Here is a 57,671-nt window from a genome sequence, read left to right as displayed (position 1 = left end):
CCATCTTATTATTTGTGGCACCAAATTCTCCCCCGGAACCATATGTCCGACCATTATTCCATTCAATTAAATAAGCCCAAGCTGCTTTATCGGTCTCATTAACATGGCCGCCTTTATGAACACCGGTATTTCGAGATCCTCCATCGGTATAAATAGTAGCAAAATAGTCAGCCGAAGTCTTAGAGTTAGTTTGAGATGTTTCACTAGCTGACTTAATTTTTTTAATTGCATTACTTAAAGAATCTTCTTTAACAATATCAGGCTGAGTTTCCTTATTCCAATCTAGATATTCAGTTGCATCGGTAATTTTTTCAAAGGACTTATACTCTGCACCAGAAAATCCATCTACTTGCTTTTTAGCATCTTCCCATGTTCGATAAACACCTGGTGTACGGCCCTTTTTTACTGCATAGTATTTCATAATTATTCCTTTCTTCATTTGCTCTAACCTATAAAATGTTAGAATAATTTTAACGCTAAAATTACAAAGAAAGAAGGGAGGAAATAGAGTGTTTTTTATCCAGAAAAAATATAGTGAAGAAGTCGAAAAAAACAATAAGCATAAAAATAAAGAACCTAGTATTGCTAGAATGTCTGTTTTAGGTTTAATGGCTACTTTTACCCCTACTCGTTGGCTCCTACGGATGCACAAAAGAAAAGTTGAAGACAGCTCGACTACTGAAAAAATAGATCCAACAATTGAGCAAATACCTGTTTTTTATGTGCATGGTTTTCGTGGTGGCGACTACACAACAAATAAAATGGTCCAAGCCGCCTGCGAGGCAAAGGGCACTAATAAATTTCTTAAGGCTACAATTGATCCATTTGGTAATTTTATCTTAGAAGGAACTTGGACAGCCGATAAGCAGCCGATCGTGCAACTTATTTTTAAGGACCGAATTGCTGGGGTTTATGCTAGTTCTTACTATCTTCGGGCTGCTCTTTCTTATTTAAGTAAAAGATATCATTTTAAAAAATACAGTGCTGTTGCCCATTCTTTAGGTGCTCCTTCAGTAATAAAAGCTGAGATGAAAACAAGTTTAAGAAAGAATTTCCCTCATCTAGATCACTGTGCCTTAATTGCTGGACCTTTTGATGGAGTAATGTATTTAGGTGACTTACCTAATGTCAATCGTCTTAATGAAAAGGGACGCCCCATTTTGATGAGTACATCTTATATGGGGATGCTTTTTAATCAGAGACGTTTTAATCCTGACATTTCAGTTTTAAATATTTATGGAAATATTTTAGATGAGACTAATACAGATCGGTTTATTTCTGTTGTTTCTGCTAAATCGATTCGCTATATTCTTGCTCCTGTTGCTCATACCTTTCAAGAAGTAGAAGTACGAGGAGATGCAGCTGAGCACAGTGTTTTACACGATAACCCTTTTGTAATTAATATTATTAACAAATTTTTGAAGTTAAGTGATTAATTTTATAAAGAGAGAAAATAACTATGTATTATATGCCATTTTTTTATGACCCATATTTTTGGACGATTATTCTAGGTGTAGCAATTTCAGGCTGGGCCTCAATGAATGTTAATTCAACTTTTAATCGTTATGATCAAGTGAGAAATCAGAGAGATTATACAGGTAAAGCAGCTGCCCGCTATATTCTTGACCAAGCTGGTCTATATGAAGTAGAAATTCGTGAAGTTGCCGGCAACTTGACTGATAACTATAACCCTACCAATAAAGTACTGAGTCTCTCACAATCAGTCTATAATTCCTCTTCAATTGCGGCAGTTGGCGTTGCAGCTCATGAAGTTGGTCATGCCTTGCAAGATGCTAGTGATTATGCACCTATGAGAATGCGATCTACCTTAGTGCCAATTGTTTCTCTTGGTTCTAATTTATCAATGCCACTAATTCTTTTAGGATTAGTCTTAGGAATGAACCAAACCCTAATTAAAATTGGTATTTGGTGTTTTGCCTTAGTTTTGCTTTTCTAATTAGTAACATTACCGGTTGAATTTAATGCTTCTCATCGTGCCTTACGGATGCTAAATAATGGCGCTATTTTATCTCCACAGGAAATGCCAATGGCTCGTAAAGTCTTGTTTGCGGCTGCTTTAACATATGTCGCAGCCGTTTTAACAAGCATGTTACAATTATTTAGACTTCTACTCATTTTTGGAGGCCATGACAACAATAACAACTAACTAGTAGGGAGGGATACTTATTTTTTCGAATGAATTTTGGGCGCTTCTTTGGGCTGTCAACACAATCTTAGCCTTCTATGTTGTATTCCACCGAAAAAGATCTGTCGCTACTTCTTGGGCATGGCTAATTATTTTACTAATTTTTCCAATTTTAGGCTTTATTTTATACGGCTTTATTGGACGTGGATTATCGCAAGAGAATCTTTTCGCTATTAACAATCAAAAACACATCGGTTTAAATAAAGTAAATAAAATGATCCCGCGTGTTCCTAAATCCGCTGGACCAACAGATACTTCTAAAGAAGCCCAAATTTTAATTGATTACTTTAACTTTAAACACGATTCCCCCCTCTCTAAAAACAACAAAATCAGTTTTTATACTGATGGCGAAAAGAAGTTTGAAGCTCTTTTTAAAGACATCGAACACGCTCAAGAAACAGTTAATGTTGAATATTATTCTTTCATGAATGATAATTTAGGTAATAAATTTCTTAATTTATTAATCAAAAAAGCTCGCGAAGGGGTTAAGGTAAGACTTATCTATGATCCTTGGGGTTCTCCAGGGGCTTCAAAGACTTGGTTTAAACCTTTAACTGATTTGGGCGGTGAAGTTGTAGCTTTCATTACAGCTCAAAATATGATTAAAAAGTATCGGATGAATTATCACCTTCACCGTAAAATTGTCGTTATAGACGGGCGCATCTCTTGGACGGGCGGCTTTAATGTCGGCGATCAATATGTCAGTAAAAGTAAAAAATTTGGCTACTGGCGTGATACACATCTTAGAATAGTGGGTTCTGCCTCTCTCCTCCTCCAGGAGCGTTTTGTTATGGATTGGAATGCTTCAATTACTGATAAAAATCAGACCATTTCATTCAATGAAAAACTTTTTCAAAAAATTGAAGAAAATAGACTAACAGAAGACGATGTTGCAACTCAAATTGTTTCAGATGGTCCCGATACTTCTACTCCATATTTACGTAATGGCATGATTAGAATGATGATGATGGCTAGAAAAACACTCTGGATTCAAACACCCTACCTTGTTCCAGACGATCCAATGATTGCCACTTGGGTTATTGCGGCTCATTCAGGCGTTGACGTGCGTATCATGATCCCTTCAATGCCTGACCATCCCTTTATTTACCGCGCTACACAATGGTATGCAAATTACCTACTTCATGAGGGAATAAAAATCTACGTTTATGACAATGGCTTTATTCACGCAAAAACCGTTATGGTTGACGATCGCTTCGCTGCAGTTGGATCAATGAACCAAGATTTTCGTTCGTACAGCTTGAATTTTGAAACTGATGCAGTCTTCTACGATAAAAATATTACCCGGGAATTAAATCATATTTTTGAAAAGGATTTAGCTAAATGTACAGAGTTAACTTTAGAGATTACTGATAACTGGTCACGTTATCTTCGATTTAAACAAGCTTTTTCTAGATTACTTTCTCCCATTCTATAAAAAGGATAGATCTTTCCTACTCACAATAGGTGATATGAACCCCGAAATTCGGACAAGAATTTCGAGTTTTTTATTATGTCTAAATTATTTAAGCAAGGCAAAATTGACATCTACAATAATTGGAAGCATTATCATAAGTCACTATCTCAACTAGGTAGAGAATATGGAGTAAGACCCGACAATTTATATTATTTAATCCGTCTAATAGACCTTCACGGCTTAGAAATTTTGAATAAATCATATTCTTCTTATTCAGTAGAATTTAAGAAAACTGCCATTAAAAGAATATTGATTAACGATGAACCAGCGAATTAAGTTTCATTAGACTTAGGATTGCCAAGCTCAGGTATGATCTATAATTGGCTTCGCAAATATAAAGAGGATGGGTATAATGTCATTAATCATAAGAAAGGCAGACCACATCATGAAAAGCAAAGACCAACAAATCAAAGAACTACAAAAACAAGTAAAAGACTTAAAACAAGAGAATCTCAAGCTTACTGTCGAAAACGAATTTGTAAAAAAATTGAGCGCCTTAGTTTCCAAAAGAAAAAACCAAAAGCACCAGAAATAGCTCAGGTGGTTACTGAACTAAGGCAAGAACTTCATGTAACCGTCAGTTTCATATTAAATGTAATCAATTCTAATCCTGATTTACCTCACTTATCTAAAAGTAATTATTACTATGTTCTAAAACAAAATGATAAAGATTCAAAAAATCATCAGATCATGAAACGTATCAAAGAAATATTTGAGGAACATAAACATCGCTACGGCTATAGAAGAATTACAGCTCAATTGCACATTGAAGGAATTAAAATCAATCATAAGAAAGTAAAGCGTCTGATGAAAAAGATGCATTTATTTGGTATTGCCATTAGACGTAGAAAAAGATATTCAAGTTATCGAGGAACTGTAGGTGAAATCAAACCTAATTTGATCTGTCGCAATTTTTTAGCCATTTTACCAGATAGAAAGTGGTATTCAGATATAACTGAGTTTCATTTAAACGGCGAAAAATTATATTTATCACCAATTATGGATGGGTGTACCCATGAGATAATTTCTTATACATTAAGTCGCCGTCCAGTTTTAGAACAAGTAATGACCATGCTTGACCTAGCTTATAAAGCTCATCCTGCTCTAAATGGTCTTATTTTTCACACTGATCAAGGATGGCAATATCAACATTCTACCTTTCAAAAATGGCTTACAGATCATGGTATTGAGCAATCAATGTCTAGAAAAGGTAATTCATTAGATGATGGATTAATGGAAGGATTTTTTGGTATCTTAAAGCGAGAAATGTGGTATGGCTTTGAAAAAAATTTTAAGAATTTAGATGAACTAGAAGATGCAATCAAAGAGTATATTTATTACTATAATAATTTTAGAATTAAGAGCTCAATAAAAAACCATACTCCGATTCAATATCGAAATATGGTTTTAAATCAAACAGTTTAATAATATGTCCTAATTTTTGGGTTCATATCAGGAGTACTTAGAGCTCTATCTTTTTTATTAACTTTACATCATTGATTGGACTTCTATTCCAACATTTGAGCCGAGATATTTTCTGATATTAACAATCACATCACTAACCTGCTGTGAGAATCTAAGATAGTAAGCCTGACGATTATTAGTTTGAAAGATTGCCATTACAGTTGGCTTTTTAGGATTGGGAACGGTAATTAATGTAACGTGAGCAATATCGCTATACTTAACTGTCCGCTTAAAATATCCACTCACAACTAAACGTTTCTTAGCTAGGCCACTAACACCATCAATTATGCTCATTAGTAAAAATGTAGCAATAAAAACATTCATCAGAACTGTTGAATCAGTGAAGTAATCTAAATAAAAGCCAATTAGTAAAAAAATTAGAGCCCAGATAACTGATGAACTTCTAAAGCGGGCCTTATAATCAATGTTTGCTTGCCAATACCAACTATAAAAAATATAGCCAATTAGCAAAATATCAAAAGAAATATATAAAAGTGACATAATTTTCCCTCTAAAAGTATTTATTAACGTTAAAAATCTTACTTTAATTATAACAAATACCACTTTTTCTCTCAGCATTCTATAATTGACTTAGCTGAAAATTAATAATATAGGAGGTTTTAATTATGAGTTTAGATAAGCAAATTGCTGCACTTCAAGTTGATCTTAATGCAGCTCATTATGTCACTTACTTAACCGGTGCCGGCGTTTCAACTCCATCGCATATTCCTGACTATCGTTCAAAAAATGGAATTTACAATGGGATTTCGGAAAGCCCAGAACAAATTTTAAGTGAAGAAACTCTTTTTCATCAACCAGCTAAATTCTATCACTTCGTAATGGAAAATATGTATTTTCCAGATGCAAAACCTAATATTATTCATCAAAAGATTGCTGCTAGTTGTAATAAAAATGGAACCTTAATTACTCAAAATGTAGATGGTTTAGATAAAAAATCTGGTAATAAACACGTCATAGAATTTCACGGTAATCTTTATAATATCTACTGTACTAAATGTCATGAAAAAATTTCATATGACAACTATAAAAAATCATATCTTCATGAAAAAGATCAGGGAATTATTCGCCCAGGGATTGTTTTATACGGTGAACCAATTAACGAAAAAGTACTCACAAAATCTGTTGAAAAGATTCATGATAGCGATTTAGTTATTATTGCTGGAACCAGTTTTGTTGTTTATCCTTTTGCTCAACTTCTTGCCTATCGGCAAGCTAATGCAAAAATTTGGGTAGTCAATAATACCCCTGTACCAGCTCCCAGAGAAGTTTCAACAATTATTGCTACTGCTGAAAAAGTATTTGACAAATTATATATATAACCGCTATTATCTTAACTAACATTTTATTTAATTTGTTTCTCTCCTCCTTATGTTATTTTTTGTTGTACAAGGTGCAGTTAATATATTAATTAAAAGAAAGGTTAGGATTAAATGCTACTTGCCCAAGCAAAAGTTTTCTATTATGATTTTGTTGAAATTAAACCATGGATCTATGAACTAGTCATCAGCAGCTTGGGATTAGCATTTGTTGGAACAAAAAATAGTAACATTGAGGCATCTATCCTTGGTTTCTATCCTAATCACATTTTGATTCAAGACTCAAAAAAACTTGCTCCTTATGTTCAACAATTAGAAGAATACTTTGCTGGCAAACGCCGTTCTTTTACTGTTCCAATTGATTATTCAAGCTTTGGGACGCCATTTCAAAATAAGGTTGTAAAAATGATTGAAAATATTCCATATGGGACTACTATTTCCTATCGTGACCTAGCAGCTTCCATCAATAGTTCTACTTCAGTTAGATCCGTTGCCCATGCAGTAGCTTTAAACCCATCTTTAATTTTTATTCCAAGTCATCGTGTAGTTTTAGCTCCAGATAGGGGAGGAAGTTATAGAATGGGAGAGAAAGAAAAACAACGTTTAATAAATCTCGAAGAAGGCTATCTAAATGCAGCTAATTAAACTTTATCAACCTTTTTTTAACGCTAATAATTGGGCGCACGTCTTAACTAGCGGTCAAGATTGGATGATGATTCTTACCCTAATTTTGATGGAATGTTTACTTTCCGTTGATAACGCCGTTGTCCTAGCAGCTCAAACACAAGTATTACCCACTAAAGATGAACAAAGAAAATCTCTAGTTTATGGTTTATGGGGAGCCTATTTATTTCGTTTCATTGTAATTGGAATTGGTACTTACTTAATTAACTTCTGGGAAATCAAGTTATTAGGGGGCCTATATTTACTTTACCTAGTTTACAAATACTTCTATGACGTTCGCCACCCTGAGCTGGTTGCTAAAAAAGAAAACCACAAGAAAAAGAACTCCAAAAAAAGAAAGCACCATTTTTCCTTATTTTGGAGAACTGTAATCTCAATTGAATCAATGGATATTGTCTTCTCCATTGACTCAGTTTTAGCTGCCTTAGCCATGTCAAATAATCCAGTAGTAGTTCTGGTCGGTGGAATGATTGGAATTTTATGCATGCGTGGCATAGCTGAAATCATTATTAAGTTAATGGAAATTATTCCAGAGCTTCAAACTATGGCCTATGTCTTAATCTCAATTATTGCGATTAAACTACTTATTTCACTGCCACCTTTAAACTTTAAATTACCTGATACAATCTTTGCTGGGATTGTATTTGGCACAGTTATTTTAACAATAATTTTTCACTATGTACGACAAAATGTACATGGTAAGAAAATGCCTTAACTTAATTGCTGATCAATAAATTCCTTAAGTACAACTGCTTGGTTGTACTTTTTATTTTTAGCTCCATATAAGAAAAGAACATTTTCTTTGGCTAGTTTCTCTTTTACGTCTTTAATAAAAGCTGGTGTTGCTGGATTAGCTTTTAATTGCGCTATATACTTAGACTTGAATTCAGGATATTTTTCGTCTTCATGATTAAACCATTTTCTCAATTCATTAGTCGGCCCAATCTCTTTATCCCATTCATCTAAATGAGCCTTTACCTTGCTCATTCCTCTAGGCCACAAACGATCTACCAAAATTCGATAACCAGCTGGTTGCTCATGGTCATATATTCTAACTACTTTTATTTCATTCATGGTTAAATTCCCCACTCTCTATTAGTATTTATCTTCAATTATGAGTGTACAACTTTTTTTAGAAAGAAAAATTAATATGAATTACACAGAATTTTTCACTAATCGTTCTACAAGCGAAATTAGTAAAGACCTACTAGGTAGAACCTTGTCTTACAATAACGGAGAAGAAATTCTATCTGGTACTATTGTTGAAGCAGAAGCCTATGTCGGTGTAAAAGACCGAGCTGCTCATTCTTATGGCGGCAGACGTAGTCCCGCAAATGAGGGCTTATATCGTCCGGGTGGCAGTTTATATATTTATTCTCAAAGACAATATTTTTTCTTTGACGTTTCTTGTCAAGAAGAAGGTGAACCGCAAGGAGTATTAGTCAGAGCGATCGATCCTCTAACAGGAATTGACACGATGATTAAAAACCGCAGCGGTAAAACAGGGCCACTTTTGACTAATGGCCCTGGAAAAATGATGCAAGCCTTAGGGATTACCAGTCGCAAATGGGATTTAGTTAATTTGGCCGATTCGCCTTTTGATATTGATATAAATCACAAACGCCAAATAGAAAAAATTGTTGCCCTTCCAAGAGTAGGGATTAATCAGTCAGATCCTGAATGGGCTCAGAAGAAATTAAGATTTATCGTTAGCGGTAACCCTTATGTTTCAGACATTAAGAAAAAAGACATCAAAAAAAATCACGGATTTATTTGACAAAAGATTAAAAATCGTTTAATCTTTTCATCAGTTAAATAAATCCCCAATGCAATAGAGGTTGCGATAATCACAGAATTTACTTGAGTACGCGAATACAGTGAGAGTCAATTTTAGGATTACCGCCGAAATAAATTTTCTTTCGTGAAGTTAATTTGTTGGGATGTAAGAGAATATCTTACATACTGTCCTGGTCGTCCCCAGGGAGCGCTATATGATTTGGTTTAATTACTGATGATTTTCAAACCTCGTTGTTTTTGGTAAACAACGAGGCTTTTTATTTACGCTTTTATTGTATTGGCTTTATTTGAAATAATTTTTGGAGGTATTTCAAAGTGAAGTCAAAAATAAGATGGTTTAGTGCTTTATTAGCCCTAATTTTAAGTTTAGTTATCGGTTTTAGCTTTAATTCTACTCAAACCGAAGCGGCTAAAAAAGAAGCACCCCTAAAAATCGGTATGGAAGCTAACTATCCACCATACAATTGGACTCAAACAACTGATGCAAATGGTGCAGTTCCAATTGATGGATCTAAGCAATATGCAAACGGATATGATGTCCAAATTGCAAAAATCATTGGTAAAAAGCTTCATCGTAAAGTAGTAGTGGAAAAAACCGAATGGGATGGATTATTACCAGCCTTAACTTCTGGAAAGATTGATTTGATTATCGCTGGTATGTCCCCTACTGCTGAACGTAGAAAGGCTATCAATTTCTCTGAACCTTATAGAAAAGGTACTTTCGTAGTAATTACCAACAAAGATGGAAAATTTGCTCAAGCAAAAGGCTTAAATGACTTTAAGGGAGCTAAATTAACTGCTCAACAAGGTACTCTTCACTACGACTTGATCAAACAATTACATGGTGCTAAGCGTGAACCTGCAATGAGAAGCTTTTCTGCAATGCGTCAAAGTTTACAATCAGGTACTATTGACGGTTATGTCGCTGAAGATATTGAATATCAAAGTTACAAGACTGTTAACCCTAACATTGTTGCCGTTAACCTTAATAAGATGCAAGGTTTCCACATTCCTTACGAAGACTCAATTACTTCAATTGGTGTTAAGAAGGGCAACACTGAATTATTAGATCAAGTTAACAGTATCTTAAAAGGTATTTCTAATAAAAAGCGTGACCAATTAATGGCCCAAGCTGTTAAAGAACAACCTCAAGCTGGGGGCAACAAGAAAGAAAATTGGTTTATGTCAATTATGCATCGCTATGGTTCAATGATCCTTGGCGGTGTTGGTATGACACTTCTTCTTGCCTTAGTTGGTACTATCGTTGGTTTCTTCATTGGTTTACTTGTAGGTATTGTTAGAACTATTCCAACTCCTAAGTCTGCTGGTAAAAAGTGGGGCCTAAAGATAGTTGATTGGATTTTAGCTGTTTATATTGAAGTATTCCGTGGAACTCCTATGATGGTTCAAGCTGCTGTTATCTACTACGGAATTGCCCAATTATGGCACCTCAACTTAAACCGTACTGTAGCTGCTTTAGTAATTGTTTCAATTAATACTGGAGCTTACCTAGCCGAAGTTATTCGTGGTGGTATTAATGCCACTCCTAAAGGTCAATTCGAAGCAGCTTCTGCAATCGGTATGACACACTCACAACAAATGTGGCATATTATTTTACCTCAAGCCATTAGAAATTGTTTACCATCTATTACTAACGAATTTATTGTTAACATTAAGGATACTTCAGTATTAAGTATTATCTCTGTTTCAGAATTGTTCTTTGTTGGTACAACTGTTGCCAGTCAAACATTCCAATTCTTCCAAACTTACTTCATCATTTCAATGATCTACTTAATTTTGACATTCTCTATTACTAGAATCTTTAACTTCATTGAAAAGAAACTTGAAGGTCCAAAAAACTACAATTTAATGGCTAACCAATTACAAGTAGAAGATCCAAAGGAGACTGGATTTGAACATGAACAATAATAACGAAGAAAACATTTTACAAGTACAACATTTACAAAAGAAATATGGTGATCATACAGTATTAAAAGATATTTCTTTTAATATTAATAAAGGAGAAGTAATGACCATTATTGGTCCATCTGGTGGTGGTAAATCAACGATGCTAAGATGTATTAATCTTCTTGAAGAACCAAGTAATGGAAAAATTCTCTTCCATGGAGAAAACATTCTTGATCCTCATTTTAATCGTAATACCTTCCGTTCTAAGGTCGGAATGGTATTTCAGCAATTCAACTTGTTTAACAACAAGAATGTCCTTCAAAACTGTATGATTGGCCAAGAAATGGTTCTTGGTCGCTCCAAAGAAGAAGCTAAAAAAGTTGCTATTGAAAACTTGCAGAAAGTTGGAATGGATCCATTTCTTACTGCTAAACCTCAACAATTATCTGGTGGTCAACAACAACGTGTAGCAATTGCTCGGGCAATTTCTATGGATCCAGAAGTTCTGCTCTTTGATGAACCTACTAGTGCCCTTGACCCAGAAATGGTTGGTGAAGTACTTAATACCATGCAATTACTAGCTAAGACTGGACTAACAATGGTGATTGTTACTCACGAAATGGGATTCGCTCGTGATGTATCTGATCAAGTTGTCTTCATGAGTGATGGAGTTATTACCGAACAAGGAACACCACAACAGATCTTTAACGATCCACAAGAAGAAAAGACTAAGAAGTTCCTACGTAACTTCAGAAATAATGAACTTTAAGCAAAATAATATAGAATTTGCTTTTCCCCTATAAATTATAAAAAGGCTGATACTCTTTGTTATAAACATTGAACTATCAGCCTTTTTATTAGTCTATTGTTATCTACCTATTTATTTTTAGTATCTTTTCTTTTAACAAAGTACAAATTATTGAAATCATGGTTCCTAGGATTCATACTATTCCCGAAAAGAGCGAATGGTCCCAATATACTAATTGAGACTTTATTAAACATAAAAGAAAGGAAAATACATAATGTTTGATTTTGTATTTTGGGTTTTAGTAATCTGGTTTATTATAAATGTTATTTGGATGTGGTTTGTATTAAACAAACAATCATATCAAAAATCCTTTGCCTGGATTAATGTAGCAGCAGTGATTATTGGTTTTTGGGTTTACTACGGTACTGGTGCTCACTCCGGTGGATTAGCTGATTGTTTCTTATGGCTAAATTGGCTTAACGTAGTTTTAGCTTGCCTTCAATTTTACTTCGGCTACCGCAAACTTAACAGTACTAATTAAGCTCTCAAAAAAATACTTTAATCATCTAAAAAGACTAGTATTCCACTATCAGTGTTATACTAGCCTTTTGTATTTATTAGAATTAAATAATTTCGCTATTTTCTCGCTCTTTTTCTAATTTCCAACCAATATCAAAGTATGTTTTGCGTTCATTACGCAAGGCACCATAGTCACTTTGCAAACTATCAATCGCGTCCTGTAATTTTTTATTTTGCTTCCGAATTGCATTTAATTCTGGATCATTCACAATTCCTTTTAAATGAACCTTGCCAGCCAAGTCTCTTTTAGCAGCTTGAAACTCTTCCTTCAAATTAGCTAAAGCATCTTCATACTTAACTAGCTTTTTATTTACGATAGTTAATTGATCGTTCAATTTAACAAATAATTGATATGGCATGTTCGATTTAATCTTATTGCATTCACTACACGATAAAATCAAATTATCAAAAGAATTATCATGTGATAAAGAAACGGGATCTTTGTGATCTACACTCGTTCCACGCCGGCCGCAATACTGACAGCGGTAATTATACTTATGCCGAATTCGTTCCCGATCTACAAAGTCAACTTCATTTAAAGAAAAATCAACTTCAATCCCCATCTTTTTCATATTTACTGCAAAATCCACATTATTCTCAGGAATATAGTCTATTTCATTATCTTCACTCTTAATAATTGCTAAATTAAACTCACGACGTGAAATTTGTTGTAGAGCAACTTCATTACCATCATAATCTTGAATGAATGACTCATACTGTCGTCTATTATTATTGTCTACAAGATAGTGATTTAAAGAATCTGGCTTAATCTGACCATTATTCTTCTTTCCTACAAAGCTATAGAGCATTACCTGGGAAATACTTTCAACTACCGGATTTTCATAGTTCTCTGCATCCAAATTTCTTGTTAAACAAATATCACAAATACTTGTCAACTTAGGGTTCATTAACCCTTCTTGCTTAAAATGAAGACTATCAAGTCGTAAACCACAGGATGCACACTGTAATTTCAACCTATTCTTCCCCCATTAACAAAATACTAAATGCAATTCTTTGCATTTTATCTTTACCGGCAAAATCGCCCTTAAATAAATCTGGCAAAATTTTCTTAATAAAGTATTGAACACAAGTTAAATCATCAAACTTTTTAATAGTTTCAAGACTTTCTTTAAACATCTGCATGAACACAGGATTTGGATTTCCTAATTCAATTTCACCATAAGCTTCATAAAGTAAATCCAACTTATCACAAATAGATAAGATCTTACCCTCTAAAGTATCATCTTTTCCTTCAGATAGGCGTTTTGTATAAATTTTTTGAAATTCTTTTGGAATTTCATCCTTAATAAATTTAGCAGTCATGGTTTCTTCAACATCCCCAATCATCTTACGTAATTGCGGAGTTGCATACTTAACCGGTGTCTTGATATCACCAATAAAACGTTCAGTATAATCATGGTTAAGACTCTTTTCATAAAGAGCTTTCCAATTTACTTTTTGCTTACCAATGACTTCTTCGATATCTCCCATCATTTGAGCAAGTTCTGCTGTTCTAAAGCTATGATCAGCTACAGAATGGTGTTGATATTTAAAATATCCTGGTGCACGGTCAATCGACTCTAAACTATTAAAACCTTGAATATACGCATTTAATCCCATAAAAACTTACCCCTTCCAGAAATATAAAAATGTCTAAAATTTCTACTATCATAGCAAAACCACTCTACTCTTGCAAATCAAAAATAGAGAAAGATTTAACACCTTAATCTTTCTCTATTTCTCTAATCCCGTCAACTCATTTGTATTTAAAGCAGCTAAAACAATCAATGTTGCATCGTAGTAATTATTAGCAGGAAGCGGTCTTGAAAAAATATATTTTTCATGTTCTACCAAAGTACCATATCCTTCATTTTGATACTTACTTGCGGCTACAAAGATCGGTGCACTAAAGCTTGCAGACTCATATGGATATAGGGTTTTTCCACTCAGGGTAAACCCACTTGATATTTCTTCTTTTTGCTTAAAAAAACTCAGCATTTTCTTTACGATATTATTGGCTTCTTTATCATTACTTGCTGCTAAGAGCATCGGAACTCGGCAAGCATTGGCGCTGTAATTACCATCATCTTTGGTTGCTACATCATTAGCCTTAGCAGGAGACGCCTGTTTTTGCTTTGAAATCCAGGTAAAATCCGGAACTAGTCCTGTTTTATGTTGGCTGCTAAGCTGTTGTAAATAAGCCAGCATCTGTGATTTTATTTCTATCCAGCTGTGATCTCCAGTTGCTTGATAAAATTCTTCAAATGCTTGTGGCATTACATCTGATGTTCTCATTACATTATAAAAATGTGATTTCTTATTTGCCCAATTTCCTACAGTAATTATTTTAGCCGAACGATTGCTTTCTAACTTTTTGATATCACTGATTAATTTAAGAGCTTGAGCTTTATATCCATGTCCTGGCCAAACTTTATCAGCTTCAAGCAATGCTTGGGCAATCATCATATCGCCGTCACTTGCGCTCACTGGATTATCCTGTAAGCTTCCCTTTTTATTTTCTTGTCTCCAGCTCATTAAGTTTGAATTAGACAATCGATGCCTTAAATAATAATTATCCAATTTTTGAAAATCATTTTGGCTTCCTAAGTGCTTCTGTCCTGCCTTTACAGCTAGTAACATTCCATATCCCTGTGCTTCCGACAAGGCAAACGGTGGCTTATTTTTTCCAGCTGCGTTAACATACTGCTCACTTTCACTTTGATTTTTTATATAATCTTCTCGCCAAACCTGATAGTATCTTTTTTCTATCGTGCGATCATTGCTCATCCTTACATATCCAATAATTCCTAAGTAAGCTACTATCACACCTAAAATCAAGATTAAATTTTTAACTCTCATGCCCTATCCCTAATCTGCAAATCTCTTTGTTTTTACCCATTTACTACCGTCTCGCTTAAAGATTTTATCCCCGATAACTGAGCAAACTGCTTGGATAGAAATAGCAATAAATAATTGTGAATAGGTAAAATACGAACCCAATGCTAACCAAATTTGATCACTAGTGGCTTGTCCATATTGTGTAGCTAAAGCCAGATTGATTTGAGTTACATATAAAAGAATCATCAGTAACCAATTAATTAATAAAAGTTGCATCAGTAAGAGATTGGAATCCATTGCAAAAATAATTGGTATCTTAGGATTAAAAAATCTTGCCACTACACATCCTAAATCTACGAAGAAGATAATATCGGAAAGAACAACCGCTAAGTTAAACCAAAAGAAAATACAGGTTAAATAAAACGTTTCTAATTTAACGCGCCAATTACTCCTATCAAATAAATGCTTAAAATTATTTATCACAACTTGATAGTTTCCTTTTGCCCAGCGCAATCGTTGATAATAATAATAATCACGTAAGTGCTCAGGCTCTTGTTCAAACGCTTCTGAATTATAAGCTAAAGCAATCAAGTATCCATCTTCCATAATCCGAAAAGAAATTTCTGTATCTTCAGTTAAAGCACCCTGTTGCCAACCACCAATACTTCTTACATACTCGGTATTAATGATGAAATTTGTTCCTGGAATTCGTCCAATTTTAAATAAATTCCAGACCCCAACATGTTGAATACGTTGAGAGACAATAACTTCTTGATTAATACATCTAGTTAAAAAGTTTTGCTTTGCATTACGTGTTTTATTTCTTCCAAAGGTGGCCATGTAGCGACTTGGATTTTCTAAAACTTTTTTAACTAAAAAATACAAGGCATTTTGTTCTGGTAATGCATCTGCATCATAGACACAGATATATTCTCCTTGAGCTATTTCTAAGGCATCATTCAAAACGCCAGCTTTTCCTCCAGAACCCTGTCTTTCAATAATTTGTACGTTTCGATACCTATATTCAGGCATATCAACTGCCTTTCGCATCTCAGCAGCTGTCTTATCTTGACAATTATCCGCATATAAAAGTACTTCTATTTTTGAAGCAGGATAGTTTAAATCAAGAATTCCTTTTGTCGTTTTAGCAATTACAAGCTCTTCATTATGGGCCGGTACTACAATCGTAATCGTAGGGTAGCGTTTTAGAGCGGTAATAGAAACAATCTTTTTACTATGTTTAATCCAAAAGCGAATCGCACCATAAAGCGTTACTAGTGACGCTAAAAGAGAAAACCAAATAGATACTAAAGTTGAAAATGCTAAAAAATTATTTAACATGATGATGCTTTCCTAAATGAAGGACGGTATGTTCAGTTTGATGATAAATCGTCCAAACACTATGAATCATAGCAAAAAGTGCAATTAAAAATATTAATGTAACTAAAATAGCCAGCATAAAGAAAACATCTATCATGATTCGACTCCCTTTAAATACTCAACAACTAAATCTGTTTCAAGCTTTCGTTTTAAATGTTTAAGAATTGCATCAAGATCTGGGTATAATATCAAATCTTCCTCAACAATATGCTGAGTAGCCATTTTAAATGCTGGGTGATAGTCTTCATATTTTAAAGCTCGAAGTTCTGCTTTTAATTCATCATTCAAAACCATCAAAGTTCCAGGTGCAATTGTATTAGAAATAATTAAAAATTCACCATTTCCCAGGTAATATAAATTTTCATCAACTAATCTGCTCTTTTTAAGCACTTTAGCTATTTGTTTCAAAATTTGACTATGCTCTTCTAAATTAAACTGAGCAAACTGTTGATTATGCTCCCATTTAATGATTGTAAAGTCATCCCACAAAGGTAAATAACTTTTTTCTCTTAAAATTCTGCTTATCTTCTGGTATAGCTTCTGTGCGTTATAGGTCGTTTGGAGTTTTACATTTTGATCGTAGTGGGTAATATAGCGATAAACGCTAGCTTCATTTTTCTTATAGATACTCCACCTAAAAATGCATTCTCTCAACTGACTCGCTAGATAGGCTTCTATTGGAAACGAAAGCAATAATATTGCCTTAGCATATATATCTAATCTCACATAGCCAAGGGTTAAGCCGCTGATTCCCAATACAGTTAAAATTAAAATAAGCCATGTACTAACAATATTTGGCAAAATTAGGCCAACAAGTGCGCCTAATACCAGAAGCATCGCAACTCCCCAAAAAACATTATCTAAAAAATTATCTGCTACTCCTAAAAAAAGAGACGGCAAAATAAGGGCGAAAATTGCTTTTAATTCTAGCCCTTTTATCGAAATGTTATTCATTTTAAAATTTATATCCTATGCTTTATTACTTTGTCCTCTATAAGACAATTTATATAGTAATATAATTTCAAACACAACAAAATGTTATTATATTAATTTAGATTTATATAACTTTTGATACAAAAAAAGGAGAGACGCTAAACAGCGTCTCTCCCTTTATTGAACAGTAAATTTAATTACTTGTTTTCGTCTTTAGCAGCTTTGTTTAAGAAAGCAACTACTTCAGCAGCTCTCTTAACACGAGCTTTAGAATTCTTCTTGTTCTTAGGTCTTAAGTTTGGTGTAACACCTGTGTTGTAGTTTTCACCTTTACGCATAGATCTATACTTCCTCTCAAATAAAATTTTCGAAAATCTTTTATTATCATACCACGAAGAAGCACGTCACTTCAATACCTAGCAGATCTTTCCACCTAATTTTTTCATCTCATCTGCAGATAATTTTTCACCTTTAAATTCGGAAATGGTAACTCCGCCATCAATAATCCCCTCATTTGAAGATAAAGATAGAGCAGCATCACGAGCGTTAAGGACTAATCCATCCTCTAAAAATGCTAATTCTTTATCAGATGTATACATGTCTAAGTCCATATTATTTTTAATTTTAATAGAAAAATCCGGATCCTTATGATCTAATAAAACAAGCTGAAAATTAGCACCGATTGTACAAGTCCCACCTAATTTAGAATAACCATTTGAGCCATCATTTAAGGCTAGTAAAACAACTTGTCCCGGTTTAATCTTCTTTTCTAAAGCCTCTTTAGCATCATCTTTTATTTTTAGTTCAATATTTTTTGCATCAAGCATAGTCTATTCCTCCTATGTTATTTACTAACTTAAATATAGCAGTTTTCTTTCTTCTTCCCCTAATAAAATGCTCAAAATAATATTAATAGGAAAGTTTAATCCGAAAAAAGCGTTGCGAACTTACGCTAAAGAGTTCAAAATAGTAGTGTTGATTTAATTTTAAGAGGGGACATTAATGACCGTCATCAAAAATATTGCTAAAGACCGTATTTTACAAATTACGGTTGTCATAACGATCATAAGCTTATTCTTCGCCCGACCACGGATTGAAGATATTAACTTCCACACACTATACTCAATTTTAGCGATGCTGACTATCATCCAAATTTTTTCTTACTTACACGTTTTGGATGTATTAGCTTATAAGCTTACAGCTAGTGCTAGAAGTACAAGAAGATTAACTGCGATTTTTACAATCTTATCAATTGTATCTGCAATGTTCTTAACTAATGATATAACCGTTTTAACTCTTATACCATTGTATTTGACAATTGCTAAACGACACGGTTTACCTGAAATACTACCTGTCACTTTAATCGGAATGGGAGCAAATATTGGGGCTGCTTTTACTCCATGGGGTAATCCTCACAATATTTTTGTAGTTAATCGCTATAACGTTTCGCCACTTAAGTTTTTTAGTTGGTCACTTCCATTATTGCTGATCAGTTTAATTACCGTTCTATTGTTCATCTTTTTTGTTAAAGATAAACCTATTCCTACAGTACCTTTAGAAGATATTAGGATTAGTGTCAGACCCATGATTTTGACCATTGCTGTTTCAATTTTCTTCTTCTTTGGTGTTTTCAATATTGTTCCAGCATATGTGCCAGCAATTGTTGCCGTAATTTTGGCTCTTATTATTAATCCTTCAATTATGTTACATGTGGATTATGCTTTACTCTTAACTTTTACATGCTTTTTTATTTTTATTAGTGATATCCAGCAAATACCATTTATCGTTACACTTATTTCAAAGACCATGTTCTCTGAACATTCTGTCTTCTTGACTTCAATCATTTCAAGTCAATTTATTTCTAATGTTCCTTCAACCATCCTAATTGGTAAATTTACTAATTATGCTGAAGCCTTATTCTTAGGTTCAAATATTGGAGGATTTGGTTCACTTGTTGGATCAATGGCTAACATGCTTGTTTTCAAAAGTTTCGTTGAAAACGGAACAGTATCAAAGCGCAAATTCTTCTGGGTATTTTCAGTTCTCGAATTTGCTGGTTTGATTATTTTGACAATCCTTGGATGGATCGTCTTAGACTTTGTTATTTAGATATCGTAAAAAAGCACAAAACTGTGCTTTTTTTATGTTCTAATTTTCTGTTATTTGGTACAATATTCCTAACATTTTAGCTTAATATTTATGATATAGAGAAAGGATTCAGTTTATGAGTTTAACCTGGATTATTATCATTATTTTAATTTTATTGGTAGCTATTTATATTGGCATCTATAACGGCTTACAAAAAGCTAAGGTGCATGCCGATGAAGCTTGGAGCCAAATTGATGTTCAATTAAAGCGTCGTAATGACTTAATCCCTAACTTAGTTGAAACAGTTAAGGGTTATGCTAAGCACGAAAGCGGCACTTTAGAAAAAGTAGTTTCATTAAGAAACCAATTAGTAAATCTTCCATCTTCTGATCACGAAGAAGCTAATAAACTTTCTAATCAAATTACTGATTCGTTGAAGAGTATTTTTGCTTTAGCTGAAAATTATCCTGACTTAAAAGCAAACCAAAACTTCTTAGCACTTCAAGAAGAACTTACTAATACTGAAAATAAGATTGCCTACTCACGTCAACTTTATAACTCAACAGTTGCTATGTTTAATGAGAAGTTACTAACTTTCCCATCTAACTTAGTAGCTAAGATGCATGGCTTTAAGAAAATGGACTATCTTCAAACACCAACTGAAGAAAAGGCCGTTCCTCAAGTCAAATTTTAGGTTAATTAATGCTCTATCAACAAATAGCACGCAATAAGCGTAAAACAGCATTTTTGCTTGTTATATTCGTTATTATTCTAGCTCTTGTTGGTGGTGGGTTAGGATACTTAATTAATGGCGAACCTTTTTCCGGAATCGCCATTGCTCTTATTGGTAGTTTAATTTATCTTTTTATTGTTCTTCAAAATCCTGGAAACCTAGTGATGAGCATGAATCACGGCCGAGAGATTCATGAAGAAGACGATCCAGAACTTTGGCACATTGTTGAAGATATGGCTCTGTCTGGACAAGTTCCGATGCCAAGAGTTTTTATTATCAATGATCCAAGCCCGAATGCTTTTACGACTGGACGAGATCCTAAGCATAGTTATGTTGCCGTTACAACTGGCTTACGAGAACGATTAAATAGAAGTGAGTTAGAGGGCGTTTTAGGTCATGAAATTTCTCATATTAGAAATTATGATATCTTAGTTTCAACTATTGGAGTTGCACTAGTAGCAGTAATTTCTTTTATTTCTAACTTCGCCTCTCGCATTTGGTGGTGGGGCGGCAATTCAGACCGCGATGACCGAGACTCAAGTCCTTTAGAAGCAATTTTTAAGGTAGTAGCAATTGTTTTTACCCTAATTTTAGGACCACTTGCTGCAGGACTTGCCCAAATGGCTCTGTCTCGTAATCGAGAATATCTGGCTGATGCGGGCTCAGTAGAACTTACTAGGAATCCACAAGGCCTAATTTCAGCTTTAGAGAAGATTTCTAACAGTGAGCCAATGAAAGATCCAGATCCATCAAGTGCTGGGCTCTACATTGAAACTCCACTTCATAATCGTGGGTTAAGCTCACTCTTTGATACTCACCCGCCTACTGCGGATCGAATTAAGAGATTAAAAAATATGTAATAAGTGTCTGGAAAAATTATCTCTCCAAACAAAGAAGCGAACAATACGTTCTCTATATTGTAAAGAATGTATTGCTCGCTTTTTTCATGCTACCCAACTAATTTTTCAATATTATTTTTTAATATATTTTTATTCAAAGACATTAATAGATAAGACACAACTAGTAAAATGCATAATTGTATCCCCGATTTTAATATCCAGCCATTATTTTGTCTAAATACACTTACCGTCAAATATCCTATATCGGTTATCGAAAAAACTAAAAAGTCAAAGCAAAAATGAATTAAAATATTTATCCATATTTTACCTGTATATAATAGCAAGACACCTAAAAAACAACCTAATCCAAGTGCTACTATAATTTGAGAAATAACGTTATCAAATGCTTGATCTGTATTAAAAAAATTGCTAATGTGACTTAAAGCAAAGAATACAGCACTTATAAATATTGACCATTGCAATTGATATTTTCTATTTTTCAAAATAGTTAATAAAATTATAATATATCCATATCTTACTATTTCTTCGGAAATAGCAGGCTCCAAAGCATTCAATATAACTTCTATACTACTTTGATATGTCGCAGAATATCTTGGATTTATCAGAGAAAAATTCCAATTATTAAAAATTTCATCACTTGATTGAGCTAAACCCAAAAATACAGAGAAGAACGAATACCAAATGACAAATAAAAGTGCCAATATAAATATACTATAGTATCTTATACCCATATTTTTTACGTGAAGATTAAAGTAAAAATTATATCCCCATATTTTAAACAGTATATACACAAATAAATGTCACAAATGAATACACAATGCCACTTGCATTTATTGCATACAATAATTCATTTTCTTTTTTAGTAACTATTCGAAAGATTCCGACTGTATGTAAAGTTACCACAACAAGCCAAATTAGAGCTATTAGCCTCAATAACTCTTGTTTTATTTTTCCAAATTTTTCTTTAACAATAGGTATCAAAATTAAAAGCATCCCAATAAAATAAACTATATATATGGGTACAGCTAGCCTTGAATTCTTTTGAACTACTGTATAAAGTGCCAGACCATAACTATACATAAAAATAAAAGGTAAGAATACTATACTTAAAAAAATATTTTTCTTTTTCAGTAGTAGGCTTAATATCAAAAGAATCTCTTGAAAAACAAAGAAGAAGATATTCATTTGGTTAAATATAAATAGCATTAGTACTATATTTAGTGCTACCTGTGTTGTTAAAACTTTAGAATATATACTTTGTTTCATTAACATGTAGTTCCTTTTCTATTCGAGCTTTTTATACAAATATATAAAAAGGAGTACCCTGTAAATCAAGGTTCTCCTTTGAAGTAATATTTGAAGTTTTTATAAGTAAACTAACTAAACTGATTTTTCCTTATCTCCAAGGATAATAGTCTCTTATTGGATTGGTTGGACTTTCTCCACCACCCAAAGGACCTCCACCCCAGTAACCAGTATGAGCAGTATGATTAAGCCATCCACCGGCTTTACTTTCTAAGAAAAGCTGTTTTTGATTAAAACTTAATACATTTTCTTTAACATTAAAGGCAACAGTTTCATTCTTTCCTACTTCAGCTGCTGAAACTTTATTAGAAGAAACGATAGAGGCACTTAATCCCAATACGACTACAGTACCAAGAGTTAATAGACTTTTTCTTACTTTCATATTAATTGTCCTTTCTCATTTATTAATTAGTATTATATTTATATTTAATGAATTTTTCAATATTATTTTTTTATTAATTATATTGCTAGTATAATAAAAAACTCTGCCAAAAGCAGAGTAAATAGTTATCTTTTCTTCAAATAGGCGCTGTACTTTATTCTGGTCGTATTATTCTTCATCTATATAATTATTCTAAAAGCATCCCTTTTTACATACCTATTTCAAATTAATATGAGCTTCTCTAAATAATCTCTTTCTCATTTCTGCTGGTGTCATTCCATAATAATGCTTAAATTTTTTATAGAAAAATGACTTACTTGAATAACCAATAGTTTCAATTATTTCTTTTAACGATACATTTGGCTTAGCGAGCAGTCTTCTAGCCTCTCTCATACGCCGATCGTCAACATGTTCCACAAAACTCTTACCAGTTTTTTCTTTTACCATTGTAGAGAAGTAATTTCGATTAAAACCAAAATATTCAGCCGCTTCTGCTAGCGTAATGTCATTATAGTGCTGGTCAATGTACTGATCTAAGGTCTCATCCTTAAACTTATTTTCTCTTTTTTCACTCAATTTAAAGTTCTGCTCACGTAAATTGCGCAAAATCATTACTTTAAGTAACTCTAATCCAATTGTACTATTAAATGCCGCATGATTAAGATCATCTTGCACTATCTCTCTGATACTTTGGCTACTCCACATTACTGACGTCGTTGTAAATAAAAAGGCTTTATCCTGAGATAAATTCTTTAAAAATAGGGTACTTAGTTTCTCTTCAGTGGGAGTATCAATTGTTACGTTTTCTATTTGCTCATCCCATGAAAAATCGCTAGTTAGCTTAAATTTTATAATTACTGTATTCTTGTCACTAAGCTTGATTGCATACGCGCTATCTTTTTCAATTAATAAGATGTTTCCACTCGTTAAAGAAAAGCTTTGCTTCCCTACCTGTACTTCACATTTACCTGCAAGGCAATATATTAATTGACTACTTCCGGACTGATATTCAATAAAGTCATAATGCATCCCTTCTAAATAAAGATGGTAGGACAAAAAATTCTGGGTTCGAAGCTCTACTTCACTAGCTTGATTATTTTGCATTAAACTTAATAAATAATTTTTTAATGTCGCTGTTGCCATCTCAATCAGTCCCCTTTGATTCTATTCTGTTTTAATTATAACCTTTTTATTATTTTTAATTGTCTTTTAGTCTTATTAAGCGTAAGCTTAAACTGTAAATACATCTGGGGTGCCTATCGGGCTGAGAATATACCCATTGAACCTGTTTGATTAATATCAGCGTAGGGAAAATGACTATTTTTAGACTTTTATTTAAGTCACCTCTTTGAGGTGGCTTTTTATTTTTGGAGGAAAAAATGAAAAAATTACATGTAAGAGATATCATCTTAATTGCCTTAATTGCTATTATTTTTGGTTTTATTTATTTAGCTAGTGACAGCCTCTATAATGCTCTAACCGCTCTCCTTACTCCAATTGGCTATGGGATGTTAGCTAATGACATTATGATGGGAATTTGGTGTATGGCAGGACCATTAGCAGGCTTTCTTGTTCGCATCCCTGGCTCTGCTTTCTTAGGAGAATTCTTAGGCTCCTGCGTTGAATTGATTGCTGGGGAACAGTGGGGAGCTGTTAATTTAATTTCTGGTGCCGTTCAAGGTCTAGGTAGTGAATTAGGTTTTACCTTTACTAGCTACCGTCGATATGATTGGTTTACGCTTTTCTTATCTGCTACAACCACAACCATTGTCACTTATTTGTACGATTTCATAAAAAACGGCTATAGCTATTTTTCAACCTTTAATATGATTCTCTACTTTGTAGTTCGCTGGATCTCCATGCTCTTATTTACCTGTGTATTAGTAAAATTAATCGTAAATCTTTTAGAAAAAGCTCATGTCATCCAAACAAATCAAAATTAACCAACTTTCTTTTCAATACCAAGACAAATTAATTTTTAAGAATTTAGATTTTACTATTAACCAAGGCGACTTTGCCCTATTAACTGGTCCTAGCGGTTGCGGAAAATCTACGCTTTTAAAATTAATTGCTGGCCTTGAGCCTACTTCTACCAGCAAAATTACTACTGGCTCTTTAACTCAGCCATTTACTAATTGGGGTATGGTCTTTCAAGACCCTAATCGTCAATTCACCATGGCAACACCAAGAGAAGAGTTAATTTTTGCTTTAGAAAATAAACTAATTGATCGAGTTACTGCTCAAAAGATTATCGATGAGGTTAGCCATAAAACGAATATTTCGCATTTGTTAGACCGTCCCTTCCTTCATCTCTCAGGCGGTGAAAAGCAGCGTGTAGCCTTAGCCGTCTTAATTGCAATGCAAAGTGACCTCTTCTTATTAGATGAGCCATTTGCTAATTGCGACTCTCATAATCGAAATTTTCTGCTTAACTGCTTAGATTCACTCCATCAAGAAGGTAAAACGATTTTGATTAGTGATCATAACTTTGCTAATTATGAAAAAATCGATCCCAAAATTTTTGCTATCAAAAATCAAAGAATTCAAACTACTCCTCTACCTTCTCAAGAAGAAGTAGTAACCAATTTTTCTCTTCCTCATACAAAGCAAGAATCAGTATATTCTTTTAATTCTTTTTCACTATCATTTCCAGAAAAAGAGTTACTTTCTTCAACTAATTTAAAAATCTATTCTGGGAAAGCAACCCTCTTAACTGGAGAGAATGGTAGCGGTAAAACTTCTTTATTTAAGGCCTTAAGCAAGGTTATTACTTATCAGGGAGAACTACTCTTTAAAGATAAAGAGGTTAAAAAATGGCGTCGCCGCCCTTATTTGTCAAAAGTAGGACAAATTTTTCAAAATCCAGACGATCAATTCTTAAATGTTACGGTAAAAGAAGAATTAGATTTTAGCTTAAAATACAATCAAAATCCTTCTCTAAATGAGTCTAAACTTCAGTCTATCCTAACTAAACTTAATTTAGAAAATATGGATGAACAAGTCGTTTATTCTCTCTCTGGTGGTCAAAAAAGGAAGCTTCAAATTCTCGTCATGTTAATGGCCTATCCGGACGTTTTATTACTAGATGAACCATTTAGTGGTTTAGATCAAAAAAGCGTCTCAGAAGTCATTTTTTTACTAAAGAACTACTTCTTAGATGAAAACCATAGCTTAATCGTAATTAGTCACCAGCTCGATCAGATTCAAAATCTATGTGACTATCATCTTGTTTTAAAAGGCCAACAACTTTTCTACGCTAAATAGAGGTAAATAAAATGAATCCCGGACTAAAATTATTTTTAATCTTAATTATTTCTCTGGAAATATCACTTGTGCCTAATTTAGGAGCAAACCTCATTATTATCGGGGCTTGTCTTATCTATCTTCTGTTTAAGCACATTAATCTTAAGAAGCTATTTTTATTATTTATCATTCCTTTATTCGCGGCTTCCGTAGTTTTTATTACAATTTACTACTTCACTCCTAGTCGCAGTCTTTATCAAGCTTGTGTCTTATTTACGAGAATTTCCGCCTATGTCTTTTTAGGAGCTGCTTTCACTGAAACGACTTCTTTTCTTGCTCTAGCTCGTTCACTAGAACAAAATTTTAAATTACCTAGTAAGTTTGCTTATGGAACTCTAGCTGCCTTTAATGTTATTCCCAAAATTCATGCCGAAGTGAATCGAATCCGCCTAGTTGGGGATATGAGACACTACCATTTATCTTTCTACTCACCGGCCTTATATTTTAAAGCAATTTTAGCCGCAATTTCTTGGTCTAATAGTTTAGCTGATGGAATGATTTCACATGGCTATCGTGAAGACAAAGAAAGAAGTGTAATTGTTCCGATCGCCTTAACAAAAAAAGACTGGCTTATTTTTAGTAGCATCATAGTACTACTTCAACCAATCTTGTTTCTTCTCAAATAATTATTTATGGTATGGACTGCCGCTATTAATCATAAATGCACGGTAAATTTGTTCAATTAAAACCAAGCGCATTAATTGATGAGGCATTGTAAATTTACCAAAACTGATTAAGTCATCTGCTCGCTTATTTACTGCGTCACTTGTACCGAGACTTCCTCCAATAACAAAGGTAATGTCAGAATGCCCATAAGTAGTTAAATTAGATAACTCTTTCGCAAAAGCCTCACTAGTTCGCTCTTTCCCCTTAATTGCAGTTACATAAACATATTCTTTATCTTTTATCTTATCTAAAATTCTTTTTCCCTCGATTTCTTTGACCTGTTCCATTTCAGCAGGACTTAGTTTTTCGGGGGCTTTTTCATCTGGAACTTGAACTATTTTTACTTTTGCAAAACGACTCATTCTCTTTACATATTCTGCAATTCCGTCTTTAAAATACTTTTCCTTTAATTTCCCTACACAGACAATTTTTATATTCATGCTAATTTATCCCTTTCACACATCTAGCTTTTTATTTTATCCCCTAATTGACATAGCGTCCACATGAGTTTTCCCCTGGCTGTGGATTACTAAAAACTATATTTAGTGGTTCACTCAATTACCTCTCAACAAATTGTGGTTTATAAAAAAGTGGATAACTTTTTTACAAAATTTATTCCACATTTTTATAAATTTGATTAATTTTCCAAACTTTTCGCTCTATCCCTTACAGACTAGGCTTGAACAGCCGTTCAACTTTTATAAAATCATGACTTAATTTACACACAATTCACAAGTTTTCCACATTTTTATTTTTATTATCGCTAACTTATGCACAATCCACAGAGTTTTCCACATTTTCCCACAATCTATTCGATAATTCTAAGATCTTGACAATTTTAAAATACGAACTTTATTAGGTTTCACACTTTAAATATTAAGAAAAAGCTATGATTACCGCTTACAAATCGTATAATCATAGCTTTTTTATCTCTATTTAATAATATTCAATTAACTTAAGGTAACTTTGATATCTTGTGATTTTCCATCTCTAACCACTTGAAGGGTTACTGTATCGCCAATCTTATGTGCATAAAGAGCTGTATGTAGTGAAACAACGCTATCCACATCTTTGCCATCAATCTTCGTAATTACATCACGAGCCTTGATACCAGCCTTCTCTGCACTACCATTCTTGGTCACACTAGCGACATAGACACCAGATTTAACACTGTCAGGCAAACCAAGTTTCTTGCGGCCATATTCTGTTAATTCATCAACAGATACAATTCTTACGCCTAATTTAGGACGCGTAATTTTACCATTCTTAACCAATTGATTAATAATTGAAACAACTTCATCACTAGGAATTGCAAAGCCCATTCCTTCAACGGCAGTCCCATCACTAGAAGAAGACAATTTCATTGAGTTAATACCAATTACTTGGCCAGACATATTAACTAATGGACCACCTGAATTACCGGGGTTAATAGCTGCATCAGTCTGAATAACGGTTGCCTGATTAGTTACTTGGCCAGATGAATTAGTTACATCTATTGTTCTATTCTTAGCAGAAATAATACCTTGAGTTACACTAGTTGCATATTCGCTCCCAAGTGGAGAACCAACAGCAATTACTTGTTGACCTGGCTCTAAGTTCTTAGATGAACCAAATTGGGCAGTTTGAGTAACATATTTACCATCAATAGTTAAGACAGCCAAGTCTGTTTCTGCATCAGTTCCGACTTTTTTAGCCGTTACCTTTTTACCATCACTTAAAATAACTTGGATTTCATCACTTCCAGAAACCACGTGATTATTGGTTACAATGTAGCCTTTACCATTAGATTTCATGTAAATAACTCCAGAACCTTCACTGTAAGTTTCTAAATCTGATTTAGAATTCTTCTTTGAAGAGCTGGAACTATCAGACCCAAAAATACCAAATGGATCACTAGTTGAAGAAGAACTTTGTCTCTTCAAGTTTACAACAGAAACAACAGAATTCTTTACCGTATTAAAGGCATTAGTCATCTGACTGCTGTTCTTACTGTTAGACTTCTCAACCTTAGCTGTTGGCGCAACAGTTGTTTGTGGAGCATTCTGTCCGTTAATTTGAGACAAACCTGCATAAGCTACTCCACCACCGAGTAATCCTGCAACCACTCCTACAATACCAGTTTTAATTAGAGCATTATGCTTATTAGAGTTCTTAGTATTATTTTCTGCCATAAAAATTCTCCTTTTCTATTCACTCTAGCCTAATCACAAATTTTGAATTTTTTATGAATTCAAGTCAAATTATTTGCTAAAAATTATATTTCTGTGAGTGATCCGGCTTCTAGTGGATTGGTATCAATAATTTTAACATCTGCGGGCAGATTTGCATCCCCTGCAACCAATAAATCATGTGCAGTCTCATGAGCTAAATACTGAGTATTATTATGTTGACTACGGTGAGCCAAAAAGATGTTTTTAGTTTTTGAAGAAACAACATCAAGTAATGTATCAGCCGCCTGATTGTTTGAAAGATGTCCAACATCAGACATAATTCGATGCTTCAAAGCCCAAGAATATGGTCCATTTCTAAGCATCATGTCATCATAATTAAACTCCATTAGATAGCCATCTGCATTCTTAATTTCATCTTTAACAGCACTTGAGACATATCCTGTATCTGTTAAACAAGCAAATCGTTTACCGCCACTGCTAAAAACATAATATTGGGGCTCAGCTGCGTCATGACTAGTAGCAAAACTAGTTACATCTAAGTCCCCAAAAGTTTTAGTTACCCCTGATTCAAACGTATTGATCTGTTCAACGGGCAAGTTGCCAATTTTCTTACTTTCAATTAAATAATTCCAGGTACCGGAATTCGCATAAGCTGAAATTTGTGGATACCGCCTCATTAAGACTCCTAAGCCACCTGAATGATCTGTATGATCATGACTAATAAAAATCATATCAATATCTTTAATATCAACTTCGACTTGAGCCAGTAAGTCCTTGGTCTTTTTTCCAGATAAACCTGCATCCATTAAAATTTTATGTTGCTTAGTTTCTATTAAAGTAGAATTACCTGTTGATCCGCTTGATAAAACTGATACTTTCAACTTTTTCACTCCTTAGAATCATCAGTCGTAACATTATTTTGAATAATTGTTCCCGTAAATGCATTTACACGCTTCAAGGTAACTGTCTTAGAAGTATTATTTTCAATTGCTGCTAACCAAGTTGGAATATAAATAGTATTTCCCTTAACTGTTAATAATTTAGTATAGACTTGCTTCAACAAGATAACCTTAGAATTATTTGGTAATTCACTGTAAGTATATAAAGAGTCTACAGCGGCTTTTGAACTAATTGTATTTTGGCGTTCACGAACAGGATTTAAGCCATCGACATAACTTTGTGAATAAGAAACAATTTGATTATCTTTTACACTAATATGAAGCCGAGCTGTTGCAGCAAAAAATTCTCCATATTTAGTCTTTTGGTTAAAAATATAATCGTCCCCCTCAGATAATTCTGAAAGGTAGGTATAGTTTTTACCTTGATATACATTTTGACTATCATCCTTAAAACGCATGACTTCTCTTAGGGCTTCTTTTTTATTTTTAGATAAAGTAATTGGCTTATCTAGATGAACAGAAATAAGATTTTCACTTGAATTATTTTCTACTTGTCCTTTTACCTGCTGAGTAGCTTTTTTGATCCACGAGTCATCATTCTTAGCCGCCAAATAATATCCATCTTCTTGTTTATCATTAACCTTCGGAATAGTAATTTGATCAGCACTTGTCTCACTCTTAATATCAGTCTGAGTCGGAGTAGAACCAGCAGATAAGAGAGTTGGCGTTTGCCATAACTCAATTCCCAAAAAGATATTAATCCCGATAAATACAATTAAAAATATCCATTCAATTCTTTTAAAGTCCATCTACTAGTCCCTCCTTTCCTGCACTATCTAACTGATTATTTGTATTAAGCCATTCATCTAAGGTCTTCCACTGCTTATTAATTTTTACATAATAAGCTGGCTCTAAATCTACCAATTTCTTATTTTTACTGTTAGAAGATTTAGCTGTGTATCCAATAATAATTCTTTCAATATCTTTTCGGTGATATCCTTTTTGGTATAACTCATCCATGGCCTCAGTAGTTGGAATTAAAGTTTTCTTCTCCCCATTAGTTGGAATTGGAATCTGTAAGTCTAAACTATTGAAGTTAATCGTCATCCCATTAGGTGCAAATTTTACCTGTGCTCGCATCTTATATTTTCCTGGTAAAAAGATTGGATATTCTTCGACATAATTTTGATAGATAACTGTATTGTCGTCTGCATCAAAGAATCTTAAATCTGGTTCTGATAAACCAATCTTTCGTACAAAATATAAACTATCATTTAATTTTCGACTAATTGTCTTAGGAATTTGATCTTGTTGATAATCAATATATTCATAGTTATGAGTATGCTTAGCAGCTATTAAACGTTCATATACTCCATTAGAGTAGGTAATTGTATTGCCATTATTATGCTGGGTCGGATTATTTGATCCTAACAAGCGATAAACAAAATATGAATCAGATTCTTCATTAGTTAAGTAGCTATAAACTGGCAAGCTTAGATTTTTTTCATAGAAAGGTAAATAGTCATCATGTACCTTTTCAATAGTGACTGGCATTTGAGTTTGAGCGTTTCTAATATGCTCAATTAGGGTCTTGAATGAGACATCGTTTAAACGAACCCGATAGAGTGTATGGTTCTCATCATTACCTAAATAGATGTAGTCACTAGAAGTCGTTAATACAAAAAAGCGATTAAATTCCCGACTATCAGTTTTTCTTACGTTAGTTAAAAATAATGAAATCGTTATCTGATCTGGATATGTTAACTGAATATAGTTAGGATTTTTTAACATTTTTTCATACTTAGTTTGGCTAGACCAAACGCGGATTGGTAGTAGCGGCTTTAAAGACTGAGTTAATTTAGAGAATTCTAAAGGTAAATTATTCTTTGTATCGTAGACTTGATACATTTGTTTATTTTTAAAATAAAAAGTTTGCGTTGGGAGATAGATATCTCTTAAAGAACGCTGCCCTAGATCCTTAGTTTGCGTTTGATTAGATGTTTCTTCAATTCTAGAAAATCGAGCATCTGATCCCCAAATAACCGCTGATAGAATTATTGATAAGACAACCATTACAATTAAACTAACACGCAATGCAACTCTAGAAACTTTATCTTTAAACCTCATCCCAGTTTTCTCCTTCCTCACTAATTGCTTCATAGGGCAAAGAAATGTAGAAAGTTGATCCGGAACCTTCAGCACTATCTGCCCAAATCCGGCCATGGTGTGCTTCTACTATTTCTTTAGAAATAGCTAATCCTAATCCAGTTCCGCCTTGCTTACGAGAACGAGCTTTATCAACACGGTAAAATCTATCGAAAATCTTATTTAAGTCTTTTCTTGGGATTCCCAATCCTTGGTCAGAAATACTTAAGATGACATGCTTTTGGGCTTGAAGAAGGCGAACTGTTATAACGCCTCCGTCAGGTGAATACTTAATTGCATTGTTCATAATATTATCGATTACTTGCATCATCTTATCAGTATCGATTTCTACCCATAAAGCTTGGTGAGGAAATTCACGCTTGATTGAATACTTCTTTTTATGCGTTTTATCTGTATCAGACTTCAGCATCATATCAAAACGATTTAGAACATGGTTAACAAAATCGTTTAAGTTAACCCACTCTAAGTCCATTTTAGCTACACCACGATCCATTCTTGATAAGCTAAGCAGATCATTAATCATCCTAATCATCCGTTCAGTTTCATCTTGGATAACATGTAAAAATTGCGGTGCAATATTTGGATCCTTCCATGCCCCATCATTTAAGGCTTCAACATAGGCTCTTAAGCTTGTTAATGGAGTTCTAAGTTCATGTGAAACGTTAGACACAAATTGCTGTTGTTCCCGTTCATTTTTTTGCTGTTGCGTAATATCATGCAAAACACAAACTAGACCTGAAACAAAGCCAGTTACACGCTGAATTAAAGAAAAGTTAGCATGTAAAATCATTTCATCTCTTGTATTATCATTTACACGCACAACTAATTCTTGTTGCGTACTTAAAAGATCTTGAATTGTAACATCTTTTAAACCAAGCAAATTAGTAATTGGTTTTCCAATAACATCTTTTTCAGTTTTGCCTAAAAAGTCTAAGGCAGTTTCATTAATGATAGTAATATTTCCGTGACGATCAGTCGCAATAACCCCATCTGTCATATGGGTCAAAACATTATCTAACCGTCGTCGTTCACTATCAGAAATCTCTTGTGTTCTCTCAATTCGTACTGACAAAGTATTAAATGCTTCAGCTAATTGCCCTAACTCATCTTGGGCATAGACACGTACGTGTCCAGAATAATCTCCATTTGCGACCCGCAAAGCTTGCTTACGCATTTCTTCAATCGGCCGAGTTATGGCCCGGGAAATTACCAAGGCAACTACTGCACCTAAAACAGCCGCAATTAATGAGGCAATCAAAAAGTAAATAGAAACTTGCCGTAAATTATTGAATACACCCTGTAAACTAGCTCTTACATAAATAGCTCCCACAGGCGTATTAGTTCCATTAGCAGATGTTAATGGTGAAATTTGCACCATATAGTTTCCATTATCATTAATCACCTTAGAAACTTGTTTTCCATTTGAAAGCACGCTTTTTATATCCGCATTACTAGTCCGCTGGCCAATTCGATTCTGATCATTAACATTTGAAACAGCTCGGATCACGCCTTTATTATCTACTACCATTAATTGACTAATGTCGCCGAGATTATAGTTTGAAATAATCTGGCTTAGCTGCTGATTAGCACTCTTACTGTTTGCCCTACTCAATTGACTGGCAATTTGGTTAGTAATAATGTTTGGCACTTGAATTGAAGACTCAAAATTCTGAATTGAATTTTGTTCAAGTTGTCTAGTAAAAGAAGCTCCAACTACTTCAATCGTTGCTAGTAGTAGCAACATAAAAATGATTGCGATTTTAAAATTAATAGAATTTAGTACACTTTTTATTTTCTTCATTGGTCCTAATTGCAAAAAAAGCCACTATCACTAGTGACTTTGATCCTTATTCATCTGATGGGTTTTTAACGTAATATCCTACTCCACGTCTGGTAACTAAAATCGTTGGTGAACTTGGATTGTCTTCGATCTTTTCCCGTAAGCGTCGCACAGTTACATCTACAGTTCTAACATCCCCAAAATAGTCATAGCCCCAAACGGTTTGTAATAAATGCTCTCTAGTCATTACTTGTCCCATATGCTGTGCTAAATAATGAAGTAATTCAAATTCACGATGCGTTAATTCAATTTTTTCACCATTTTTTTCAACCATATAAGCTTCAGGCATAATCACAAGATTGCCAATGGTAATATTTTTGTCTTCATCATCTTCAGTAGCTTTTTGAGTCAAGTCACGTCTACGCAAGTTTGCCTTTACTCTAGCAACTAATTCTCGGTTAGAAAAAGGCTTAGTAACATAATCATCTGCTCCCATTTCAAGACCTAACACCTTATCAATCTCAGTGTCTTTAGCCGTTACCATAATAATTGGCATATCATGAGTTTGGCGCACTTCACGTGCAACCTCTAAACCGTCTTTTTTTGGTAACATCAAGTCAAGAATCATTAAATCGGGATCATATTCCTCAACTTTTTTAACAGCTTCTTCGCCGTCATATGCAGTGTCGACATCAAAGCCTTCCTTAGTCAGATTAAATTTAATAATGTCAGAAATTGGTTTTTCATCGTCAACGACTAAAATCTTCTTTGGCATAAATGATGCCTCCTCAATATTAATAACTATATTATACTGTTTTCCCCACTTTTTTTAAACTTATGCAAAAAAAAGCTTGCACTTTCTTTACTTTACTGGCATAATACTATTTGTTGGTTATCCAATGGGTGGTTAGCTCAGCTGGCAGAGCAACGGACTCTTAATCCGTGGGTCCAGGGTTCGATCCCCTGACCACCCATATTTTTGAAAGGCATCGCATCTGCGGTGTCTTTTTTGTTTCTAATTTCTGTTAATTTATATCAATTTTCTTAAAAAAGTTCTTGCATTTTTATTTTTTTTTGGCATAATAGTATCTGTTGGTTATCCAATGGGTGGTTAGCTCAGCTGGCAGAGCAACGGACTCTTAATCCGTGGGTCCAGGGTTCGATCCCCTGACCACCCATATCTTTGAAGACATCGCATCTGCGGTGTCTTTTTTTGTTTCTAAATTTTTTCTATAATTAATATCATGAATACTAAACCATCTAAACATCATACTATCTACTATAATTCCACAACCGATGACGTTGTTGAAAGTAAAAGGCAAGATTTTACCCTGCCTGATAATTACCAAATCATTAAACACACGCCACTTAATTATCTAATGCGATTTTTAGCTGCCGGTTTTGCTTATTTTTTTACTTATGGCCTAATGCATGTCAAAGTAATAGGTAGGGATAAGCTATCTAAATATAAAGATGAAGGTTATTTTGTTTACGGAAACCATACTCAAATGGTTAACGATGTCTTCATGCCTTTAACCTTATTTGGCTGGAAAAATTACTATGCTATTGCTAATCAGGCAAATTGGGGAATTCCTGTTATTGGAAAAACGCTCCTACCTTACGGGGGATTACCAGTAGGTAAAAATATTAAACAAGCTATCAAATTACTTAAAGCTGTTAAAACCTTAACTAAAGAAAATGCTCATATTGTAATCTATCCAGAAGCTCATGTCTGGCCTTACTATACCGGTATTCGATCATTTCCAGAAACCAGCTTTAATTTTCCCGTCCAGGCAAATAAAGTAAGTTTTGTAATGACGACAACTTATCAAAAACGCAAATTTGGTAAGCATCCCAAAATTACTGTTTATATTGATGGTCCCTTCTTCCCGGACTCTACCTTGACCAAAAAAGAGCAACAAAAAAAGCTCCATGATCAAGTCTTCGATCAACTAAAAAAGCGTTCTAAAAATAGCGGCTATCAATATTATCACTATCAAAAACGAGAAATTGGAGATTAAAATGAATATTATGTTTTGCGGCGACTCTCACGCCGAAGATGGTATTTTAATTGCAACTCTATCTTTATTAAAAAATACCTCCGCTCCCCTGCACCTCTATATCTTAACCATGCAGGCAGAAGGATATGAAGCTTTTAATGAACAAGCTTTTAACTTAATCAAAAAAATTATTAAAGAAAAAGATCCAAACAACACTGCTGAATTAATTGACTGTACTGAGTTGTTCAAAAAAGAGCCTCCGCGCGCTAATATGGAGACTCGTTTCACTCCTTATGCCATGCTGAGATTATTTGCGGACCAAATTCCACAAATCCCTGATCGCATCTTGTACTTAGATGACGATATTATTGTACGTAAGGATATTAGTGATTTTTATAACCAAGACTTAACTAATGTGGAATTAGTTGGTGTTTTAGATTTCTGGGGGCGCTTTTTCTTCCATAATCTTCACAGCCACAAAACTTTTGACTACCTTAACTCCGGAGTTTTGCTTTTAAATATGAATGAAATTAAAAAGACAAGATTATTTGCAAAAGTTCGAGAAAAAATGAGCGATAAAAAAATGCTCCTTCCCGACCAATCTGCCTTAAACAAACTTGCGACCAAAAAAAGAATTGCTCCTCGCTGCTACAACGAACAGTACCGGCTCCATCCTGATACAAAAATCCAACATTTTACAACTAGCTTTCGCTTTAAACCCTACTTCCACACTTTAACAGTTAAACCTTGGGATGTAGAACGTGTTCATAGTGTCTTGAAATTACATGAATATGATGATTTACTTAAGCAGTACACAGAACTTAAGCCGCTTTTAAAGCAGCGCTAAATTATTATATAGATGGAGTTTGAGAATGACTATCCCAGTTTTTTACACAATTAGTGATAATTACACACCTTACGCAGCTGTTTCGATTCAGTCTTTAATTGATCATGTTGATCCAAAGAAGGACTATACAATCACTCTTTTAGTCCAAAGTATTAGTGATGAACATAAAAAGAGTCTCGAAGATCTTTCAACTGAAAATGTTCATGTTAATATTTTCCATATCGATGATGAAATGGTAGCTCCAATTCACAATAGTGAAGAAAATTATTTACGAGCACAATTCTTTACCATGTCTATTTTCTACCGTCTCTTTATCCCTAATCTTTTCCCGCAATATGATAAGGCCGTTTACTTAGATGCCGACACAATTATCTGCACTGATATTGCTGAACTCTACAATACTGAAATTGGCGATAACATGTTTGCGAGTGTCCCTGATATGTCAATTAGATTTATTAAACCGCTACAAGTTTATATTAAGGAATGCCAAGGCATCTTCCCACCAGAAAAATACATCAATAATGGTGTGATTTTATTCAATATGAAAGAATTTAGAGATAAAAAATTCGTTGATAAATTCTATTCATTAATTGAAAAATATCATTTTGACAATATTGATCCTGACCAAGCTTATATGAATGAAATTTGTGAAGATAAGATCTATCACTTACCGCTTGAGTGGGATGCAATGCCTAATGAACATATGGATGAAATCAAAGATCCAAAAATCGTTCACTACAACCTTTTCTTTAAGCCATGGCACTTTGCAGATGTTCAATATGGTCAATATTTCTGGGATGTTGCTAAAAAATCCCCATACTATGATGAGTTAAAAGAACAATTGGACAGCTTTACTGATGAAGATCGTAAAAAAGCCCGCGCTGATCTTGATTGGATGATTAAAAAAGTCGATGAAATTAAAAATGAAGATGTAACTTGGGCAAAAGTTAAAAAGACTACGTCCGTAAAAATATAAAGAGGCATTAAAATGACTATTCCAGTTTTTTATAGTATTAGCGATGATTTTACCAAATATGCTGCAGTATCTTTAAATTCATTAGTTAAGAATTCTAATCCAGAAAATGACTATACAGTTATCTTTCTAAACCAAGATCTATCTAAAGAACACGAAGATCAACTAGCAGCTTTGGGTAATGACCATGTACACGTTGAATTCTTCCACATTGATGAGAAATTAGTAAAGCCGATCCAAGATAGAAAAGAAAACTATCTTCGGGCTGACTTTTTCACAATGTCGATCTTTTACCGCCTCTTCATTCCCGACCTTTTCCCGCAATATGATAAGGCAATCTATATTGACAGCGATACAGTAGTCACTGATGACATTGCTAAGCTATACAATACGGAATTAGGCAATAATTTATTTGGCGCATGTACTGATTCTTCTATTCAATATGTAGATAAAATGGTGAAATATATCAAAGATGTCCCAGACCTTGATCCTAAAAAGTATATTAACTCTGGAATGCTGGTCTTAAATTCTAAGGCCTTTAGAGATGAAGGTTTTATTGCTCATTTTATGGACTTGCTTGAGAAGTATCATTTTGACTGTATTGCTCCAGATCAAGATTATTTGAATGAAATTGGTGATGGTCGAATCTTGCATCTTGATCCTCGCTGGGATGCAATGCCTAATGAAAATACAGAACCCCTTCCTAATCCAGGTTTAATTCACTATAACTTGTTCTTTAAGCCATGGCACTTTGATAACGTTCAGTACCAAGATTACTTCTGGAAGTACGCTAAAGAAACGCCCTTCTATGAAGAACTACGCGCAGAATTAGATAATTATACTGATGAAGAGCGTAGTGAAGATCGAGCTAAGTTAGATCATATGCTTGAAAAAGAAGATAGCACCGTCGTTGATCCCAATAATTGGGCTCATGTAAAAGCTAAAGGCGAAAGGATTAAACTATGATTATCGGCGAAAATCGTGCGAAAGTTATCGAAAATATCAAGGCAGCCGTTAAAAAAGGTAAAATGCACGCTAAAGTTGAATTGGGCGATCCGATCCTCACTAAGGATGAAAGAATCAAACTAGTCAACGATTATTGGGAGCAACAAAAAAAGCTGAATCATAAATTTAAAAATATTATCGCCCAAACTATTATCAATCTTGATACTTTAGTCTTAATGGCTCATACCCAAATCAAAGACAAACAAAGAGCTAAAGGACCGCAACATGGTGCAATTGTAACGACTAATCACTTTAAGCAAACTGATAGCCTGCCAATTAAAAAATTAGCTAATCGCTGCCATAAAAAGCTCTATGTTGTAATTGAAGACTCCAATCTAAAATTGCCAGGTTTCTTCGGCTTTTTAATGAATAACATTAATGCTATTCCAATTGTTCAAAGCTACCAATACTTAGGACGAGAATTTCCAAAGCACTTGCAGAAAGTCTTTGATAAAAAGGGCTGGGTCTTAATCTACCCTGAACAAGAAATGTGGTATGACTACCGTAAACCTCGCCCCCTTCAAAAAGGTGCTTATTACTACGCAGCTAAGGCTAAGGTACCGATTATCTCCTGCTTTGTAGAAATTCAAGATCTTCCAGAAATGGAAAAAAATAGTAAAGAATTCCACAAGACACGCTATATTCTTCACGTCTTACCGACAATCTACCCAGTTGATCGCCTTACAGTTGATCAAAATGCTAAAAGAATGCGGGACATTGATTATATGCAAAAGAAAAAGGCTTATGAAAAAGCCTATGGTAAGAAATTAAACTATGATTTTAACTACGATGACATTGCGGGTTATGTAAAAGATTAATAATTCTTTCCTAATGTAAAATTTCTACCTACCGCTAAGTCTATCTGTTCGAACTAAAAAAGATTGATATATCGATGCTTAATAGCAAAGATAATCAATCTTTTTTTCTTTTGTAATTCATTTTATTCTAGGAAATCTAGGCAGGTTTTTATTACATTCATTAAATAACATAATAAGTCATTATTTTTGATTTACTTACTTAAGTAGACGACAATATAAGTGGCTATAGTCAAAGCTCACGTGTTTAATAATATATAACTTATAAAGCTAATAGTATTTTATCAGAAAGAAGAGAGATACGATGTCAAACGATCTACCAAGCGATGGGCACAAGGTGGTCAGTAAAGGCTATAAATACTTTATGGTATTTCTCTGTATGTTAACTCAAGCTATCCCTTACGGAATTGCTCAATTAATCCAACCTTTATTTGTTCACCCTCTGGTTAATACTTTTCACTTTACATTGGCTTCTTATACCTTAATTTTTACTTTTGGGGCTGTCGTAGGGTCTCTAGTTTCACCAATGGTTGGTAAAGCTTTACAGAAAGTTAATTTTAAAATTTTGTACTTGATTGGTATTTGCCTTTCAGCCGGAGCATATGTAATTTTTGGAATTAGTACGAAACTACCTGGTTTCTATTTAGCCGGAATTATTTGTATGGTCGGTTCAACCTTTTATTCTGGTCAAGGTGTTCCTTGGATTATCAATCACTGGTTTCCATTTAAGGGCCGCGGTGTTGCTCTTGGATTAGCCTTTTGTGGGGGATCAATTGGAGATATTTTCTTACAGCCTATTACCCAGGCAATTTTGAAGCACTTTATGACTGGTAATACCAAGACTGGTCATTTAACTTCCATGGCTCCATTCTATATTTTTGCGGTTGCTCTTTTAGTCGTTGGTCTAATAATTGCCGCTTTTATTAGAGTGCCAAAGAAGGATGAAGACGTAGCTTCTGCCGAAGAAATTAAAAAGAATCGGCATGAAGCTGCTCAAAAGCATGCTCATGAATTCCAGGGTTGGAGCGGCAAGCAAGTTCTTCACATGAAGTGGTTCTGGATCTTTAGTATCGGCTTTTTAATTATTGGCCTAGGGCTAGCTTCTTTAAATGAAGATTATGCAGCCTTTTTAGATACTAAATTATCTTTAACCGAAGTCGGCATGATTGGCTCAGTCTTCGGGATTGCTGGTATTATTGGTAACATTTCTGGCGGTTACCTATTTGATAAATTTGGTACCGCTAAATCCATGGCTTATGCCGGAATCATGTTAATTATCGCCATTTTAATGATGATCCTAATTAGTACACATCCTTATGGAGATCGTATTAACTTATATGCTGGTATGGGCTGGGCTGTTACAAGTGGCTTATCTGTCTTTAGTTACATGTCTGGACCTGCCTTCATGGCCAAGAGTTTATTTGGTGCCAAAGCACAAGGAGTTAACTTAGGCTACATTAGTTTAGCCTATGCAATTGGTTTTGCTATTGGAGCTCCCCTATTTGGCGTTATCAAAGGTGCTACTAGCTTTACAACTGCTTGGTGGTCCACCATCTTCTTTGTTGCAATTGGTTTTATATTATTGATTTTTGCAGCTATTAAAATTAAACAAATTCAAAAAAGTATTGTTGTGAACAAGCCAAATATTATTTTAGATAAATAATTAGTTAGAAAGAAGGTAATTACATGTCTACTGATGCCGCTACTAAAGATAAGGTAGTAAGTAAGGGCTATAAGTACTTCATGGTTTTCCTGTGTATGTTAACCCAAGCTATTCCTTATGGAATTGCTCAAAATATTCAGCCTTTGTTTATTCACCCTTTAGTTAATACCTTTCACTTTACCTTAGCATCGTACACATTAATTTTTACGTTTGGTGCGGTTTTTGCTTCAGTTGCTTCTCCATTTATTGGTAAGGCGTTAGAAAAGGCTAACTTCCGACTAATGTATTTAATTGGTATTGGTCTTTCTGCTATTGCCTACGTAATTTTTGGAATTAGTACAAAGCTACCTGGCTTCTATATTGCCGCTATCATTTGTATGGTTGGTTCAACCTTTTACTCCGGCCAAGGTGTTCCATGGGTTATTAACCACTGGTTCCCAGCAAAGGGACGTGGAGCTGCCTTAGGGATTGCCTTTTGTGGGGGTTCGATTGGTAATATCTTTTTACAGCCAGCAACTCAAGCAATTTTAAAGCACTACATGACAGGTAATACTAAGACCGGTCATTTAACCTCTATGGCACCATTCTTTATCTTTGCCGTAGCTTTATTAGTAATTGGTGTAATTATCGCCTGCTTCATTAGAACCCCTAAGAAAGACGAAATTGTCGTTTCTGATGAAGAACTAGCTGAAAGCAAGAAAGAAGAGGCTTTAGCCAAAGCTAAAGAGTTTAAAGGCTGGACTAGTAAACAAGTGTTACAAATGAAATGGTTCTGGATTTTCAGCCTTGGCTTCTTAATCATTGGTTTAGGCTTAGCCTCATTAAACGAAGACTATGCGGCCTTCCTTGACACTAAACTTTCTTTAACCGATGTTGGTTTAGTTGGATCAATGTACGGTGTTGGTTGTTTAATCGGAAATATTTCTGGTGGTTTCTTATTTGATAAATTTGGTACAGCAAAATCAATGGCCTATGCTGGTTGTATGTATATTTTATCTATTCTAATGATGATCTTTATTAGCTTCCAGCCATATGGTTCATCTATTAGTAAAGCTGCTGGTATTGGCTATGCTATCTTTTGCGGCTTAGCTGTATTTAGTTACATGTCAGGCCCAGCCTTCATGGCAAAAGACCTCTTTGGTTCAAGAGATCAAGGTGTCATGCTTGGATACGTTGGTTTAGCTTATGCAATCGGCTATGCCATTGGTGCTCCACTCTTTGGGATTATTAAAGGAGCTGCAAGCTTTACAGTCGCTTGGTACTTTATGATTGCCTTTGTTGCAATTGGTTTTATCATTTTAGTATTTGCCGTTATCCAAATTAAGAGATACCAAAAGAAATACATTGCAGAGCAAGCAGCAAAAGCTAATGCTAAATAAGGAGGTTTTTTGGAAATGTGTACTGGTTTAAGATTCACAGATGATCAAGGAAATTTATACTTTGGCCGTAATCTAGATGTTGGACAGGATTATGGCGAAGGCGTTATTATTACGCCGCGTAATTATCCTCTTCCATATAAGTTCTTAGATAACATCACTACTAAAAAGGCTGTTATTGGAATGGGAATTGTGGTTGATGGCTATCCATCATACTTTGACTGCTATAACGAAGATGGATTAGGTATTGCAGGTTTAAACTTCCCACATTTTGCTAAATTTAGTGATGGTCCTATTGACGGTAAAATCAACTTAGCTTCTTACGAAATTATGCTCTGGGTTACTCAAAACTTTACTCATGTTAGTGAAGTAAAGGAAGCTTTAAAGAATGTTAACTTAGTAAATGAAGCTATTAACACATCATTTGCGGTTGCCCCTCTTCACTGGATCATTAGTGATAGTGACGAAGCCATTATTGTTGAGGTTTCAAAACAATATGGAATGAAAGTCTTTGATGACAAAGTTGGCGTTTTAACTAATAGCCCTGACTTTAACTGGCACCTTACTAACCTTGGTAACTACACCGGTTTAAACCCACATGACGCTACAGCCCAAAACTGGAACGGTCAAAAAGTTGCTCCTTGGGGCGTAGGAACTGGTAGCTTAGGTCTGCCTGGTGACAGCATTCCAGCCGACCGTTTTGTTAAAGCTGCTTATTTAAACGCAAACTATCCAATGGCTAAAGGTGAAAAAGCAAACGTCGCTAAATTCTTCAACATCTTAAAGTCTGTTGCCATGATCAAAGGCAGTGTAGTCAATGATCAAGGCAGTGACGAATATACTGTTTATACTGCATGCTACTCTTCTGGAAGCAAGACTTACTACTGTAATTTTGAAGATGATTTTGAATTAAAGACTTATAAACTAGACGATAAAACAATGAATTCAACTAGTCTTATTACTTACTAATTTTTATTATTTCTATCCTATATTCCTAAAAAACAAAAAAGCCACCTATTTTGAAGTGCCTCATAATTGTTAGACATAAAATCTAATAATTATGAGGTATTTTTTTATGACCAAATATTCGACTGAATTAAAAATTGAAATTGTTTCCAAATATTTAAATCATGAAGATTCAATAAAAGGTTTAGCTAAACAATATAATATTCATTGGACTCTTATTCGTAGGTGGGTTAATAAGGCTAAGTGTCAAGGTTTAGCTGCCTTATCTGTTAAACATACTAAAACTACTTATTCTTCTGACTTTAGGCTAAATGTGGTACGCTACTACTTAACACATTCTATTGGAGTTTCAAAGGTAGCGGCTAAGTTTAATATTAGTGATTCTCAAGTATACAATTGGGCTAAAAAGTTCAATGAAGAAGGATACGCTGGGCTGCTGCCTAAACAGAAAGGTCGGCCTAGGAAAGTGCCTAAAAAGAGTTAGAAGACAACTAAAAAGTTAGAACTTAGTGAAAAGCAAAAGTATGAAGAAAAAATTCTTAAGCAGGAAGCTGAATTAGAAAGACTTAGAGTGGAAAATCTTGTCTTAAAAAAAGTGGCTGCCCGATATCCACGTTATCCAACAAACAAAAAACACAATTAATACAGGATATTCGGGCAAAACACCATCAAATTAAACTTAAGGTCTTATTTAAGGTGCTTAAATTAAATAGAAAGACTTACTATGACAATGTAAAAAATAGAATTAATCAAGCTGATAAGTATGCTTTAGTAAAAGAGAAGATTCAAGAAATCTATTATGGCTATGAAGGACAAGAAACATATGGTTATCGTCCTATGTGGGGAGCGTTAAGAGATGAAGGATTTAAATTTTCTCTAGAAACAGTACGTAAGTTAATGAGAAGTTTAGGAATAAAAACAACAATTTATCATAAAAATACTGGTAAATATAGTTCGTATAAGGGTAATGTAGGAAAGAAAGCACCAAATATCCTAAATCAAACTTTTGATGAAACTATCCCCTATAAAGTTCTTCATACCGATGTAACCGAATATAAACTAACTAACGGCAAGAAAGTTTATATTTCTCCTGTAGTAGATGAAGCTTCTTTGGAGATTCTAGCTTGTGCAGTAAGTTACTCTCCTGAAATGAAAACTATTTATAATATGCTAGATGAACTAGCAGATAATCTTCCACCAGGAGCTGCTCCTATCCTTCATTCAGATCAAGGCTTTCAATATCAGAATCCAGGCTATCAGGCTCGACTAAAGAAAATGAATATAATTCAAAGCATGTCCCGAAAAGGAAATTGTCATGATAATGCACCAGGAGAAACGATATTTAATCTAATGAAGAGAGAAAAACTGAATCGACTTAAGATTGGAAGTTTAGAAGAGATGAAGGAAATTCTGAAAGATTATATTTATTGGTTTAACAATGTTAGAAGATCAAACAAATTAAAATACACGACTCCTGTAAAATACAGAAATCGTGTATTATCAAATCTTTAAAATTTTATAAATGTCTAACTTTTCTATGGCACTTCATTTCAGGTGGCTTTTGTCGTATACAAGTGTTTAATTTTAGAAAGGACTATTATTATAGCCTGATATAGCAATACCGTCAACCGCTCGATATCCTTTTTATTAATTAATCTTCTTCTGATCTAATTATTTTTTTAGAGCTAGCATCAATTTCAACTTCATGTTTTGTGCTACCGGATTCTACTGTTACCTCCCAAATAGCCTTACCATCTTCCATTTTTAAGTCCCATTCCTTGGCAACACTATTTTTTACTTCTTTTTCTGCTATTTCACTAGCTTCTTTACGCGAAATTGTTTTATCTAAATCTAAACCTTTTTGTAGGTGTTCATCTAGATCAAGCTTTTCAGAACTAGATTTAATTTCCTTACCAGTTCTAGCATTGATTGTCATTTCGTATTCTTTACTCTTATCAAATCCATCAATCTCATAAACGTATCGGTTACCGTCTAACTTTAGGTTTATTTCTTTAATCTCTTTATCACTGTATTTTTCATCAAATTTGTTCAAAGCTTCAGTTTGGCTAAGCTTAATTTGACTCTTTTTTAGTGTATTTTCTGTATTACTTTTCTTATCTTTAGTTTCCTTTTTTACACTAGATTGTTTACTTTGATTTGATGAATCGTTATTACTGCACGCAGCAGCTGAAGTTCCGATAATGCCAATTACAGCTGTAGCAGCTAATAATCGGGTAATTTTATTATTTTTGCTCATCATTTTCTCCTTGAATAAAATAAAACAAAACTATATTTACTTTAAATTATATAGTATTATTTCAATGAAAGCGATTTATTTATCTTTAAAATTACCTGCTTCAACTTCACGAATAAAGTCAGCCAAGTGTTTGTAGTAAACATCTGGATTATCAACCATATGGTGGTGACCGCCATCAGGAGTAGTAACTAGGCGTGAATTTGGAATTTCTTTTTGCATAATTTTAGCAGTAGAAATTGGCATAGTTTCATTTTCACCAAAAGTAATTAAAGTTGGTACTTTAATATTCTTAAGTTGGTCTCTAAAGTGCCAATCTTTAAGCTTACCAGTAATAACAAATTCATTATCACCTTGAAAGACATTGTAAACAGCACTTCCGCCAAGATCCTTTAAGTGATAAAGCTTTGAAGGTTGCTTTCTATCAACAAAATTAATATTTAAAATTTGTACATCATCTTGGTAGCGTTGATTATCATAGTCATTATTCTTTTCGCATTCATGCATGAAATCAATTTCTGTTTGAGGAAGAACTTCTTGTCTTCTTCTGTTTACGGAATCAACATACTCATCAATTTCATCAACCATTGAAGAGATAATTGCTCCCTTTAAATGCTGGCCATATTTAACCGCATATTCTTGCACCAAAAGTCCACCCCAGCTTTGGCCAATTAAGTAGAAATTATCTAAGCCAAGCTTTTCCCGCACTTCATCAACTTCATCTAAGAAGTATTCATAAGTTAAATACTTCTTAGCAATTTCTGGATCTGAGTAATCTGGTTGATCAGAATAAAGTGACCCTAGTTGATCATACATAGTTACTTGAACATTAAGTCCCTGTTTCTTTAATTGTTCTGCAGCATCTTCCCAATATTCATGATTTCCACCAGGACCACCGTGAAGTGCTAATAAATGAATATCACCTTCGCCTTGAGTATTAGTCCACAAGTGATAACCGTTGTCTAAAGTAATAATTTTAGTGCCAGTTCTCATAAAATTCTCCTTTTTAGTTTTTACTTTATATTTTATCTCATTTTCTTTTTAATTCCGATATGAATTGCACCAGCACCTAAATTTAATTTGGTTATTGTTACATTTTTAAAACCATCTTGCTCAAGCATTTCCTTTAAACGCGTAGCTGAAATAAATTTAGCCGTCGTATGTGATAAGTACTTATAATCGTCAACATTAGCACCCAGTAATTTAGCAAAATTAGGAAATAGTTTGAAGTAACTCTCCCACCCTAACTTAATAATTGGATTAGTTGGCTGTGAAGTCTCTAGAATTCCAACTTTTCCACCTGGCTTTAAAACCCGATAAATTTCTTTCAAAACTTGATCTGCATCCGGCACATTACGCAAACCAAAACCAATTGTTACAATGTCAAAGCTTTGGTCCGGATAAGGCAGATGCATTGCATCCCCTTGCTTTAATTGAATTTCTTTTTGTAAATTTTGTACTCTGATCTTTTTGTCAGCTAAGTCGAGCATTTTTTGATTAAAATCTAGTCCAATTACATTGCCAGAAGGACCCACTTGTTTTGCAAGGGCAATTGTTAAGTCACCCGTCCCGCAACATAAGTCTAATGCAAAATCTCCAGGCGCTACTCTTAATTCTTTAAAGAACTTTTTCCGCCAGCCATTTTGTGTTCCTAAGCTAATTAGATTATTCATCTGATCGTAATACGGAGCAACTCGTGTAAATAAATCATGAACGTCTTTTTCAGGTACTTTATTAGTTAAACTCATTTTTATCACCAAATTTATTATCCCAACAAAAAAGCTATGATTCAAATGAACCATAGCTTTTCTTAAATTCGATTAGATTTACGACGCCAAATGTGAACTAAAATTCCAATAACTAATCCTAAGATAGTCGGTACAACCCAGGCTAGACCAACATTAGCAAATGGCAAATACTGAAGTCGAATACGACTAACTGCATTATAGAATGGCGTTCCAGCAATTGGTGCTGGCAAGTTTGTAATTAAATCAAAGACTGCTGATATTAAAGTTAATGCCATTGTTATTTGATAGATTACCCTATCTTTTTTGAAAAATGGTGAGAATAAAGACAAGATAATCAAAACAATTGCTAAAGGATATAAGAACATTAAGACAGGAAGTGACCAGTGAATAATTTTATCGAGTCCTAAATTTGCAGTTGCAAATGATCCGATACAAGCGATGGTTAACCATTCCTTATAACTAAATTTTGTATAATTAGCGGAAAAATCTAGTGCAAAAGCAGCTAAAACCCCAACCGCTGTCGTTAAACAAGCTAAAAATACTAAAACAGCCAATAAAGCCTGACCAAAGATACCAGCATAGTATCTAACGATATGGGATAACAGAACTCCGCCATCACTAGTTATTCCAAAATGTCCTAATGACATTGCTCCGACCATAATCAACAAAGTATAAATTACTCCGATAGCAATAACGGCTATTAAGCCAGACTTTGCTGTAATTTTTGCTGTTTCACTTTCATTGTTACCAATTAATTCTTTAATAGCTGTTACCACGGTTACGCCAAAAGCAAGACCAGCTAAAGCGTCCATCGTGTTATATCCTTCTAAAAATCCTTTTACTATTGTTCCTTGAGCATAATCTTTACTAACGGGAACAGTTCCTAAATTACCTAACGGACGGGCAAAGGCAATAACAAAAACTAGAAATAGTAAAACTAGAAAAATAGGATTTAAAATTTTACCCAAAGAAGATAGGATGTCACTTTCGTTATATGCAATAACAAAAACAATTGCAAAAAAGATAGCGGTAAAAATAATTAATCCGCCGCCTTGAAATTGCTTAGGAAGAAGTGGGGCTACCCCTACCGTATATGCTACAGTCGCATTTCTTGGTGCCGCAAATAAGGGGCCCATGGTTAACTGGATCAAAGTCATAAACAAAAGAGCAAAGACTTTTCCTACCGGTAAACCTATTTGATAAACACCATTACTACGAGTAATAGCAACTGCTAGGAGTGAAAGTAGCGGTAAAACTACCCCAGTAATTGAAAAACCAATTGCTGCTGGTCCCCAATTTTTACCAGCAAGCTGGCCTAAATGAAGTGGGAAAATTAAGTTTCCTGCACCAAAGAATAGTGCAAAAATCATTGATGCTACAATTAAATATTGTTTTGTTGTCAGCTTATTTTCCTGCGCTTCTCTCAATTATATTCCTCCAAAAAAATCAATTATTTTTAGTATTTTAGCAAAAAAACGCTGTAAACTCTAGTGTTTACAACGTTTTAATGGATTAATACTATTTTTCTAATTCATCATTTGCGCTATTTGCGGCAATTCTACCAAAAGTAAAGATATCAGCAAGCGAATTTCCACCTAAACGGTTACCTGCGTGAATTCCGCCGGCTACTTCTCCAGCAGCATATAGACCAGGAATTTGCTTACCATCTTTATCTAAGACATGAGCACCTGTATCAATCTTCAAGCCACCCATAGTATGGTGGATGGCTGGCTTTCTCGGTGTTGCATAAAATGGAGCAACTTCACATTTTAGATTAAAGGCTGATTTTTCAAAATCTGGATCTTTTCCTGCTTCAACATAAGAATTATATTTCTCAATGGTCTCAACTAAAGTAGCAGGATCCATTCCAACTTGCTTAGCTAGATCTTCTAAACTATCCGCTCTAAACAAGGTACCAGCTTTAACTTGCGCATCAATTGATTCTTGAGTTGTGTTATAAGCAGTATCTTTGATCTTGTCGTCAGCAATTAAATAGAACAAGCCACCATTATCAATAGCTGCCTTAGTTAAAACATCACGTTCTGCAAACTCATTTACGAAACGCTTGCCCTTTTGATTAACCATAATATAGTTTTCTGGTGGAGTTTGTAGGCCAGTAAATAGCTCACCAGTCTTTGGATCAGAAACGGGCATCATCTGAATAAAGCCCATTCCGACTAGATCTGCACCTGCTTCTTTACCAAGATTAATTCCGTCACCAGTAATTGCAGGAGAATTAGTAGTGGCAATATTATCGTCAATATGCTTCCAATAAGTATTATATTTTTGAACCATTGGCGTATTTGCCCCAAATCCACCAGCAGTTAAAATTACAGCCTTAGCATGAACAGTGATTGTACTGCCATCTGGTCTTTTAGCGAGAACGCCTTTAACTTGATCATCTTCAATAATTAAGTGCTTAGCTCGAGTATCGGTCAGAATTCTTCCACCATGATCCTTTACCCAATCACCTAAAACATGAATAAAGGCATAACCCATTGGCTCAACTGGCTTGTGACCTCTTCGCCATAAGGCACCTACTGGCATTGTTACTTGACGGCGATCGAATTTTACCCCTAAATCACTTAACCAGTGCACTGAATCCAGGGCATTATCGATTAACTCTTTGACTAAAGCATAGTTACCGTGAATTTCATTTCCATTTAAGTCGGTTCTCTTACCACCTAAATAGGTTTGGATTTCATGAAGTAATTTTGAATCAAATAGATAATCAGCACCAGAGTCTACATATTCTTTTATTTGCTTTTGTAATTTTTTAAAGTCTTCTTGATACTCTGGATCAATCTCTTCAAGTGGAGTTGCTGCTAGTTCTTCTAAGGTTTCTTTTTCACCGGCTAAAGCTTTAAATTCATTTTGCCAATCTGGTTCTGCAGCATTCATTGGACCACCAGCACGACTAGTGTTTCCTCCAATTTGTGGGAACTTTTCAAGTACAATGACATCTTTACCATGTTGAATACTTCTAGCAGCTGCAGCTAGACCTGCACCACCAGCTCCAACAACTACAAGATCAGTCGTATAAGTTTCATCTTTAGCTCTTTGTTCTTTAGGTTTAGCTCGCTTCTTCCACTCATCTGGGTCTCCGCCAGCTTCACTAATTGCCAATGCTACCCCATCAATAACTCCATGGCTAGAAATAGTAGCACCACTAACTGTATCAACATTTAAAGTCTGATTTTCAACAATTTCTTCAGGCAAACGTCTAAATACTTCGTCAGCTACTCCCTTAGTTTCACCTTTAGCGTCAACCTTAATATCTTCAATCTTATTTTCGGAAAGAGTAACTTCCATAGGCATGAAACTTGCGCCATGTCCTTGAGCTTTTACATTGTATTTTCCTGATTTCATAATTTTTCTACCCTTTCTTAAATATTTTCACCTAAATTATAAGTTATTAAATCTGCAGGCTTAAATATCTTTTTTACAAATCACTAATAACAAATTTGTTATAGCTAGCCTAGTGTGACTTCTCATTTACCTTATCTAATAATGGGTTGTAAATTTTTCTTTTTAAATTCTTCAACCAAATTTTTTAAAGCCTGTGATTTCGTTTTTTCGGCTTTTGTTGCAATAAAGAAAGTAACATTAATTAAGTCGTAGCTTAAGGGAAAGAGATTAATGGGTGTTTCACCAATTCTTTTAATGATACTAGCAGTGGAGATAGTTAATCCCATCCCATGAATGGCCAGACTAGTCGCAGTGATAATATTTTTCGATTCTAAAACGACTCGTGGCTCTAAATGAAATCGTTGGAAAACTCCGTTGACTTGGTGCCGAATCGCCGAACCAGGAACACTTAAAACAAATGGTTCTTGTAATAATTCCTTAAGATTTAAGTCATCTGGTTTAAGGATAAATTTTCCTTCCTGATAATACGGCGATGAAGGTGAAATTACGACATAGTATCTTTCACCGCCATTACTTACGATATCTAAGCTTGAATCAATTGCCTCTGGAGTTTGACCAATATAGCAATCAATATTTCCACTTAGTAAATTTCTTTCACTTTCTCTGGGGAAGTTTTCAAAAATCTGGTAGTATTTCTGGTAGTAAATAGGTACCTAGACTCTCTAAAATTCCAATTTTGATAATTTCTTTACTAGGATGAGTGTATTGGGCGATTTTTTTATTTAATTGTTGTTTGTTATAAGAAATATTTTCTAAATATTGATAATACAGTAATCCTGCTTGAGTCAATGCATAAGGCTTTTTATCCCGATCAATAATTGGCGTTCTTAACCGGTCTTCTATTCTTTTTATTAACTGGTTGAGATAGGGTTGAGAAATATAGAGCTTTTTTGCTGCTTTCACAAAACTATCTTCTTTGAGTAATACATCAATAAAATGCTGTATTTCTTCTGGGTTATTCATTATTTATTTCCTTAATATAGTTTATAAATTATAAGCAAAAGAGCTATGGATACCTCAAATTTACCATAGCTCTTTTGCTTTACACTTTTTACTTGAATACAATCCTAATTTAATATGGTTTATAATTTTTTACAAGTAAAAAATTTGATTTATTAATAATTCTTATAATTTTATTTATTCTATTAAAATTTGTAATGGTAGTGATAGATAATCAACGGCAAAATCGTAACGATTAGGCACAAACCAATCATCGTCCAAACATAAACACCTCTTAATTCAGCTGGTGTTCCTTGTGCTGGAATAAAGGAAATAAAGAAAGCTACCACAGTTATTACCAGGGCAATAATTGCAATTATTACTCCTAAAGCCTTGCTCTTTGTCATATAATAACTGCGTTTTAAGTTTCCGTGTTTTACTTTTAAAACAATATAGGAAATTAACATTAAAATGTAGACCATCAAGTACTGAGCAGTCGTAGCAGCTAACGAAACATTAAAAGCAAAATCGGAGTTCTTTCCACTAGTAAATGTTATTAAAATTGCGGATGCAGTTACAATCAAAGTCTGTAAAACAATCAGCCGCATCGGTACATCCCGATCAGTAGATTTAGCGAAAAACTTAGGCATATAGCCTTCTTTAGCAGCTTCAAACATCCCCTGACTAGGGCCAGCAAGCCAATTTCCGAGTTCTCCAATAATACCAGCTGCCAGTAACACACCGATAAATTTCTTAATTACATCCCCTGGTAAGCCAATTGAATCTAAAATTTTTCCAAAGGCATAAACAAACCCAGTAGAATTTTGAATTTGATCTTTCGGAATTGTCATTCCAATCGCAGTACTACCAAGTAAGTCAAAAGAAATAGCAGTAACAGCTAAAGCGAGCATAACAGTGGAATACTTCTTAGGATTTTCCAAATATTTTGCATGTGGAGCAGATGCTTCACCACCACAAAATGCCAACACAAATGGCACAAAAGCTACTAAGGTGTCTCCAGTTAAATGATGCGGAAAGATAGTATTCCAATTTAAATGCATGTATAGAGGACGCCCTTGTAAGAGATATACAAAGAAAGTAATAATTAACAAAATTACAGGTAAGGCTATTCCAAGTCCAAATAACCATTCTGCAATATGGCCTATTTTCTTAACTCCTACCATTTCAACAAGAGTAATTGACCAAATAATTACCATCATCAATAGAAATCTAATACTTGGTGTAGTGTTAAACCAAGGGGTATCAAAGGTAATAGATAATGCACCAATAATTACGTACATCATTGTGTTCATCCCAACAGTAATGTGAATCCATTGGTAAAACATAGCTGTCCAGCCAGCTCGATCTCCTAAGGACCCTTTTACCCAAGTAAAAATTCCACCCTTGTCCCAGTCATCAACTGATGCCATTTCTCCTGCCATTTGCGTAATTGGTACAAACCATATTAGCCCTGCCAATAGCAAATAAAAGACTGCTGTGGGGCCAGTTTTTCCAAATGGAGCTAACTCATTAACGGAGATAACCATCGATGAAGTCATTGCGAACAACTTCAGTGCTGTTAACCGATTATACTTTTCATCTTCTTCTAATTTAGTCAAAGACTCGCTTTTATCAGACACAATTTTTCCTCCGAAAAAGTTTTTTCGAAAATTAATTATACACTTCTTCATCAAAATTGGTCTAAAAACTTTAAAAATAAAAGAGCTAGATTTGCTTAATCAAATCTAGCTCTTTTATCTTCTATTTCATCCATGGAAAAATGTGCTTTAAAACTTTATGGTCTTGCTCATTTTGTCCTTCTACTTGTGTAGATTCTTTCTTAGGATTTGTATCCGCTTTATTTTCTTCCTCTGTTTTTAATGAGTGCTTTTTCTCCTTTTCCTTCTCTTCAGTTTTTTCCTCTACCTTCTTTTCTGGTTTTACATCTTTATTCTTTTCTTGAGCTATTTTTTTAGATTCTGCTTTTATTTCGCTCATTTCATCAAAAGTATAATATCTAACCGGTGTATTTTCGCTAGCATTTCTTACTGTAATTATTGCTTGCTCTGGAAGATAGTTCATGATTCTAGGTACACCTTGTGTTTTGATTACTTTAGTTGCATCGCTTGGATCTGTTACATAGAGTGGCTGCTCTACGCCCTGCAACACATTACCTTTTGTATCAACTGGTACTATTCGCCCATTAGCTTGATAAGTTACTGTGAAGGTTAGATCGGCTTTTTTTACTTTCTCTTCATCAATTATATTTTTGTCTGCATGATAACCATCAATGACTGGTGTTTTTACCGCTATGTATTGCTTCTTGTCTACCAACCACCCTGTTGTATACTTACCCGCATCTACTAATTCACCCGTATTCTCATCAACAGTCAAAGTTCTTGTCCAATTAGCACCCTGAATTCTAGTAATTGGGGTGTGGTCACCAGCTCCCTCATATTTAATTATCTCTTTAACTGGGACGCTATACAAAGTGGGCTTAATCGGACGATAAGGATGTTCGCTATTCACAGGGATATAGCGTGGCTTTAAGGTATAGGCCACCTTAATATCCGTAAAAGGATCATTGACAGAAATTGTATTTTTAACTGGTGCATATCCTGGCACTTCTGGTACTTCTTCAGTAAAGAGAACACGCACAGGATCATATGGATCATTAACGTATGTTGGGTGCATAGCATTTTTTATTTCATTTCCATGCTCATCAACCGGAATCATTTTTCCAAGCGGAGTATAGGTAATCGTAGCCATTAAGTCAGTTTCCATAACTGGGTGTTCGCCAATTAAGCCAATATTTGCGGCGAAACCTTTAATTACAGGTGTAGGAGTTGCTTCAAAAATATCTTTATCAGCCACCCAGTCTGTCGTATACATCCCATTCTCAATAATTTCTTTGCTTACTTCATCATAAGTAATTGTTCTTGTCCAACGCACTGTTTGTTCGGCATCTGGAGGAGTTTGGCTACCTGCTCCTTGATAATGAACTCGGGCTGTAACAATTCGGCGGTAATAGGCCGGACTCATTGCTTCTTGAGGATGTTTTTCATCGACCGCAACATATTTATGAACTAATAAATATGGAATTTCATAGTTACGGCCTGGGTCTGCAATTTTTTCTTCTTTAATTTGTTTTAAGACAATATTTTCTAGGTCTAATTCCGGTAAAACTACCTTAGTTGGATCAATTGAATTAGTAAGTAGTTGCTTTTTACCTATTTCTGAAAATTCATTATAATTTACATCAACAGGAATTAAATATCCGTTTGGATAGTATTTAACTTTTTCAGTTACATCCTGTTTTTCTACTGGTGAAGCTACTACTTCACTAATCTTAGTATGATATCCCGAAACTACATGTACGGAAACTGAGGGATAAGTTTCATTACTTTGCCATTGACTTGTGTATTCTCCGGGAATAATTTGTTTAGTTACGATATCAACTGTTAAGTTCCGTTTTAAAATAGCTGTTTGAGTTACATCATCTAGCTTTTTATTATCTACTCCTGAAAAATTAATTGTCCGATGAACTTCTTTTTCGTACAGACTTGCATTAATTCCTGTAAATGGATGTTCAGAGTTAACTACTTGTTTTTTATGCTTTAAAACCACAAAAAAGATTTGAATATAGTCTCTACTATTTCCAAAAACAGGCTTCTGTTCCTCAGAATCAAAATCATTAGTAACAACTTCATATCCCTTAGCTGTTAAATTTTTCAAAACTTCTGCAGTATCATAAGCTATTTCTTTTCCAGGTTTTCCTTTTAATTCTCCAGAAGTTGCTAATTCGCGGTTGTTATCATCAACGTCAATAAATTTTATTTCAGCTTTTTGCCTTCTAGCATTTTTCTTATTAGGTGAATAAGTGACTACATATTCATACTTTGGCTGTTGAATAGTTGCTGTTTCTCCACCAATCACTGCCTGATCGGGTGTATAGTTCATCACCGTCGGACTTCCAACTAAAGGAAAGGAATACTTTTCTGGTTGCCAGGTATTAGTTAATAATCTTTTCTTAGTGACTTTGTCATAAATAATTTTTCTATTAAAAGCACCCTCACTAACCTTGTCAGGGATACTTTGATCGAGTCCAACATAGTGAACTACTTGCTCACCTTGCATTTGAACATCCTCTAGATGACAACCATATTTTAAATTTTTGGCAGTTATTTCTTCTTTCCCATGTTTAAAAGTAAGCGTGAATTCTTGAGAGTCTTCATTAAAGAAATTCACTTCATCATTTGGATCAAACGGATTATTAATCAGTACATAACCAGCAACTAGTAATTTTCTTATCTCATCTTTTGTACTGTACTCTATTCTTTCTCCTACTTTTCCCTCTAACTCTCCTGAATTTGCAAGTTCAACCAAATTATCGTCTAGATCTACATATTTAACAACAACTGACATTACTTATTCCCTCATCTATCTTGATCAAATTTTAATAACATATTAGTAGCTTACTTATCATGCTTTTTTCCTAATCATTATCATAAGGCACCCTATATTGATAAGCAAAAGAAAATATATTTTTTATAACATTAACAGTTTCACATGAAACATCTGCAAAAGAAGTTTCAAAAAAATTAGATTTTGTGTTTTTATTAACAAACTCAAGTGTATAATAAAAGACGGTCATACTATTAATTTTGACGGAGGTTTAATTTATGACAAAGATTTTTGCTTACGCTATTCGTAAAGATGAAGAACCTTTCTTAAACGAATGGAAAGACGCACACAAGGATATTGAAGTTGAATACACTGACCAACTTTTAACTCCTGAAACTGCTAAATTAGCTAAGGGTGCTGATGGTGTTGTTGTTTATCAACAATTAGACTACACTCCAGAAACTCTTCAAGCTTTAGCTGATGCTGGCGTAACTAAGATGTCATTACGTAACGTTGGTGTTGATAACATCGATATGGACAAGGCTAAGGAATTAGGCTTTGAAATCACTAACGTTCCTGTATACTCTCCTGACGCAATTGCTGAACATGCTGCAATCCAAGCTGCTCGTGTACTACGTCAAGATAAGCGTATGGATGAAAAGATGGCTAAGCGCGACTTACGCTGGGCACCTACTATTGGTCGTGAAGTTCGTGACCAAGTTGTTGGTGTTGTAGGTACTGGTCACATTGGTCAAGTATTTATGAAGATTATGGAAGGCTTTGGCGCAAAAGTTATTGCTTACGATATCTTCAAGAATCCAGAACTTGAAAAGAAGGGTTACTACGTTGACTCACTTGATGACTTATACAAGCAAGCTGATGTAATTTCACTTCACGTTCCAGATGTTCCTGCAAATGTTCACATGATCAATGATGATTCAATCGCTAAGATGAAAGACGGCGTTGTAATCGTAAACTGCTCACGTGGTCCACTTGTTGACACTGATGCTGTTATCCGTGGTTTAGACTCAGGTAAGATCTTTGGCTTCGTAATGGACACTTACGAAGGCGAAGTCGGCGTATTTAATAAGGATTGGGAAGGTAAAGAATTCCCAGATGCTCGTTTAGCTGACTTAATCGATCGTCCAAATGTTTTAGTAACTCCACATACTGCTTTCTACACTACTCACGCAGTACGTAACATGGTTGTTAAGGCATTTGACAACAACTTGAAGTTAATCAACGGTGAAAAGCCTGACTCACCAGTTGCTTTAGACAAGAACAAGTTCTAAAGATTATATTATTGATAATTAAAAAGATCTTGAGATTTTCTCAAGGTCTTTTTTCTACCCTAAAGGATTTTTTACAATGAAATTACTTCTTACTGGCGACAGTATTATTGCCCGTTCAGAAAACCACACTATCCCAGAAATTAACTTTCAATTACAAAAACTAAATTCGTATCAGATTTACAATACAGCTATCTCAGGAATTAATTCTGGTGGACTTGCTCTCTCTTTACCCAATTTGGTATTTAATCAACCAAAATGC

Annotated in this window: 54 protein-coding genes, 2 tRNA genes, 4 pseudogenes and 2 riboswitches (2 of these 62 cut by a window edge); of the genes and pseudogenes, 30 read left to right on the top strand and 30 right to left on the bottom strand. The window is 34.4% G+C overall.

Annotated elements, in window-relative coordinates; genetic code table 11:
• Positions 1-421 carry the 5' portion of a ribonuclease H family protein gene (locus GTO82_RS00550; protein ID WP_180873399.1) on the bottom strand. It extends 311 nt beyond the left edge of the window, so only the first 421 of its 732 coding nucleotides appear in the window; its start codon is at positions 419-421; its stop codon lies off the left edge, out of view.
• Positions 422-509: 88 nt separating this feature from the next.
• Here GTO82_RS00550 and GTO82_RS00545 point away from each other — a divergent pair, with 88 nt between their 5' ends.
• The 4 genes and pseudogenes from GTO82_RS00545 (at position 510) to GTO82_RS00530 (ending at position 5,105) form a co-directional block, all read left to right on the top strand.
• Positions 510-1,436, top strand: a complete 927-nt coding sequence (locus GTO82_RS00545; RefSeq protein ID WP_180873398.1) for an alpha/beta hydrolase — start codon at positions 510-512, stop codon at positions 1,434-1,436.
• A 23-nt stretch (positions 1,437-1,459) separates the two neighbouring features.
• Positions 1,460-2,167, top strand: a pseudogene (locus tag GTO82_RS00540) (zinc metallopeptidase).
• A gap of 13 nt (positions 2,168-2,180) precedes the next feature.
• Positions 2,181-3,641, top strand: coding sequence for a cardiolipin synthase (cls, locus tag GTO82_RS00535; protein WP_180874053.1), 1,461 nt, complete (start codon positions 2,181-2,183; stop codon positions 3,639-3,641).
• A gap of 75 nt (positions 3,642-3,716) precedes the next feature.
• Positions 3,717-5,105: pseudogene (locus GTO82_RS00530) on the top strand (IS3 family transposase).
• Between the two features lie 63 nt (positions 5,106-5,168).
• Here GTO82_RS00530 and GTO82_RS00525 read toward each other — a convergent pair.
• On the bottom strand, positions 5,169-5,645 hold the full coding sequence (locus tag GTO82_RS00525) for a hypothetical protein (protein ID WP_180873397.1): 477 nt from the start codon (positions 5,643-5,645) through the stop codon (positions 5,169-5,171).
• Positions 5,646-5,770: 125 nt separating this feature from the next.
• Between GTO82_RS00525 and GTO82_RS00520 the strand changes: the two genes are divergently transcribed.
• The 3 genes from GTO82_RS00520 (at position 5,771) to GTO82_RS00510 (ending at position 7,880) form a co-directional block, all read left to right on the top strand.
• The gene (locus GTO82_RS00520) at positions 5,771-6,484 is read left to right on the top strand and encodes an NAD-dependent protein deacylase (protein ID WP_180873396.1); all 714 of its coding nucleotides are present in this window, start codon (positions 5,771-5,773) and stop codon (positions 6,482-6,484) included.
• Positions 6,485-6,595: 111 nt separating this feature from the next.
• Positions 6,596-7,126 carry a methylated-DNA--[protein]-cysteine S-methyltransferase gene (locus GTO82_RS00515; RefSeq protein ID WP_180873395.1) on the top strand — a complete coding sequence of 177 codons (531 nt, stop codon included), beginning with the start codon at positions 6,596-6,598 and terminating at the stop codon, positions 7,124-7,126.
• Complete coding sequence (locus tag GTO82_RS00510; RefSeq protein WP_180873394.1) at positions 7,113-7,880, top strand: TerC family protein; 768 nt, start codon at positions 7,113-7,115, stop codon at positions 7,878-7,880. Before GTO82_RS00515 ends, GTO82_RS00510 begins: the two co-directional genes overlap by 14 nt.
• Here the strand turns inward: GTO82_RS00510 and GTO82_RS00505 are convergent.
• Positions 7,877-8,239, bottom strand: coding sequence for a DUF488 domain-containing protein (locus GTO82_RS00505; RefSeq protein ID WP_180873393.1), 363 nt, complete (start codon positions 8,237-8,239; stop codon positions 7,877-7,879). The two genes, GTO82_RS00510 and GTO82_RS00505, sit on opposite strands and share 4 nt — an antisense overlap.
• 76 nt (positions 8,240-8,315) lie before the next feature.
• Here GTO82_RS00505 and GTO82_RS00500 point away from each other — a divergent pair, with 76 nt between their 5' ends.
• From GTO82_RS00500 to GTO82_RS00485, 4 genes are all read left to right on the top strand, one after another.
• On the top strand, positions 8,316-8,942 hold the full coding sequence (locus GTO82_RS00500; protein WP_180873392.1) for a DNA-3-methyladenine glycosylase: 627 nt from the start codon (positions 8,316-8,318) through the stop codon (positions 8,940-8,942).
• 47 nt (positions 8,943-8,989) lie between these two features.
• Positions 8,990-9,163: riboswitch (Lysine riboswitch) on the top strand.
• Between the two features lie 114 nt (positions 9,164-9,277).
• A complete protein-coding gene (locus GTO82_RS00495; RefSeq protein WP_180873391.1) occupies positions 9,278-10,891 on the top strand; it encodes an ABC transporter substrate-binding protein/permease in 1,614 nt (537 codons plus the stop codon).
• Positions 10,881-11,639 (top strand): amino acid ABC transporter ATP-binding protein, encoded by a 759-nt coding sequence (locus GTO82_RS00490; RefSeq protein WP_004898508.1) that lies wholly within the window; start codon positions 10,881-10,883, stop codon positions 11,637-11,639. Before GTO82_RS00495 ends, GTO82_RS00490 begins: the two co-directional genes overlap by 11 nt.
• A gap of 253 nt (positions 11,640-11,892) precedes the next feature.
• Positions 11,893-12,159, top strand: coding sequence for a hypothetical protein (locus tag GTO82_RS00485; protein ID WP_004898506.1), 267 nt, complete (start codon positions 11,893-11,895; stop codon positions 12,157-12,159).
• Between the two features lie 82 nt (positions 12,160-12,241).
• Here the strand turns inward: GTO82_RS00485 and GTO82_RS00480 are convergent, their stop codons facing one another.
• The 8 genes from GTO82_RS00480 to GTO82_RS00445 form a co-directional block, all read right to left on the bottom strand.
• Positions 12,242-13,171 carry an HNH endonuclease signature motif containing protein gene (locus GTO82_RS00480; RefSeq protein WP_180873390.1) on the bottom strand — a complete coding sequence of 310 codons (930 nt, stop codon included), beginning with the start codon at positions 13,169-13,171 and terminating at the stop codon, positions 12,242-12,244.
• Position 13,172: 1 nt separating this feature from the next.
• Positions 13,173-13,817, bottom strand: coding sequence for a YfbR-like 5'-deoxynucleotidase (locus GTO82_RS00475; protein ID WP_004896187.1), 645 nt, complete (start codon positions 13,815-13,817; stop codon positions 13,173-13,175).
• Positions 13,818-13,931: 114 nt separating this feature from the next.
• The gene (locus tag GTO82_RS00470) at positions 13,932-15,056 is read right to left on the bottom strand and encodes a glycosyl hydrolase family 8 (protein ID WP_180873389.1); all 1,125 of its coding nucleotides are present in this window, start codon (positions 15,054-15,056) and stop codon (positions 13,932-13,934) included.
• 9 nt (positions 15,057-15,065) lie between these two features.
• Positions 15,066-16,376, bottom strand: coding sequence for a glycosyltransferase family 2 protein (locus GTO82_RS00465; protein WP_180873388.1), 1,311 nt, complete (start codon positions 16,374-16,376; stop codon positions 15,066-15,068).
• On the bottom strand, positions 16,366-16,512 hold the full coding sequence (locus GTO82_RS00460) for a hypothetical protein (RefSeq protein WP_004898495.1): 147 nt from the start codon (positions 16,510-16,512) through the stop codon (positions 16,366-16,368). The genes GTO82_RS00465 and GTO82_RS00460 overlap by 11 nt, the downstream gene beginning before the upstream one ends.
• Positions 16,509-17,369: a hypothetical protein gene (locus tag GTO82_RS00455; RefSeq protein WP_053106798.1), complete on the bottom strand. Its 861-nt coding sequence runs from the start codon at positions 17,367-17,369 to the stop codon at positions 16,509-16,511. The genes GTO82_RS00460 and GTO82_RS00455 overlap by 4 nt, the downstream gene beginning before the upstream one ends.
• Before the next feature lie 176 nt (positions 17,370-17,545).
• Positions 17,546-17,686, bottom strand: a complete 141-nt coding sequence (locus tag GTO82_RS00450; protein WP_003649666.1) for a hypothetical protein — start codon at positions 17,684-17,686, stop codon at positions 17,546-17,548.
• A gap of 78 nt (positions 17,687-17,764) precedes the next feature.
• Positions 17,765-18,175: an iron-sulfur cluster biosynthesis family protein gene (locus tag GTO82_RS00445; protein WP_180873387.1), complete on the bottom strand. Its 411-nt coding sequence runs from the start codon at positions 18,173-18,175 to the stop codon at positions 17,765-17,767.
• A gap of 175 nt (positions 18,176-18,350) precedes the next feature.
• Between GTO82_RS00445 and GTO82_RS00440 the strand changes: the two genes are divergently transcribed.
• The 3 genes from GTO82_RS00440 (at position 18,351) to htpX (ending at position 21,029) form a co-directional block, all read left to right on the top strand.
• A complete protein-coding gene (locus GTO82_RS00440) occupies positions 18,351-19,457 on the top strand; it encodes an SLC13 family permease (RefSeq protein WP_061400881.1) in 1,107 nt (368 codons plus the stop codon).
• Between the two features lie 115 nt (positions 19,458-19,572).
• Positions 19,573-20,130, top strand: coding sequence for a LemA family protein (locus GTO82_RS00435; protein WP_180873386.1), 558 nt, complete (start codon positions 19,573-19,575; stop codon positions 20,128-20,130).
• An 8-nt stretch (positions 20,131-20,138) separates the two neighbouring features.
• Positions 20,139-21,029, top strand: a complete 891-nt coding sequence (gene htpX / locus GTO82_RS00430; RefSeq protein ID WP_180873385.1) for a zinc metalloprotease HtpX — start codon at positions 20,139-20,141, stop codon at positions 21,027-21,029.
• A gap of 89 nt (positions 21,030-21,118) precedes the next feature.
• On the opposite strand, the gene GTO82_RS00425 is transcribed toward htpX, so the two are convergent.
• The 4 genes from GTO82_RS00425 to GTO82_RS00410 all read right to left on the bottom strand — a co-directional run bounded on the left by GTO82_RS00425 (position 21,119) and on the right by GTO82_RS00410 (position 23,859).
• The gene (locus GTO82_RS00425) at positions 21,119-21,730 is read right to left on the bottom strand and encodes a CPBP family intramembrane glutamic endopeptidase (protein ID WP_180873384.1); all 612 of its coding nucleotides are present in this window, start codon (positions 21,728-21,730) and stop codon (positions 21,119-21,121) included.
• Positions 21,731-21,803: 73 nt separating this feature from the next.
• Complete coding sequence (locus tag GTO82_RS00420) at positions 21,804-22,301, bottom strand: hypothetical protein (RefSeq protein ID WP_180873383.1); 498 nt, start codon at positions 22,299-22,301, stop codon at positions 21,804-21,806.
• Between the two features lie 124 nt (positions 22,302-22,425).
• On the bottom strand, positions 22,426-22,716 hold the full coding sequence (locus tag GTO82_RS00415; RefSeq protein WP_069168803.1) for a hypothetical protein: 291 nt from the start codon (positions 22,714-22,716) through the stop codon (positions 22,426-22,428).
• 216 nt (positions 22,717-22,932) lie between these two features.
• Positions 22,933-23,859 (bottom strand): AraC family transcriptional regulator, encoded by a 927-nt coding sequence (locus tag GTO82_RS00410; RefSeq protein ID WP_180873382.1) that lies wholly within the window; start codon positions 23,857-23,859, stop codon positions 22,933-22,935.
• A 95-nt stretch (positions 23,860-23,954) separates the two neighbouring features.
• A riboswitch (TPP riboswitch) is annotated at positions 23,955-24,045 on the top strand.
• A 50-nt stretch (positions 24,046-24,095) separates the two neighbouring features.
• Between GTO82_RS00410 and GTO82_RS00405 the strand changes: the two genes are divergently transcribed.
• Genes GTO82_RS00405 through GTO82_RS00395 form a run of 3 tightly spaced genes read left to right on the top strand, consistent with a single transcriptional unit; the run spans position 24,096 to position 26,645 of the window.
• Positions 24,096-24,659, top strand: coding sequence for an ECF transporter S component (locus tag GTO82_RS00405; protein WP_004896208.1), 564 nt, complete (start codon positions 24,096-24,098; stop codon positions 24,657-24,659).
• Positions 24,634-25,980, top strand: coding sequence for an ATP-binding cassette domain-containing protein (locus tag GTO82_RS00400; RefSeq protein ID WP_061400885.1), 1,347 nt, complete (start codon positions 24,634-24,636; stop codon positions 25,978-25,980). The genes GTO82_RS00405 and GTO82_RS00400 overlap by 26 nt, the downstream gene beginning before the upstream one ends.
• Before the next feature lie 11 nt (positions 25,981-25,991).
• The gene (locus GTO82_RS00395) at positions 25,992-26,645 is read left to right on the top strand and encodes an energy-coupling factor transporter transmembrane component T family protein (RefSeq protein ID WP_180873381.1); all 654 of its coding nucleotides are present in this window, start codon (positions 25,992-25,994) and stop codon (positions 26,643-26,645) included.
• Here GTO82_RS00395 and rlmH read toward each other — a convergent pair whose 3' ends face one another.
• From rlmH to yycF, 7 genes are all read right to left on the bottom strand, one after another.
• Complete coding sequence (gene rlmH / locus GTO82_RS00390; protein WP_004896221.1) at positions 26,646-27,125, bottom strand: 23S rRNA (pseudouridine(1915)-N(3))-methyltransferase RlmH; 480 nt, start codon at positions 27,123-27,125, stop codon at positions 26,646-26,648.
• A gap of 510 nt (positions 27,126-27,635) precedes the next feature.
• Positions 27,636-28,856, bottom strand: coding sequence for a S1C family serine protease (locus GTO82_RS00385; RefSeq protein ID WP_053106806.1), 1,221 nt, complete (start codon positions 28,854-28,856; stop codon positions 27,636-27,638).
• 83 nt (positions 28,857-28,939) lie between these two features.
• Positions 28,940-29,737, bottom strand: coding sequence for an MBL fold metallo-hydrolase (locus GTO82_RS00380; protein WP_180873380.1), 798 nt, complete (start codon positions 29,735-29,737; stop codon positions 28,940-28,942).
• A gap of 5 nt (positions 29,738-29,742) precedes the next feature.
• Positions 29,743-30,564 carry a two-component system regulatory protein YycI gene (locus GTO82_RS00375; RefSeq protein WP_180873379.1) on the bottom strand — a complete coding sequence of 274 codons (822 nt, stop codon included), beginning with the start codon at positions 30,562-30,564 and terminating at the stop codon, positions 29,743-29,745.
• The gene (locus GTO82_RS00370) at positions 30,554-31,882 is read right to left on the bottom strand and encodes a YycH family regulatory protein (protein WP_094497627.1); all 1,329 of its coding nucleotides are present in this window, start codon (positions 31,880-31,882) and stop codon (positions 30,554-30,556) included. The genes GTO82_RS00375 and GTO82_RS00370 overlap by 11 nt, the downstream gene beginning before the upstream one ends.
• Entirely contained in the window at positions 31,872-33,722 is a 1,851-nt protein-coding gene (gene walK, locus GTO82_RS00365) for a cell wall metabolism sensor histidine kinase WalK (RefSeq protein ID WP_011161302.1), read from the bottom strand. The genes GTO82_RS00370 and walK overlap by 11 nt, the downstream gene beginning before the upstream one ends.
• A 46-nt stretch (positions 33,723-33,768) precedes the next feature.
• Entirely contained in the window at positions 33,769-34,476 is a 708-nt protein-coding gene (gene yycF / locus GTO82_RS00360) for a response regulator YycF (protein WP_004896231.1), read from the bottom strand.
• 126 nt (positions 34,477-34,602) lie between these two features.
• On the opposite strand from yycF, the gene GTO82_RS00355 reads away from it, so the two are divergent.
• The 11 genes and pseudogenes from GTO82_RS00355 to GTO82_RS00305 all read left to right on the top strand — a co-directional run bounded on the left by GTO82_RS00355 (position 34,603) and on the right by GTO82_RS00305 (position 44,858).
• Positions 34,603-34,675, top strand: a tRNA-Lys gene (locus GTO82_RS00355).
• 131 nt (positions 34,676-34,806) lie between these two features.
• Positions 34,807-34,879 (top strand) — tRNA-Lys (locus GTO82_RS00350).
• A 66-nt stretch (positions 34,880-34,945) separates the two neighbouring features.
• On the top strand, positions 34,946-35,722 hold the full coding sequence (locus GTO82_RS00345; RefSeq protein ID WP_180873378.1) for a 1-acyl-sn-glycerol-3-phosphate acyltransferase: 777 nt from the start codon (positions 34,946-34,948) through the stop codon (positions 35,720-35,722).
• Position 35,723: 1 nt separating this feature from the next.
• Positions 35,724-36,548: a glycosyltransferase family 8 protein gene (locus GTO82_RS00340; protein ID WP_180873377.1), complete on the top strand. Its 825-nt coding sequence runs from the start codon at positions 35,724-35,726 to the stop codon at positions 36,546-36,548.
• 25 nt (positions 36,549-36,573) lie between these two features.
• A complete protein-coding gene (locus GTO82_RS00335; protein ID WP_004896234.1) occupies positions 36,574-37,524 on the top strand; it encodes a glycosyltransferase family 8 protein in 951 nt (316 codons plus the stop codon).
• Positions 37,525-37,536: 12 nt separating this feature from the next.
• Entirely contained in the window at positions 37,537-38,487 is a 951-nt protein-coding gene (locus tag GTO82_RS00330) for a glycosyltransferase family 8 protein (RefSeq protein ID WP_180873376.1), read from the top strand.
• A complete protein-coding gene (locus GTO82_RS00325; RefSeq protein ID WP_180873375.1) occupies positions 38,484-39,344 on the top strand; it encodes a lysophospholipid acyltransferase family protein in 861 nt (286 codons plus the stop codon). Before GTO82_RS00330 ends, GTO82_RS00325 begins: the two co-directional genes overlap by 4 nt.
• A gap of 301 nt (positions 39,345-39,645) precedes the next feature.
• The gene (locus GTO82_RS00320; RefSeq protein WP_180873374.1) at positions 39,646-41,004 is read left to right on the top strand and encodes a conjugated bile salt MFS transporter; all 1,359 of its coding nucleotides are present in this window, start codon (positions 39,646-39,648) and stop codon (positions 41,002-41,004) included.
• Between the two features lie 23 nt (positions 41,005-41,027).
• Positions 41,028-42,383 carry a conjugated bile salt MFS transporter gene (locus GTO82_RS00315; RefSeq protein ID WP_180873373.1) on the top strand — a complete coding sequence of 452 codons (1,356 nt, stop codon included), beginning with the start codon at positions 41,028-41,030 and terminating at the stop codon, positions 42,381-42,383.
• A 15-nt stretch (positions 42,384-42,398) separates the two neighbouring features.
• Positions 42,399-43,349: a choloylglycine hydrolase gene (bsh, locus tag GTO82_RS00310; protein WP_180873372.1), complete on the top strand. Its 951-nt coding sequence runs from the start codon at positions 42,399-42,401 to the stop codon at positions 43,347-43,349.
• A 106-nt stretch (positions 43,350-43,455) separates the two neighbouring features.
• Positions 43,456-44,858, top strand: a pseudogene (locus tag GTO82_RS00305) (IS3-like element IS1223 family transposase).
• A gap of 139 nt (positions 44,859-44,997) precedes the next feature.
• Here the strand turns inward: GTO82_RS00305 and GTO82_RS00300 are convergent.
• From GTO82_RS00300 to GTO82_RS00265, 8 genes and pseudogenes are all read right to left on the bottom strand, one after another.
• Positions 44,998-45,606: a PepSY domain-containing protein gene (locus tag GTO82_RS00300; RefSeq protein ID WP_180873371.1), complete on the bottom strand. Its 609-nt coding sequence runs from the start codon at positions 45,604-45,606 to the stop codon at positions 44,998-45,000.
• A 72-nt stretch (positions 45,607-45,678) separates the two neighbouring features.
• The gene (locus GTO82_RS00295; protein WP_180873370.1) at positions 45,679-46,593 is read right to left on the bottom strand and encodes a prolyl aminopeptidase; all 915 of its coding nucleotides are present in this window, start codon (positions 46,591-46,593) and stop codon (positions 45,679-45,681) included.
• A 32-nt stretch (positions 46,594-46,625) separates the two neighbouring features.
• The gene (gene ubiE, locus GTO82_RS00290) at positions 46,626-47,348 is read right to left on the bottom strand and encodes a bifunctional demethylmenaquinone methyltransferase/2-methoxy-6-polyprenyl-1,4-benzoquinol methylase UbiE (protein WP_180873369.1); all 723 of its coding nucleotides are present in this window, start codon (positions 47,346-47,348) and stop codon (positions 46,626-46,628) included.
• 62 nt (positions 47,349-47,410) lie between these two features.
• Positions 47,411-48,775: a branched-chain amino acid transport system II carrier protein gene (brnQ, locus tag GTO82_RS00285; RefSeq protein ID WP_180873368.1), complete on the bottom strand. Its 1,365-nt coding sequence runs from the start codon at positions 48,773-48,775 to the stop codon at positions 47,411-47,413.
• Positions 48,776-48,866: 91 nt separating this feature from the next.
• Positions 48,867-50,717, bottom strand: coding sequence for a flavocytochrome c (locus GTO82_RS00280; protein WP_180873367.1), 1,851 nt, complete (start codon positions 50,715-50,717; stop codon positions 48,867-48,869).
• Between the two features lie 131 nt (positions 50,718-50,848).
• Positions 50,849-51,740: pseudogene (locus GTO82_RS00275) on the bottom strand (LysR substrate-binding domain-containing protein).
• Between the two features lie 182 nt (positions 51,741-51,922).
• A complete protein-coding gene (locus GTO82_RS00270) occupies positions 51,923-53,407 on the bottom strand; it encodes an APC family permease (protein WP_180873366.1) in 1,485 nt (494 codons plus the stop codon).
• 70 nt (positions 53,408-53,477) lie between these two features.
• Complete coding sequence (locus tag GTO82_RS00265; RefSeq protein ID WP_180873365.1) at positions 53,478-56,141, bottom strand: mucin-binding protein; 2,664 nt, start codon at positions 56,139-56,141, stop codon at positions 53,478-53,480.
• A 257-nt stretch (positions 56,142-56,398) separates the two neighbouring features.
• On the opposite strand from GTO82_RS00265, the gene GTO82_RS00260 reads away from it, so the two are divergent.
• Both GTO82_RS00260 and GTO82_RS00255 read left to right on the top strand, forming a co-directional pair.
• Positions 56,399-57,412, top strand: coding sequence for a D-2-hydroxyacid dehydrogenase (locus GTO82_RS00260; RefSeq protein ID WP_180873364.1), 1,014 nt, complete (start codon positions 56,399-56,401; stop codon positions 57,410-57,412).
• Positions 57,413-57,488: 76 nt separating this feature from the next.
• Positions 57,489-57,671: the 5' portion of an SGNH/GDSL hydrolase family protein gene (locus GTO82_RS00255; RefSeq protein ID WP_014566930.1), read on the top strand. It continues 393 nt past the right edge of the window; only the first 183 of its 576 coding nucleotides appear in the window; it begins with the start codon at positions 57,489-57,491; the stop codon falls past the right edge of the window.

The organism is Lactobacillus johnsonii, assembly GCF_013487865.1.
Lineage (GTDB): Bacteria > Bacillota > Bacilli > Lactobacillales > Lactobacillaceae > Lactobacillus > Lactobacillus johnsonii_A.
Note: the sequence above shows the minus strand (reverse complement) of the source record. Positions and strands in the feature narration are given on the sequence as shown.

Bases quoted from the DNA above. Each gene is read 5' to 3' on its own strand.
- GTO82_RS00525 (WP_180873397.1), bottom strand. From the start codon at position 5,645: ATGTCACTTTTATATATTTCTTTTGATATTTTGCTAATTGGCTATATT.
- GTO82_RS00520 (WP_180873396.1), top strand. From the start codon at position 5,771: ATGAGTTTAGATAAGCAAATTGCTGCACTTCAAGTTGATCTTAATGCA.
- GTO82_RS00515 (WP_180873395.1), top strand. From the start codon at position 6,596: ATGCTACTTGCCCAAGCAAAAGTTTTCTATTATGATTTTGTTGAAATT.
- GTO82_RS00510 (WP_180873394.1), top strand. From the start codon at position 7,113: ATGCAGCTAATTAAACTTTATCAACCTTTTTTTAACGCTAATAATTGG.
- GTO82_RS00505 (WP_180873393.1), bottom strand. From the start codon at position 8,239: ATGAATGAAATAAAAGTAGTTAGAATATATGACCATGAGCAACCAGCT.
- GTO82_RS00500 (WP_180873392.1), top strand. From the start codon at position 8,316: ATGAATTACACAGAATTTTTCACTAATCGTTCTACAAGCGAAATTAGT.
- GTO82_RS00490 (WP_004898508.1), top strand. From the start codon at position 10,881: ATGAACAATAATAACGAAGAAAACATTTTACAAGTACAACATTTACAA.
- GTO82_RS00485 (WP_004898506.1), top strand. From the start codon at position 11,893: ATGTTTGATTTTGTATTTTGGGTTTTAGTAATCTGGTTTATTATAAAT.
- GTO82_RS00475 (WP_004896187.1), bottom strand. From the start codon at position 13,817: ATGGGATTAAATGCGTATATTCAAGGTTTTAATAGTTTAGAGTCGATT.
- GTO82_RS00470 (WP_180873389.1), bottom strand. From the start codon at position 15,056: ATGAGAGTTAAAAATTTAATCTTGATTTTAGGTGTGATAGTAGCTTAC.
- GTO82_RS00465 (WP_180873388.1), bottom strand. From the start codon at position 16,376: ATGTTAAATAATTTTTTAGCATTTTCAACTTTAGTATCTATTTGGTTT.
- GTO82_RS00460 (WP_004898495.1), bottom strand. From the start codon at position 16,512: ATGATAGATGTTTTCTTTATGCTGGCTATTTTAGTTACATTAATATTT.
- GTO82_RS00455 (WP_053106798.1), bottom strand. From the start codon at position 17,369: ATGAATAACATTTCGATAAAAGGGCTAGAATTAAAAGCAATTTTCGCC.
- GTO82_RS00450 (WP_003649666.1), bottom strand. From the start codon at position 17,686: ATGCGTAAAGGTGAAAACTACAACACAGGTGTTACACCAAACTTAAGA.
- GTO82_RS00445 (WP_180873387.1), bottom strand. From the start codon at position 18,175: ATGCTTGATGCAAAAAATATTGAACTAAAAATAAAAGATGATGCTAAA.
- GTO82_RS00440 (WP_061400881.1), top strand. From the start codon at position 18,351: ATGACCGTCATCAAAAATATTGCTAAAGACCGTATTTTACAAATTACG.
- GTO82_RS00435 (WP_180873386.1), top strand. From the start codon at position 19,573: ATGAGTTTAACCTGGATTATTATCATTATTTTAATTTTATTGGTAGCT.
- htpX (WP_180873385.1), top strand. From the start codon at position 20,139: ATGCTCTATCAACAAATAGCACGCAATAAGCGTAAAACAGCATTTTTG.
- GTO82_RS00420 (WP_180873383.1), bottom strand. From the start codon at position 22,301: ATGTTAATGAAACAAAGTATATATTCTAAAGTTTTAACAACACAGGTA.
- GTO82_RS00415 (WP_069168803.1), bottom strand. From the start codon at position 22,716: ATGAAAGTAAGAAAAAGTCTATTAACTCTTGGTACTGTAGTCGTATTG.
- GTO82_RS00410 (WP_180873382.1), bottom strand. From the start codon at position 23,859: ATGGCAACAGCGACATTAAAAAATTATTTATTAAGTTTAATGCAAAAT.
- GTO82_RS00405 (WP_004896208.1), top strand. From the start codon at position 24,096: ATGAAAAAATTACATGTAAGAGATATCATCTTAATTGCCTTAATTGCT.
- GTO82_RS00400 (WP_061400885.1), top strand. From the start codon at position 24,634: ATGTCATCCAAACAAATCAAAATTAACCAACTTTCTTTTCAATACCAA.
- GTO82_RS00395 (WP_180873381.1), top strand. From the start codon at position 25,992: ATGAATCCCGGACTAAAATTATTTTTAATCTTAATTATTTCTCTGGAA.
- rlmH (WP_004896221.1), bottom strand. From the start codon at position 27,125: ATGAATATAAAAATTGTCTGTGTAGGGAAATTAAAGGAAAAGTATTTT.
- GTO82_RS00385 (WP_053106806.1), bottom strand. From the start codon at position 28,856: ATGGCAGAAAATAATACTAAGAACTCTAATAAGCATAATGCTCTAATT.
- GTO82_RS00375 (WP_180873379.1), bottom strand. From the start codon at position 30,564: ATGGACTTTAAAAGAATTGAATGGATATTTTTAATTGTATTTATCGGG.
- GTO82_RS00370 (WP_094497627.1), bottom strand. From the start codon at position 31,882: ATGAGGTTTAAAGATAAAGTTTCTAGAGTTGCATTGCGTGTTAGTTTA.
- walK (WP_011161302.1), bottom strand. From the start codon at position 33,722: ATGAAGAAAATAAAAAGTGTACTAAATTCTATTAATTTTAAAATCGCA.
- yycF (WP_004896231.1), bottom strand. From the start codon at position 34,476: ATGCCAAAGAAGATTTTAGTCGTTGACGATGAAAAACCAATTTCTGAC.
- GTO82_RS00345 (WP_180873378.1), top strand. From the start codon at position 34,946: ATGAATACTAAACCATCTAAACATCATACTATCTACTATAATTCCACA.
- GTO82_RS00340 (WP_180873377.1), top strand. From the start codon at position 35,724: ATGAATATTATGTTTTGCGGCGACTCTCACGCCGAAGATGGTATTTTA.
- GTO82_RS00335 (WP_004896234.1), top strand. From the start codon at position 36,574: ATGACTATCCCAGTTTTTTACACAATTAGTGATAATTACACACCTTAC.
- GTO82_RS00330 (WP_180873376.1), top strand. From the start codon at position 37,537: ATGACTATTCCAGTTTTTTATAGTATTAGCGATGATTTTACCAAATAT.
- GTO82_RS00325 (WP_180873375.1), top strand. From the start codon at position 38,484: ATGATTATCGGCGAAAATCGTGCGAAAGTTATCGAAAATATCAAGGCA.
- GTO82_RS00320 (WP_180873374.1), top strand. From the start codon at position 39,646: ATGTCAAACGATCTACCAAGCGATGGGCACAAGGTGGTCAGTAAAGGC.
- GTO82_RS00315 (WP_180873373.1), top strand. From the start codon at position 41,028: ATGTCTACTGATGCCGCTACTAAAGATAAGGTAGTAAGTAAGGGCTAT.
- bsh (WP_180873372.1), top strand. From the start codon at position 42,399: ATGTGTACTGGTTTAAGATTCACAGATGATCAAGGAAATTTATACTTT.
- GTO82_RS00300 (WP_180873371.1), bottom strand. From the start codon at position 45,606: ATGATGAGCAAAAATAATAAAATTACCCGATTATTAGCTGCTACAGCT.
- GTO82_RS00295 (WP_180873370.1), bottom strand. From the start codon at position 46,593: ATGAGAACTGGCACTAAAATTATTACTTTAGACAACGGTTATCACTTG.
- ubiE (WP_180873369.1), bottom strand. From the start codon at position 47,348: ATGAGTTTAACTAATAAAGTACCTGAAAAAGACGTTCATGATTTATTT.
- GTO82_RS00280 (WP_180873367.1), bottom strand. From the start codon at position 50,717: ATGAAATCAGGAAAATACAATGTAAAAGCTCAAGGACATGGCGCAAGT.
- GTO82_RS00270 (WP_180873366.1), bottom strand. From the start codon at position 53,407: ATGAAGAAGTGTATAATTAATTTTCGAAAAAACTTTTTCGGAGGAAAA.
- GTO82_RS00265 (WP_180873365.1), bottom strand. From the start codon at position 56,141: ATGTCAGTTGTTGTTAAATATGTAGATCTAGACGATAATTTGGTTGAA.
- GTO82_RS00260 (WP_180873364.1), top strand. From the start codon at position 56,399: ATGACAAAGATTTTTGCTTACGCTATTCGTAAAGATGAAGAACCTTTC.